Origin of the sequence: Brevundimonas fluminis (assembly GCF_003934285.1) — a bacterium.
GTDB classification, from domain to species: domain Bacteria; phylum Pseudomonadota; class Alphaproteobacteria; order Caulobacterales; family Caulobacteraceae; genus Brevundimonas; species Brevundimonas fluminis.
Genome location: NZ_RQWJ01000006.1, coordinates 57,493 through 112,476, shown reverse-complemented (window position 1 = coordinate 112,476; position 54,984 = coordinate 57,493). Strand labels below are relative to the sequence as shown.

54 protein-coding genes and 1 tRNA gene (1 of these 55 only partly in view) are annotated in these 54,984 nt (G+C 70.6%); 29 read left to right on the top strand and 26 right to left on the bottom strand.

Going from position 1 to position 54,984, the window contains the following annotated elements:
- Positions 1-116, bottom strand: the start of a protein-coding gene (locus EFJ44_RS13380) for a murein L,D-transpeptidase catalytic domain family protein (RefSeq protein ID WP_125257729.1). It extends 586 nt beyond the left edge of the window; the window shows 116 of its 702 coding nt (coding positions 1-116); its start codon is at positions 114-116; its stop codon lies beyond the left edge, outside the window.
- 127 nt (positions 117-243) lie between these two features.
- Between EFJ44_RS13380 and EFJ44_RS13375 the strand changes: the two genes are divergently transcribed.
- Both EFJ44_RS13375 and EFJ44_RS13370 read left to right on the top strand, forming a co-directional pair.
- Positions 244-1,563, top strand: a complete 1,320-nt coding sequence (locus EFJ44_RS13375) for a metal-dependent hydrolase family protein (protein ID WP_125257728.1) — start codon at positions 244-246, stop codon at positions 1,561-1,563.
- A 63-nt stretch (positions 1,564-1,626) separates the two neighbouring features.
- Positions 1,627-2,670: a LacI family DNA-binding transcriptional regulator gene (locus EFJ44_RS13370; protein WP_277596102.1), complete on the top strand. Its 1,044-nt coding sequence runs from the start codon at positions 1,627-1,629 to the stop codon at positions 2,668-2,670.
- Positions 2,671-2,681: 11 nt separating this feature from the next.
- Here the strand turns inward: EFJ44_RS13370 and EFJ44_RS13365 are convergent, their stop codons facing one another.
- Positions 2,682-3,326, bottom strand: a complete 645-nt coding sequence (locus EFJ44_RS13365) for an RpiB/LacA/LacB family sugar-phosphate isomerase (protein WP_125257727.1) — start codon at positions 3,324-3,326, stop codon at positions 2,682-2,684.
- Positions 3,327-3,459: 133 nt separating this feature from the next.
- Between EFJ44_RS13365 and kduD the strand changes: the two genes are divergently transcribed.
- Complete coding sequence (kduD, locus tag EFJ44_RS13360) at positions 3,460-4,209, top strand: 2-dehydro-3-deoxy-D-gluconate 5-dehydrogenase KduD (RefSeq protein WP_420897399.1); 750 nt, start codon at positions 3,460-3,462, stop codon at positions 4,207-4,209.
- Between the two features lie 3 nt (positions 4,210-4,212).
- Here the strand turns inward: kduD and EFJ44_RS13355 are convergent, their stop codons facing one another.
- Positions 4,213-5,397: a pectate lyase gene (locus EFJ44_RS13355; RefSeq protein WP_125257725.1), complete on the bottom strand. Its 1,185-nt coding sequence runs from the start codon at positions 5,395-5,397 to the stop codon at positions 4,213-4,215.
- Between the two features lie 325 nt (positions 5,398-5,722).
- Between EFJ44_RS13355 and EFJ44_RS13350 the strand changes: the two genes are divergently transcribed.
- From EFJ44_RS13350 to EFJ44_RS13340, 3 genes are all read left to right on the top strand, one after another.
- On the top strand, positions 5,723-8,689 hold the full coding sequence (locus EFJ44_RS13350) for a TonB-dependent receptor (protein WP_206426923.1): 2,967 nt from the start codon (positions 5,723-5,725) through the stop codon (positions 8,687-8,689).
- Between the two features lie 107 nt (positions 8,690-8,796).
- Positions 8,797-9,876, top strand: a complete 1,080-nt coding sequence (locus tag EFJ44_RS13345; RefSeq protein WP_125257723.1) for a sugar kinase — start codon at positions 8,797-8,799, stop codon at positions 9,874-9,876.
- A 38-nt stretch (positions 9,877-9,914) separates the two neighbouring features.
- A complete protein-coding gene (locus EFJ44_RS13340; RefSeq protein ID WP_125257722.1) occupies positions 9,915-10,334 on the top strand; it encodes a protein tyrosine phosphatase family protein in 420 nt (139 codons plus the stop codon).
- A gap of 239 nt (positions 10,335-10,573) precedes the next feature.
- Here EFJ44_RS13340 and EFJ44_RS13335 read toward each other — a convergent pair whose 3' ends face one another.
- The 3 genes from EFJ44_RS13335 to EFJ44_RS13325 form a co-directional block, all read right to left on the bottom strand.
- Positions 10,574-11,755 carry a thiolase family protein gene (locus EFJ44_RS13335; RefSeq protein WP_125257721.1) on the bottom strand — a complete coding sequence of 394 codons (1,182 nt, stop codon included), beginning with the start codon at positions 11,753-11,755 and terminating at the stop codon, positions 10,574-10,576.
- A gap of 61 nt (positions 11,756-11,816) precedes the next feature.
- Complete coding sequence (locus EFJ44_RS13330) at positions 11,817-13,229, bottom strand: tetratricopeptide repeat protein (RefSeq protein ID WP_125257720.1); 1,413 nt, start codon at positions 13,227-13,229, stop codon at positions 11,817-11,819.
- Between the two features lie 64 nt (positions 13,230-13,293).
- Complete coding sequence (locus tag EFJ44_RS13325; RefSeq protein ID WP_125257719.1) at positions 13,294-13,785, bottom strand: winged helix-turn-helix transcriptional regulator; 492 nt, start codon at positions 13,783-13,785, stop codon at positions 13,294-13,296.
- 171 nt (positions 13,786-13,956) lie between these two features.
- Here EFJ44_RS13325 and EFJ44_RS13320 point away from each other — a divergent pair, with 171 nt between their 5' ends.
- On the top strand, positions 13,957-14,793 hold the full coding sequence (locus tag EFJ44_RS13320) for an acyl-CoA thioesterase (protein WP_125257718.1): 837 nt from the start codon (positions 13,957-13,959) through the stop codon (positions 14,791-14,793).
- Here the strand turns inward: EFJ44_RS13320 and EFJ44_RS13315 are convergent.
- The 7 genes from EFJ44_RS13315 to EFJ44_RS13900 all read right to left on the bottom strand — a co-directional run bounded on the left by EFJ44_RS13315 (position 14,790) and on the right by EFJ44_RS13900 (position 20,853).
- A complete protein-coding gene (locus EFJ44_RS13315) occupies positions 14,790-15,362 on the bottom strand; it encodes a hemerythrin domain-containing protein (protein ID WP_125257717.1) in 573 nt (190 codons plus the stop codon). The two genes, EFJ44_RS13320 and EFJ44_RS13315, sit on opposite strands and share 4 nt — an antisense overlap.
- The gene (gene mnmA, locus EFJ44_RS13310; RefSeq protein ID WP_125257716.1) at positions 15,355-16,569 is read right to left on the bottom strand and encodes a tRNA 2-thiouridine(34) synthase MnmA; all 1,215 of its coding nucleotides are present in this window, start codon (positions 16,567-16,569) and stop codon (positions 15,355-15,357) included. Before mnmA ends, EFJ44_RS13315 begins: the two co-directional genes overlap by 8 nt.
- Before the next feature lie 109 nt (positions 16,570-16,678).
- Positions 16,679-16,963 (bottom strand): CtrA inhibitor SciP, encoded by a 285-nt coding sequence (sciP, locus tag EFJ44_RS13305; protein ID WP_125257761.1) that lies wholly within the window; start codon positions 16,961-16,963, stop codon positions 16,679-16,681.
- 162 nt (positions 16,964-17,125) lie between these two features.
- Entirely contained in the window at positions 17,126-18,580 is a 1,455-nt protein-coding gene (gene flgE, locus EFJ44_RS13300; protein ID WP_125257715.1) for a flagellar hook protein FlgE, read from the bottom strand.
- A gap of 12 nt (positions 18,581-18,592) precedes the next feature.
- Positions 18,593-19,306 carry a flagellar hook assembly protein FlgD gene (locus tag EFJ44_RS13295; protein ID WP_125257714.1) on the bottom strand — a complete coding sequence of 238 codons (714 nt, stop codon included), beginning with the start codon at positions 19,304-19,306 and terminating at the stop codon, positions 18,593-18,595.
- Between the two features lie 4 nt (positions 19,307-19,310).
- Positions 19,311-20,606, bottom strand: coding sequence for a flagellar hook-length control protein FliK (locus EFJ44_RS13290; protein ID WP_241209812.1), 1,296 nt, complete (start codon positions 20,604-20,606; stop codon positions 19,311-19,313).
- Between the two features lie 100 nt (positions 20,607-20,706).
- The gene (locus EFJ44_RS13900) at positions 20,707-20,853 is read right to left on the bottom strand and encodes a hypothetical protein (RefSeq protein WP_164511926.1); all 147 of its coding nucleotides are present in this window, start codon (positions 20,851-20,853) and stop codon (positions 20,707-20,709) included.
- Between the two features lie 111 nt (positions 20,854-20,964).
- On the opposite strand from EFJ44_RS13900, the gene flgK reads away from it, so the two are divergent.
- From flgK to EFJ44_RS13260, 6 genes are read left to right on the top strand one after another with little or no spacing between them, the layout of a single operon-like run.
- A complete protein-coding gene (gene flgK, locus EFJ44_RS13285; protein ID WP_125257713.1) occupies positions 20,965-23,079 on the top strand; it encodes a flagellar hook-associated protein FlgK in 2,115 nt (704 codons plus the stop codon).
- Entirely contained in the window at positions 23,079-23,996 is a 918-nt protein-coding gene (locus tag EFJ44_RS13280) for a flagellin (protein WP_241209811.1), read from the top strand. Before flgK ends, EFJ44_RS13280 begins: the two co-directional genes overlap by 1 nt.
- A 51-nt stretch (positions 23,997-24,047) precedes the next feature.
- The gene (locus EFJ44_RS13275) at positions 24,048-25,163 is read left to right on the top strand and encodes an ABC transporter permease (RefSeq protein WP_125257711.1); all 1,116 of its coding nucleotides are present in this window, start codon (positions 24,048-24,050) and stop codon (positions 25,161-25,163) included.
- The gene (locus EFJ44_RS13270; protein ID WP_125257710.1) at positions 25,160-25,930 is read left to right on the top strand and encodes an ABC transporter ATP-binding protein; all 771 of its coding nucleotides are present in this window, start codon (positions 25,160-25,162) and stop codon (positions 25,928-25,930) included. The genes EFJ44_RS13275 and EFJ44_RS13270 overlap by 4 nt, the downstream gene beginning before the upstream one ends.
- 8 nt (positions 25,931-25,938) lie before the next feature.
- Entirely contained in the window at positions 25,939-26,877 is a 939-nt protein-coding gene (locus EFJ44_RS13265) for an MlaD family protein (RefSeq protein WP_125257709.1), read from the top strand.
- Positions 26,874-27,476: an ABC-type transport auxiliary lipoprotein family protein gene (locus EFJ44_RS13260; protein WP_241209810.1), complete on the top strand. Its 603-nt coding sequence runs from the start codon at positions 26,874-26,876 to the stop codon at positions 27,474-27,476. Before EFJ44_RS13265 ends, EFJ44_RS13260 begins: the two co-directional genes overlap by 4 nt.
- Here EFJ44_RS13260 and EFJ44_RS13255 read toward each other — a convergent pair.
- The 6 genes from EFJ44_RS13255 to EFJ44_RS13230 form a co-directional block, all read right to left on the bottom strand.
- On the bottom strand, positions 27,473-28,321 hold the full coding sequence (locus EFJ44_RS13255; RefSeq protein ID WP_125257708.1) for a toxic anion resistance protein: 849 nt from the start codon (positions 28,319-28,321) through the stop codon (positions 27,473-27,475). The genes EFJ44_RS13260 and EFJ44_RS13255 overlap by 4 nt on opposite strands.
- A gap of 45 nt (positions 28,322-28,366) precedes the next feature.
- Complete coding sequence (locus tag EFJ44_RS13250) at positions 28,367-29,026, bottom strand: 3-oxoacid CoA-transferase subunit B (RefSeq protein ID WP_125257707.1); 660 nt, start codon at positions 29,024-29,026, stop codon at positions 28,367-28,369.
- Positions 29,026-29,226, bottom strand: a complete 201-nt coding sequence (locus tag EFJ44_RS13245) for a hypothetical protein (protein WP_125257706.1) — start codon at positions 29,224-29,226, stop codon at positions 29,026-29,028. The genes EFJ44_RS13250 and EFJ44_RS13245 overlap by 1 nt, the downstream gene beginning before the upstream one ends.
- Entirely contained in the window at positions 29,226-29,930 is a 705-nt protein-coding gene (locus EFJ44_RS13240; protein WP_125257705.1) for a CoA transferase subunit A, read from the bottom strand. The genes EFJ44_RS13245 and EFJ44_RS13240 overlap by 1 nt, the downstream gene beginning before the upstream one ends.
- A gap of 87 nt (positions 29,931-30,017) precedes the next feature.
- Positions 30,018-30,785, bottom strand: coding sequence for a DUF1365 domain-containing protein (locus tag EFJ44_RS13235; RefSeq protein WP_241209809.1), 768 nt, complete (start codon positions 30,783-30,785; stop codon positions 30,018-30,020).
- Positions 30,782-32,143, bottom strand: coding sequence for an NAD(P)/FAD-dependent oxidoreductase (locus tag EFJ44_RS13230; RefSeq protein ID WP_125257703.1), 1,362 nt, complete (start codon positions 32,141-32,143; stop codon positions 30,782-30,784). Before EFJ44_RS13230 ends, EFJ44_RS13235 begins: the two co-directional genes overlap by 4 nt.
- A gap of 166 nt (positions 32,144-32,309) precedes the next feature.
- Between EFJ44_RS13230 and EFJ44_RS13225 the strand changes: the two genes are divergently transcribed.
- From EFJ44_RS13225 to EFJ44_RS13195, 7 genes are all read left to right on the top strand, one after another.
- Positions 32,310-33,362 carry an SAM-dependent methyltransferase gene (locus EFJ44_RS13225; protein ID WP_125257702.1) on the top strand — a complete coding sequence of 351 codons (1,053 nt, stop codon included), beginning with the start codon at positions 32,310-32,312 and terminating at the stop codon, positions 33,360-33,362.
- Positions 33,359-33,772 (top strand): DUF2177 family protein, encoded by a 414-nt coding sequence (locus EFJ44_RS13220; RefSeq protein ID WP_125257701.1) that lies wholly within the window; start codon positions 33,359-33,361, stop codon positions 33,770-33,772. The genes EFJ44_RS13225 and EFJ44_RS13220 overlap by 4 nt, the downstream gene beginning before the upstream one ends.
- A gap of 93 nt (positions 33,773-33,865) precedes the next feature.
- Entirely contained in the window at positions 33,866-34,717 is an 852-nt protein-coding gene (locus EFJ44_RS13215; RefSeq protein ID WP_125257700.1) for an SGNH/GDSL hydrolase family protein, read from the top strand.
- A complete protein-coding gene (locus EFJ44_RS13210; RefSeq protein WP_125257699.1) occupies positions 34,714-35,913 on the top strand; it encodes a GDSL-type esterase/lipase family protein in 1,200 nt (399 codons plus the stop codon). Before EFJ44_RS13215 ends, EFJ44_RS13210 begins: the two co-directional genes overlap by 4 nt.
- 1 nt (position 35,914) lies before the next feature.
- Complete coding sequence (locus tag EFJ44_RS13205; protein ID WP_125257698.1) at positions 35,915-37,318, top strand: MBOAT family O-acyltransferase; 1,404 nt, start codon at positions 35,915-35,917, stop codon at positions 37,316-37,318.
- 13 nt (positions 37,319-37,331) lie between these two features.
- Entirely contained in the window at positions 37,332-37,946 is a 615-nt protein-coding gene (locus EFJ44_RS13200; RefSeq protein ID WP_206426922.1) for a hypothetical protein, read from the top strand.
- Between the two features lie 39 nt (positions 37,947-37,985).
- On the top strand, positions 37,986-40,460 hold the full coding sequence (locus EFJ44_RS13195; protein ID WP_125257697.1) for a S9 family peptidase: 2,475 nt from the start codon (positions 37,986-37,988) through the stop codon (positions 40,458-40,460).
- A 52-nt stretch (positions 40,461-40,512) separates the two neighbouring features.
- On the opposite strand, the gene EFJ44_RS13190 is transcribed toward EFJ44_RS13195, so the two are convergent.
- The gene (locus EFJ44_RS13190; RefSeq protein WP_125257696.1) at positions 40,513-41,289 is read right to left on the bottom strand and encodes a hypothetical protein; all 777 of its coding nucleotides are present in this window, start codon (positions 41,287-41,289) and stop codon (positions 40,513-40,515) included.
- 169 nt (positions 41,290-41,458) lie between these two features.
- On the opposite strand from EFJ44_RS13190, the gene EFJ44_RS13185 reads away from it, so the two are divergent.
- Complete coding sequence (locus EFJ44_RS13185; protein WP_125257695.1) at positions 41,459-41,818, top strand: hypothetical protein; 360 nt, start codon at positions 41,459-41,461, stop codon at positions 41,816-41,818.
- Between the two features lie 23 nt (positions 41,819-41,841).
- On the opposite strand, the gene EFJ44_RS13180 is transcribed toward EFJ44_RS13185, so the two are convergent.
- Positions 41,842-41,917 (bottom strand) — tRNA-Lys (locus tag EFJ44_RS13180).
- 154 nt (positions 41,918-42,071) lie between these two features.
- Between EFJ44_RS13180 and EFJ44_RS13175 the strand changes: the two genes are divergently transcribed.
- From EFJ44_RS13175 to EFJ44_RS13165, 3 genes are read left to right on the top strand one after another with little or no spacing between them, the layout of a single operon-like run.
- The gene (locus tag EFJ44_RS13175) at positions 42,072-43,568 is read left to right on the top strand and encodes an amino acid permease (protein ID WP_125257694.1); all 1,497 of its coding nucleotides are present in this window, start codon (positions 42,072-42,074) and stop codon (positions 43,566-43,568) included.
- Entirely contained in the window at positions 43,568-43,921 is a 354-nt protein-coding gene (locus EFJ44_RS13170) for an Hpt domain-containing protein (protein WP_125257693.1), read from the top strand. Before EFJ44_RS13175 ends, EFJ44_RS13170 begins: the two co-directional genes overlap by 1 nt.
- Position 43,922: 1 nt before the next feature.
- The gene (locus EFJ44_RS13165; RefSeq protein WP_125257692.1) at positions 43,923-44,141 is read left to right on the top strand and encodes a hypothetical protein; all 219 of its coding nucleotides are present in this window, start codon (positions 43,923-43,925) and stop codon (positions 44,139-44,141) included.
- Here the strand turns inward: EFJ44_RS13165 and EFJ44_RS13160 are convergent, their stop codons facing one another.
- Genes EFJ44_RS13160 through EFJ44_RS13150 form a run of 3 tightly spaced genes read right to left on the bottom strand, consistent with a single transcriptional unit; the run spans position 44,142 to position 45,979 of the window.
- The gene (locus tag EFJ44_RS13160; protein ID WP_241209815.1) at positions 44,142-44,414 is read right to left on the bottom strand and encodes a chorismate mutase; all 273 of its coding nucleotides are present in this window, start codon (positions 44,412-44,414) and stop codon (positions 44,142-44,144) included.
- Between the two features lie 43 nt (positions 44,415-44,457).
- Positions 44,458-45,261 (bottom strand): ferredoxin--NADP reductase, encoded by an 804-nt coding sequence (locus EFJ44_RS13155; protein ID WP_125257690.1) that lies wholly within the window; start codon positions 45,259-45,261, stop codon positions 44,458-44,460.
- A 58-nt stretch (positions 45,262-45,319) separates the two neighbouring features.
- On the bottom strand, positions 45,320-45,979 hold the full coding sequence (locus EFJ44_RS13150) for a TorF family putative porin (protein ID WP_125257689.1): 660 nt from the start codon (positions 45,977-45,979) through the stop codon (positions 45,320-45,322).
- A 138-nt stretch (positions 45,980-46,117) separates the two neighbouring features.
- Between EFJ44_RS13150 and EFJ44_RS13145 the strand changes: the two genes are divergently transcribed.
- From EFJ44_RS13145 to EFJ44_RS13135, 3 genes are all read left to right on the top strand, one after another.
- Positions 46,118-47,710, top strand: coding sequence for a sensor histidine kinase (locus EFJ44_RS13145; protein WP_164511925.1), 1,593 nt, complete (start codon positions 46,118-46,120; stop codon positions 47,708-47,710).
- A 51-nt stretch (positions 47,711-47,761) separates the two neighbouring features.
- Positions 47,762-50,014, top strand: a complete 2,253-nt coding sequence (locus EFJ44_RS13140; RefSeq protein ID WP_125257687.1) for a S9 family peptidase — start codon at positions 47,762-47,764, stop codon at positions 50,012-50,014.
- A gap of 107 nt (positions 50,015-50,121) precedes the next feature.
- Positions 50,122-51,636, top strand: coding sequence for an amidase (locus EFJ44_RS13135; protein ID WP_241209808.1), 1,515 nt, complete (start codon positions 50,122-50,124; stop codon positions 51,634-51,636).
- On the opposite strand, the gene EFJ44_RS13130 is transcribed toward EFJ44_RS13135, so the two are convergent.
- On the bottom strand, positions 51,603-52,298 hold the full coding sequence (locus EFJ44_RS13130; protein ID WP_125257686.1) for a response regulator: 696 nt from the start codon (positions 52,296-52,298) through the stop codon (positions 51,603-51,605). The two genes, EFJ44_RS13135 and EFJ44_RS13130, sit on opposite strands and share 34 nt — an antisense overlap.
- A complete protein-coding gene (locus tag EFJ44_RS13125) occupies positions 52,295-53,764 on the bottom strand; it encodes a DUF4118 domain-containing protein (RefSeq protein WP_164511924.1) in 1,470 nt (489 codons plus the stop codon). Before EFJ44_RS13125 ends, EFJ44_RS13130 begins: the two co-directional genes overlap by 4 nt.
- A 108-nt stretch (positions 53,765-53,872) precedes the next feature.
- Here EFJ44_RS13125 and pal point away from each other — a divergent pair, with 108 nt between their 5' ends.
- Positions 53,873-54,427 (top strand): peptidoglycan-associated lipoprotein Pal, encoded by a 555-nt coding sequence (gene pal / locus EFJ44_RS13120; RefSeq protein ID WP_125257684.1) that lies wholly within the window; start codon positions 53,873-53,875, stop codon positions 54,425-54,427.
- A 187-nt stretch (positions 54,428-54,614) separates the two neighbouring features.
- Complete coding sequence (locus EFJ44_RS13115) at positions 54,615-54,926, top strand: EF-hand domain-containing protein (RefSeq protein ID WP_164511923.1); 312 nt, start codon at positions 54,615-54,617, stop codon at positions 54,924-54,926.
- Positions 54,927-54,984: the final 58 nt, after the last annotated feature.

The following is a 54,984-nucleotide window of genomic DNA, read 5'->3' as shown; positions in this document are numbered from 1 at the left end:
GCCTCCACGACGGCCGCCAGCGGCATCGCCGCCGGACGCACGGTCTGCGCCGCCGACGAGCACCCGGCCAGCAGCGCGGACCCGCCCAGAATCATCCCCCGTCTCGAAACCCGCATGCGACGCCCTCGTAGCGGTTACACCGACTGTTTCCGAACATTTCAAACCCGGGCGTTCGTTTCAACCTGAGCCTTGGCGAACGCCCGCGACGGAGTAGGGTGCAAGCCTCGTACCGGGAGGGGCTCCATGAGATCGATCGTCGCCGCCGCGATGGCCTGGCTTGTGCTGGCCGGCGCCGCCTTCGCCCAGCAAACGCCCGCCGTCGCGACCGCTTCGCCCGCCGGGCGAACCCTGTTCGTCCACGTCGGCCGCCTGCTTGCGGACCCGTCGAACGGCGTTGTGCAGCGCGATAAAACTTTGGTGATCGCCGGGAACCGGGTCGTCGAGATCCGTGACGGCTTCGTCGGGGAGGGGGAGATCATCGACCTGCGGGACGCCTTCGTGCTGCCCGGCCTGATCGATTCCCACGTCCACCTGACCAGCGAACAGAACCCGGACGCCCGGCTCCAGGCCGTGACCTGGGACGCCTCGGACCGGGCCATGGTCGGCGCCGGCAACGCCCGCAGGACGCTGCTCGCGGGCTTCACCACCGTGGCCGATCTTGGCGCGCCGAACGACGCCATCTTCGCCCTGCGCGACGGCGTGGCCCGCGGCGACGTGATCGGGCCGCGCATCCTGGCCTCGGGCAGTTCGGTCTCGGTCCACGGCGGCCACGGCGACGCCAACGGCTACCGCGAGGACGTCCTGCACGTGCTGTCGTCGGAATCCGTCTGCTCGGGTCCCGACGACTGCATGCGCGCCGTCCGCACCCAGGTCCGCGCCGGCGCCGACGTCATCAAGATCACCTCGACGGGCGGCGTCCTGTCCAACACCGCGGCGGGCCTTGGCCAGCAGTTCACCGACGCCGAGCTGGCCGCCATCGTCGAGGTCGCCCACCGCATGGGCCGAAAGGTCACCGCGCACGCTCACGGCGCCGACGGCGTCAACGCCTTCCTTCGCGCCGGCGGCGACTCGATCGAACACGGCACCTACCTGGACGACGAGTCGATCCGCCTGTTCCGCCAGAACGGGGCCTGGCTGGTGCCGACGCTGATGGCCGGAGACTACGTCGCCCGCGTCGCCTCGGGGCCGGACAACTTCTTCACGCCGGCCCAGACGGCCAAGGCGCTGGAGGCCGGCCCCCGGATGCTGGACATGGCCGCGCGCGCCCATCGCGGTGGCGTCAGGATCGCGTTCGGCACCGACAGCGGCGTCTCGCGTCACGGCGACAACGCCCGGGAGTTCGCCCTGCTGGTCCGCGCCGGCCTGACGCCGCTGGAAGCGATCCAGACCGCCACGGTCAACGCCGCCGAGCATCTCGGCATTTCCGACCAGGCCGGCCGCCTGTTGCCCGGCATGCCCGCCGACCTGATCGCCGTCTCCGGCGATCCGCTGCAGGACGTGACCGAGCTGGAGCGGGTGCGCTTCGTCATGAAGGGCGGAGTCGTCCATCGCGACGACCGCTGACCGACGGGTCGCCATCCGCCGGCTTCTGCTCTAAGCACGGCGTTCGGCCAGAGAGACGGACGTGTGAGCGAGACTTCCCGCACCGGTGGCAAGCCCGCCACGATCAACGACATCGCCCGTATGGCGCGCGTGTCCAAGAAGACCGTCTCGCGCGTCATCAACAATTCCCCCTCGGTGAAGGAGGAGACGCGGCGGCGCGTCGAGGCGGTCATCGCCGAGCACGGCTACACCCCTGATCCGCAGGCCCGCGGCCTCGCCTTCCGGCGCTCCTTCCTCGTCGGGATGATCTACGACAACCCGAGCCCCAACTACGTCGTCAACATGCAGCAGGGCGTGCTGGACGGGGTGCGCGGGTCGGGGCTGGAACTGGTCGTCCACCCCTGCGACCGCGCCTCATCGCGCTTCCTCGACGACGTCCGCAACTTCGTCGTGCGCCAGAAGCTGTTCGGCGTGGTGATGCCTCCGTCGGTGTCCGAGGACGAGCGCGTCGTGGAGATCCTGAAGGCGGCCGACTGTCCCTACGTCCGGATCGCTTCGGTGGCGCTGGACGAGGCCGGGTCGATGGTGGTCACCCACGACAGCCGCGGAGCGGCGCGGGCGGCGCGCCATCTGGCGGGATTGGGCCACAGGCGCATCGCCTTCATCTCAGGTCCCGACAGCTTCCGCTCCTCGCACGAGCGGGGCAGAGGCTTCCGCGAGGGGCTGGCCGAGCACGGGCTGGAGCTCGCCCCGGATCTGGTGCGTCAGGGCGCCTACACCTTCGAGTCGGGGGTGCAGGCGGCGCGCGACCTGCTGGCTTCGACGCGCCGGCCCACCGCCATCTTCGCCGGCAACGACGAGATGGCGATCGGCGTGATGAAGGCCGCCCGAGACCTCGGTCTCGACGTGCCCGGCGACCTGTCCATCGTCGGCTTCGACGACCTGCCCATGGCGTCGCGCGTCTGGCCCAACCTGACCACGGTGCGCCTGCCGATCCGCGACATGGGCCGCATGGCGGCGGAGAAGCTGACCGCCCGGCTGCGCGGCCTCGATCCCGCCGATCTGGACCAGCCGACCGTCGATCCGCAGCTGGTCGAGCGGGAATCGACGGCCGCCCCTCTCCGCTGACGCTCAGCCGGTCAGGCGACCTGGAGAACCGTCCTGAGGTGATCGCGGATCGCCGCGTCGGTGGCGTTGGCGAAGAACAGCTCCTCGAACCGCTCGCCGGCGATCGCAGCCTTCAGCAGGTCCGGATCGACGGTCTTCAGCACCGTCAGCATGTCGTGGCAGGTGACCGCCTTCAGGTCCTTCAGGATGCCGCGGTTCCGGCGCATGATCTCGGCGCGCTCCTTCGGATAGCCCAGTCCGCGATCGCCCTCGAACAGCTTGCGATAGCAGTCCTGCAGGTTCAGTTCGGCCGCCCAGCCGAAGCCCTTGGCGTAGGGCATGGCGATGGCGTTGCCGTCGTTGATCTGGCCGAACAGGAAGGCGTCCGTCGGGTCGACGATCAGCCCGCAGAAGACGCCCGGCATGGCGTTGGCCGCCAGCATCGAGCCCGTGCCCGTGCCGCAGCCGGTGACCACGAAGTCGGCGGCGCCCGAATTCAGAAGGATGCCCGCCAGCAGGCCGTTCATGACGTAGGTCAGCGAGGCGCCGTCCTCGGCGGAATACATGCCGTAGTGGTGAACCTGATGCCCCAGCGGTTCGGCCACGGCCTTCAGCGCCGCGTGGACGGTCCCGCTCTTGGCGGCCTGGCTGTTCTCGATGATCAGGGCGATCTTCATGGACGGTCCTTTCGGCGCCGCGCGGAGAAGCGGGCGCGTTTGCGTCTAGATATGACACCGGTTACCTATGCACAATCCGCGGCGGCCGGCACCATCGCCGCGTCAGCCTTCCCGATCCAACGAAGTGAGCGCCATGTTCGATCTCACCGGCCGAACGGCCCTCGTCACCGGCGCCAACACCGGGCTCGGCCAGGCCATCGCCGTGGGTCTGGCCCAGGCCGGCGCCGACATCGTGGCCGTGGGCCGCTCGGCGCCGACGGAGACCGCCGCACTGGTAGCGGCTGCCGGGCGCGCGCTGCACGCCATTCCCGCCGATCTGGGCTCGACGGCGCCGATCGCCGATGTGCTGACCGAGGCGACCTCCGCCGTCGGGGCGATCGACGTCCTCGTCAACAACGCCGGCATCATCCGCCGCGCCGACAGCCTGGAGTTCACCGAGCAAGACTGGGACGCGGTGATGGACACGAACCTGAAGTCCGCCTTCTTCCTCTCCCAGGCGGTGGCGCGGACCTGGGTCCAAGCCGGGCGCGGCGGCAAGATCATCAACATCTGTTCGATGCTGAGCTTCCAGGGCGGCATAAGGGTGCCCAGCTACACGGCGTCCAAAAGCGGACTGGCCGGGCTTACCCGCCTGCTGGCGTGCGAATGGGCGTCGAAGGGCATCAACGTGAACGGCATCGCCCCCGGCTATTTCGCCACCAGCAACACCGAGGCCCTGCGCGCGGACCAAGGCCGCAATCGCGACATCCTGGCCCGCATCCCGGCGGGTCGCTGGGGCTCGCCCGACGACCTGAAGGGCGCGGCCGTCTTTCTGGCGTCGGACGCCTCGGCCTATGTCCACGGCACGATCCTGACCGTCGACGGGGGCTGGATGGCGCGCTGAGGTTCAGGCGAGGCTGTTCAGCCAGTCCTCCAGATTGGTGTGGCCGTCGCCGTCGGGATCGGCGCCGCCGTCTGCGGCGTTCGCCGGATCCAGCCCAAGCGCGCGCTCCCAGTCGTCCGGCATGCCGTCGCCGTCGCCGTCGACCCAGGGCACGCCGGGCGCAAGCTCGGGCCATCCCCCCACGTCCGCCTGGCTGTCGATGATGCGGCCGGCGCCTATGCGCACTCCGACCGTCACCCGCGCATCGACCTGATCGCGCGGCCATGCCCCGGCCCTTGAAAGCACGCGCTCGCCGGCGGCCCACGGGTCGGCGTCAGGAACGCCTACCCATGCGGGCCGCACGGCAAGCCGCTCGCCCGGGCCGCCATCGAACCGGACGAGGCTCCACGGATCGTCCGGCACGACGCCGGCCATGGAGTTCCCCTCGAACCACGCCCGGGCCAGCGGATTGGAGTCCTCGAAAGCCCACCGACCCTCACTGTCCGGGCCCGGCAGATAGGCATTGCCGACGAAGGCGTAGGTCGAGATCGAGTCCGTGTCGGCGTCGTAGCCTGCGTGGTCGCCGCCCCAGTTGAAGAAGACGTTCTGGCGGAACTCGAACGACGCGCCGACCGGGTCGACCGTCGGGGGATTGTAGTTCCCGGGTCGGGGCATGCGCGCCCGGTGGCTGGCCCACAGGTTGCCGATGAAGCTGATCCGCGCGCCGTGCCCGCCGCGGGCCAGGGTCCCGTAGCCGTGTTCGCCCTTGCCGTGGATCGAGGCGTTCAGGGACTCGGCGATGATCGAGTTCTGCACGGTCACGTCGTAGATGCCGCGCTCGGGCGGGTCGTAGCGGCTGCCGACCGACAGGGTCTCGTCCACCGACCAGCTGGCAGAGACGTGGTCAAGGATGATGCGGCTTCCGCGCTCGATGGAGACCGCGTCGGCCTCGACGCCGCCCTCGTCGCCGAGGCGCGAGCGCAGGTGCCGGATGATCACGTCGTCGGCTCTTACGATCAGGGGCTGGTCGCGAAGGGTGATCCCGCCGCCCGGCGCCGTCTGACCCGCGACGGTGACCCGGCCGTGCCGGATCACCAGGGGGGAGGTGAGACGGACGGTGCCGCCGACGTCGAAGACGATGGTGCGGGGGCCTGCCGTCTCCAGCGCGGCGCGCAGGGTTCCCGGCCCGGAATCTTCAAGCGACGTCACTCTCAGGACGGGCCCGCCCCGGCCGCCGACGGCGTGACGGCCGGCGCCCTCCGCTCCCGGGAAGGCGAGCTGTTGGGCCTCGGCCGGAGAGTGTGCGGAAACGGCAACGGTGACCACGCCCATGACGACGAACAGGCGGCGCGCTTGAGAGAACGGGGTTGCCGAAACGCAAGGCATGGGTTTAGGCTCACATTGATACCGGTGTCAGAACGCATTTCATTCGGATTTGACACCGGTGTCAAACGGCAGTGCCCGAGGGCAGGGCCGCAAAAACAGATAGACCGGAGTCACTCCGGCGCCCTGTATGCCCATTGGGAGGAGGCATATGTCGCAGTTCATCCAGGCCGGGGATTCCCGCGCCTTCCGTCGCACCCTGATCGCCGGTGGGTCCGGTATCGCCATGGCCATGACGCTGGGCGTCATCGGGGCCGTGGCCCAGGTCCAGGACCCCGACGCCGAGGTCGATGAGATCGTGGTCACCGGCTACCGCGCCAGTCTGACGGCAGGTCTGGCCGCCAAGCGCCGGGAGGCGACGGTCGTCGACGTCATCGTAGCGGAAGACATCGCCGATTTTCCCGACCTGAACCTGGCCGAAGCGATCCAGCGGGTCCCGGGCGTCGCCATCGACCGTGACGCCGGCGAGGGGCGCTCGATCACCGTGCGCGGACTGGGCTCCGACTTCACGCGCACCCGCATCAATGGCATGGAGGCCCAGGCCACCACCGGCGGCACCGACTCGTCCGGCGGCGCCAACCGGGGCCGCGGCTTCGACTTCAACGTCTTCGCGTCGGAGCTCTTCAACTCCATCACCGTGCGCAAGACCGCGGCGGCGGAAACCGAGGAGGGCTCGCTGGGCGCCACGGTGGATCTGCAGGCGTCGCGCCCGTTCGACTACCCGGGATCGGCCTTCGCCTTCTCGGCCCAAGGCGGCTACAACGACCTGTCGGAACAGTGGAATCCGCGCATGGCGGTGCTGGCCAGCACTACCTTCGGCGACCAGGATCAATTCGGCGCCCTCATCTCCGTCGCCTACAGCGAGCGCAGCCTGCTGGAAGAAGGCTTCAGCACCGTGCGCTGGGCGCCCGCCGTCGGCGCCGGGAGCTCGGGGGGCTTCTGCAGCCCGGTGGGCGTGGCGCCCCAGAATCCGGGCAACAGCGGCGCCAACGGCTCCAACGCCGCCAACTGCGCCACGGGCGTGCCGCGACCGGCGAACACGCCCGACAACGTCGCGGCCTACCAGACCGCCAACCAGGCCAACGTCTTCATCCCGCGTCTGCCGCGATATGGCCGGCTGACGCACGAGCAGGAGCGTCTGGGCGTAACCGGATCGTTCCAGTGGCGTCCGGCCGACACGACGCAGTTCTCGGTCGACGTGCTGTATTCGAAGCTGGACGCGACCCGTCAGGAGGACTTCCTGCAAGCCCTGTCGTTCAGCCGCAACGCGGCCGCCGGCGGCCAGACGCAGGTGATCGTGCGGGACGCCGCGGTCGAGAACGGCATGCTGGTCTACGGCCTGTTCGACAACGTCGACCTGCGCTCCGAGAGCCGCTTCGACGTGCTGTCTACCGAGTTCACCCAGATCAGCTTCACCGCCGAGCACGAGTTCACCGACCGCCTGCGCGGCCGCTACTACATCGGCCGGGCGGAATCGACGTTCGAGAACCCGATCCAGACCACCGTCACCCTCGATGCCAACAACGTCGACGGCTACGGCTGGGACTTCCGCGGAAACATGAACTCGCCGGTCATCACCTACGGCATGGACGTGTCCGACCCGGCCGCATGGGCCTGGCGGCCGTCCACGGCCTCGACGCCGCGCTCGGAGATCCGGATGCGCCCGAACGGCGCGGACAACCTGTTCATGTCGTGGCAGGGCGATCTGGAGTTCGACGCATCGGACTGGCTGACGCTGAAGACCGGAGTCAACTTCAAGAGCTACGAATCCACGACCTACGAGTTTCGTCGTACTGACGAGACGGTCGTTCCGGTGCTTCCGGGCGGGACGACGGTGGCCGACATCTCCAACCAGCTGACCGGCTTCGGGCGCGACCTCATCCCCGGTGGGGCGATCAACTGGCTGCGGCCGGACCTCAACGCGATCGCGAGCCTGTTCGACATCTACTGCAACTGCGACACCGGCGTGCCGGGCGGCGACTTCCGCCTGACCAGCGTCACCAACGGCAACGCCCGTGGCGGCAACCGGTCGATCGAGGAGGAGGACCTGGCCTTCTACGTCCAGGCCGACTGGAACGCCGAGCTGTTCGGCATGCCCTTCCGCGGCAACGTGGGCGTGCGCCAGGCCAACACCCGCATCTACGCCGAGGGCTACAGCTCGACCGGCGGCGGCACCAAGGTGAGCGGAGAGCACGAGTACACCGACACCCTGCCGTCGCTGAACCTCGTGTTCGAGCCCATGGACGATCTGCTGGTCCGCTTCGGCGCGGCCAAGGTCATGGCCCGTCCGCAGATCGGCAACACCCTGGCGGGCACCAACTACCTGGTGCCCACCACGTCGCTGAACGCCTCGGGTCCCAACTTCACCGCCTCGATCGGCAACGTGAAGCTGGAGCCGTTCCGGGCCGACACCTACGACTTCTCGATCGAGTGGTACTTCGCGCCCGAAAGCCTGCTGTCGTTCGCGTACTTCCACAAGGAGATCGACACCTACATCCAGATCCTGCGGCAGGACCTGCCGTACACGGACCTGACGGCGCTGAACCCGTCGGCCTTCGCGCCGGCGTTCTGCACCGGCGTGTGCAGCCCCACGACCATCTTTCAGCTGACCAGCGCGGTGAACACCGAGGGCGGCCCGCTGAGCGGGTTCGAGGTCAGCTACCAGCAGCCCTTCACCTTCCTGCCCGGTCCACTGGGCGCCACGGGGGTCCAGCTGAACTACACCCGGGTCGAGAGCGAGATCGACTACTGCAACGACGCCCTGTGCTCGACCTTCGTCACGGCGGACCTGATCAACCTGTCGCCGGAGTCGTGGAACGCCACGCTCTACTACGAGGACGACCGGTTCTCGGCGCGGGTCTCGGGCTCGGCGCGGGACGCCTACATCCAGAACGTGCCGGGCCGGAACGGCAATGCGCTGGAAGGCAAGATGGAGACGTTCAACCTGGACGCCTCGGCCTCGTTCGCGCTGACCGACAACATCGACCTGACGTTCGAGGCGATCAACCTGACGGACGAGTTCAACCACCAGTGGGTGGGCGACGAGACGCGCCAGAGCACGTCGGTCTATCACCACACCGGACGCCAGTATTACATCGGCGCGCGCGCGCGGTTCTGATCCTCTTCCTCTCCTGAGGAGCCACTTCGGCCGGTCCGGACCCCAACCGGACCGGCCGTCTCTTTGTCCGCCGCGCGCCCTGGTGCAGGGTGCGCCGAGGAGATGCGATGACCGCGGCGCCCCTGACCATCCGACCTGCAGACGCGTGCCGCTGGGACCTGGCGGCGCTGGGGGAGGTCATGCTGCGGCTGGACCCGGGCGAGGGCCGCGTCCGCACCGCACGACGGTTCGACGTCTGGGAGGGCGGCGGCGAATACAACGTGGCGCGCGCACTGGCGAAGGGCTTCGCCCGGCGGACGACGGCGGTGACGGCCCTGCCGCGCAACGACCTGGGCCTGCTGGTCGACGACCTTATGGCGCAGGGCGGGGTGGACCGGAGCCACGTCGTCTGGCGGGACTTCGACGGCATAGGGCGGAACACCCGGGTGGGGCTGAACTTCACCGAGCGGGGCTTCGGCGTGCGGCCGGCGAAGGGGGTGTCGGACCGGGCCGGGTCGGCGGCGTCGCAGTTGAGGCCGGGCGAGGTCGACTGGACCCGGTTGTTCCAGACGGAGGGCGTCCGCTGGTTTCATACGGGCGGCATCTTCGCGGCCCTGTCCGAAGCGTCGGCGCGGACCGCGCTGGCGGCGGTGGAGGCGGCGAAGGCGTCGGGGGCGGTCGTCTCCTACGACCTGAACTACCGGGCCAGTCTGTGGGCCGCGCATGCCGATGCGGAGGCGGCGCGGCGCATCAGCCGGGATATCGCGCGACACGTGGACGTGATGGTGGGAGACGCCTGGGGCTTCCGCGAGTGTCTGGGCCTGGACGTGGACGGGTCGGCCGATCTGGAGACGGCGGCCCGCGCGTATGCGGACCGGTTCCCGGAGGTGCGGATCGTGGCCGCCACGGTGCGCAAGGCGGGCACGGCGGGGCGCAACGACTGGTCGGCGCAGGCCTGGTCCGACGGGCGCCCGGTTCGTTCCGTCGAGCGGCCGGGGCTGGACGTGCTGGACCGCGTCGGCGGGGGCGACGGCTTCGTGGCGGGGCTGGCCCATGCCCTGCTGGAGGGACGGGACCTGCAGACGGCGGTGGAGTGGGGCGCGGCGCACGGGGCGCTGGCCATGACGACGCCGGGCGACACCTCGATGGTCGACGCGTCGGAGGTGGCGGCCCTGGTCGCCGGCGCGGACGCCCGGTCGGTGCGCTGAGGCTTGGCGGACGAGCCTGTCCGTCGCAGGATGGCGGCATGCAAGTCCGCCCCCTGACCGACGGCCTGTCCGTCTCCCCCCAGATCGCGCTCGAGGACGTGGCCGCCGCCTCGTCGCAGGGCTTCCGCAGCCTGATGTCCAATCGCCCCGACGGGGAGGAGTCCGGCCAGCCGACGGCGGCGGAGGTCGAGGCGGCCGCGCGCGCCGCAGGTCTGGAGTTCCGCTGGCTGCCCGTGACCATGCCGACGCTGTCGCAGAAGGACGCGCATTCCTTCGCCGCCGCGCTGGACGAGCTGCCGGGGCCGACGCTGGCCTTCTGCCGCACGGGCACACGCTCGACGGTGCTGTGGGCCCTTTCGCAGGCGGGGCGGCGGCCGACCGACGAGATCGTGTCGACGGCGGCCGCGGCCGGCTATGACCTCGAAGGGCTCAGGCCGAGGCTTGATCTCGCCGGCTGAGGCCGGCTCGCCCGGACTGGAAAAATGAGTCCGGACAGTCCGGACAGTCCGGCCGGCCCGGGCGTCGCCTGAAGAGGCGTCGCCCGGACACAGTCTGCGACGCGTCGCGGGCCGCGTCGGCAAGATCGCTCAAGATCGATCATCCGGGTTGATCCAGCGACCGTTTCCCGGAGCGATCGACGCAATCCGCAGGCCCGGGCCGGCGCTTCGACTGCAGATCGCGACGCCGGGGCCCTCGGTCAGGCCAGCTCGACCGCCATCGCCACGGCCTCGCCGCCGCCGATGCACAGCGACGCCATGCCCTTCTTCCCGCCGCGCGCCTGAAGCGCCGCCAGCAAGGTGGACAGGATGCGCGCGCCCGAGGCGCCGATGGGGTGGCCGAGCGCGGTCGCGCCGCCGTTGACGTTCAGCCTGGCCCGGTCGATGCCAAGTTCCTTCTGGGCGATCATGGCGACGACGGCGAAGGCCTCGTTGACCTCCCACAGATCGACGTCGGCGGCGGTCCAGCCGGCCTTCTCCAGCGCCTTCTTCATGGCGGGCACCGGGGCGGTGGTGAACAGGCCGGGCTCGTGCGCATGTGAGGCATGGCTGACGACGCGGGCGACGATCGGCATGCCCAGGGCCTTGGCCACGCTCTCGCGCGTCATGACCAGGGCGGCGGCGCCGTCGGAGATCGAGGAAGCGTTGGCCGCGGTGATGGTGCCGTCTTTGGCGAAGGCGGGCTTCAGGGTCGGGATCTTGTCCGGCCGGGCCTTGCCGGGCTGTTCGTCCACTTCGATCGTCTCGACGCCGGCGCGGGTCTTCACCTCGACCGGCGTGATCTCGGCCTTGAAGGCGCCCTCGGCGATGGCGGCGGTGGCGCGACGCAGGCTTTCCAGCGCGTACTCGTCCTGCTGTTCGCGGGTGAACTGATACATCCCCGCGGCGTCCTCGGCGAAGGCGCCCATCAGCTTGCCGGGGGTGTAGGCGTCCTCCAGCCCGTCCATGTACATCGTGTCGACGATCACGTCGTGACCGATGCGCGCGCCGCCGCGGTGTTTGTTCATGACGTAGGGGGCGCCGGTCATCGACTCCATGCCGCCCGCCACGATCACGTCGGCGGTGCCCGCCTTCAGCGCGTCGTGAGCCATCATGGCCGCCTGCAGGCCCGAGCCGCACATCTTGTTCACGGTGGTCGCTTCCACGTGCTGGCCGAGGCCGGCGCCGATGGCGGCCTGACGCGCCGGGGCCTGGCCCAGACCGGCGGGCAGGACGCAGCCCATGAAGATCTGGTCGACCTTCCCGGCCGGGACGCCCGCGCGTTCGACCGCGGCCTTGACCGCCGTCGCGCCCAGCTCGGTGGCCTTCACGCCGCTGAGGGCGCCCTGGAAGCCGCCCATGGGCGTGCGGGCGAAGGAGCAGATGACGACGGGATCGGACATGACGTGGCCTTTCGAAACTCAGGCCGTGTAGATCGCGGCTCCCGCGTCATGTTGCAAGTGCTCAGTCGGCATGGGCGGCGTCCCAGGCGGCCGTGACGGTCAGGCGCCAGAGGTGCCGCAGGGCACGGCGCTCCCGATCCGCAGCGCCCGCGCGCGCCGTGCCGCCCCGCCGCAGGATCAGGTCGGCGCCCGCGTCGCGCAGGAAGGGCAGACCCTCTTCCGGCCTTCGTGCGGCGGCGAGCGCCGCACCGAGATCGGCGGTGGTCGCCAGCCGCCCGAGGTGATGTGGGGGCAGGGCGGCGGCGGCGAGTGCGGCGGCCTCCCCAAGGCGGGCGAGAGCGCGATCGGCGTGGCCCAGTTCGCCCTCCACCAGCCCCAGCAGGCTGAGAATGCGCAGGGCGTCGACGTGGTCCGGGCCCAGCGAGGCCCGGGTCAGGGCCAGCGCCTCTTCCAGCAGCGGGAGGGCCAGATCGGGTCGTCCGCGGCTGAGATGGACGTCGGCAAGTACCGTCAGGGCGCCGGCGACGTCGGGATGGGCGGCCGGCAGGTGTCCGCGGCGCAGCGACAGGGCGCGCTCCGCCGCCGCGAGCGCTTCATCGCGCCGGCCGAGCACGAGAGCGAGGTCGGCGTGGGCCGACAGGGCGGCGGCCAGATCGATCGGGGCGTCGGCGCGTTCCAGCGCCTCCACAGCGCGGACCTGCATCGTCCAGGCGGCATCGAGACGACCGTCGAGGGCGAGGGCTTCGGCCAGAAGCGTGAGGGTCTGGGCCGTCAGCGGCGCGTCGTCGCCCAGCGCGTGGGAGCGGATTTCCGCCGCGCGGCGGAGCACGGTCTCGGCCTCGGCCGGGCGGTCGAGGTCCAGGAGGACGGCGCCCAGATTGTTCAGCGTCAGGGCGAGGTCGGCGTCGTCGGGCGACAGGGTCGCCTCGCGCACGAACAGGATGCGGCGCTGGATGTCGGCGGACTCCTGGAACCGGCCAAGCGCGCGGAGGATGGAGGCGAGATTGTTCAGGGACGTCAGCGTCGGCGGCGAGTCGGGACCTTCGGAGGCGGCGCGCAGGTCGACGGCGCGGACCAAGAGCTGGCGCGCCTCTTCATGACGGCCCTGCCTGTGCAGGTTCAGGCCGAGATCGTTCAGCGCCCAGCCGCGCCTTGGGTGACCCGTGTCCGTGGCGCGCTCCAGGGCGGCCAGGGCCTCGCGATAGAGGCCCTCCGCCTCGGTCAGCCGGCCCAGTTCCTCGACGGCATTGGCGCGGAGCAGAAGCAGACTGCCGGCGTCGGGAGACGAGTCTCCCCAAAGGGTGCGGGCGTCGGCGGCGGCGCGGGCGAACAGGGGTTCGGCCTCTGCAGGACGACCTTCGGCCATGAGGCGCTGACCCTCGCGCACGTCGGACTGGATGCGCGCGGGATCCTGGGCCGCGGCAGGTACGGCCCACAGCGTCAGGAAAAGCGCGAGGATCAGGCCGGGGCGCATGGACCCACCGCTACGCCGGAGGCCGTCGGCGCGCCAGCCCTCCGGACCTGACGGCCCTGCGGACCTAGGCGGCCTTGTCGTCGGGCATGACGTCGCCGACCGTCGGGCGGTCGGCGGTCAGGGTCAGCTGGATGTCGCGCGGCTTGACGATCTCGCCGCAACAGCCGCAGGCGATGCGCGGCTTCAGGTCCTCACCGCAGGTCTTGTGGCGCATGGACACCCCGGCATCCGCCTCTCCGTACACGTGCTTGGCGCCCCAGCCGTGGAGGGTGACCAGCACGCCGTAGAGGTCCTTGCCCTTGGCGGTCAGGACGTACTCGTTGCGCGGCGGCCGCTCGGAATACAGGCGCGGCGCCAGCACGCCGTGCTGGACGAGGCTCTTGAGGCGGGCGGCAAGCACGTTGCGGGCCACGCCCAGCCGCTCCTGCCATTGCTCGAAGCGGGTCACGCCGTTGAAGGCGTCGCGCACGACCAGAAGCGTCCACGGGTCGCCGATCACCTCCAGCGTGGCGGCGATCGAGCAGCTCTGGCGCGAATAGTCGGCGGTGCGTCCCATCGCGTGAAAGTGACCCTGCGTCAGCGGTTTGACAAGAGGGTTGCCATTCGGAACGGACCTAGTAAGTTTCCTTTCGAGACGGACTGGCCGGCGACGGCGCGTCCCGATCCCCAAACTCGGGCGGAGGCGGCGACGCTTCCGCCCGCTCCTTGATTGCGGCACGACGGGCGGATGAACACCACGACTCTGGCCGAGGCCCTGACCCTGACGCCGCGCGACGGCGTGCTGACGGCGACGCTGCATCCGGAGTTCTCCAACGCCCCGCAGGCGGTGGATCCGCTGAAGGGGGCGCCGTTCGGCGGGCTGATGGCGGCGCTGGCCGGCGAGGCGGCGCGAGAGGGGCTGGGCGTCGTCGCGCCGATCCGAAGCCTGACGATCCAGTATCTGGCGGCGGCGCGGTTCGAAGAGGTGGGCTTCACGCCAGCGCTGCTGCGGGGCGGGCGCAACCTGACCTATGCGACGGCGTCGGGCGGGCAGGACGGCCGGGCGGCGGTGCAGGCCCTGATCACTTTCGGTCGCGACGTGGCCGGGCCGGAGCTGCGGCCCATGGGGCCCGTGCCGGCGTCTCCGGACGACTTCGACACCCAGCCGATGGACGCCGCCTTCGGGCCCTGGTTCACGCGTCACATCGAGCATCGCTTCCCGAACGGCCATGGTCTGTTCGGCCAGAATGCGGGCAAGGCGGTGGAACTGGGTTGCTGGATGCGCTGCATCGACGGCCGGCCGCTGGACGAGGCCCGGCTGCTGTTCCTGCTCGACGGCCTTTATCCCACCTATTTCACGGCCTTCGAGGGCCCGCCGGCGATCTCGGCCAGCGTCGACCTGAGGGCCGATTTGCTGGCGCCGTTGACGCCGGCGACGTCGCCACAGGGGTGGGCCTATTTCCACTTCGTCAGCCGCGACGTCGGCGGCGGCTGGGCGGTCGAGGACGGCACGGCCCAGGCTCCGGACGGAGCCGCGTTGGCGCTGGTCCGGCAGCGGCGGCGGATCATGCCGACGCGGGGTTAGGTCAGCCCGGCGCCGCGCAACTGGATCAGGGGAATGACGATCTCCTCCTCGTCGTCGAGGTGCCGCAGGACCAGCGGGCCCATGGCGTCGACGACGTCGGACAGGCGGGCTGCGGCGTCGGCGGCGTCCGGCGCATTGGTCTGGACCGCGCCGTGGAAGGCCGAGGCCGCGGCGAAGAGGGCCTCGAGCCGCTCGTGGACGACGTCGTGGTCGCGGTCCAGCAGGTCGATGCCGTGGGCGATGCGCGGATCCAGATCGCGGAAGGCGGGGAAATACTGACTGCTCTCGATGCGGTGGTGCATGTCGAGGTGCTGGAGAAACTGCTGCACGGCCGGGATCAGGCGGCCGTGAAGGGTCCGCAGGTCGGACCGGCCCTCGCGCCAGGGGGCGACCAGGGCGCCGAGGTGGGCGTGATGGCGGCGGAAATTCTCGTGCACGCCCAGCCAGAAGCGCGCCATCTCCGCGACGGTCGGCTCGGCCCAGCGGTCGCGGGGGAAGTCGCTCAGGCCGACGCGAAGGTCCTCGGGCAGCCCCGCGCGCGTCGACAGGTGCAGGGCGTCGTCAGACAACCGCCGTCGTCTCGCGGATGAAGCCGCCGCCGATCAGGCGGTCGGGATCGGCGGGGTCGTAGAGGGCGCAGGCCTGGCCCGGGGCGACGCCTTCCTCGCCGGTCTCGAAGGCCACGCCGATCACGTCGCCGGTGAGCGTCAGACGGGCCGAAGAGGGCGGCCGGGTGGAGCGGACCCGCGCGAGCACGGGCGCGCCCTCTCGGGCGGCGTCGGACATGGTCGGGGCGTCGCCCAGCCAGTTGGTCTCCTCCAGGGTCAGGGCCGCCGTCAGAAGGGCCTCGCGCGGGCCGACGATGACGTGGCGCCTCGCCGGATCCAGCCTCGTGACGAACAGGGGCTCGCCCACGGCCACGTTCAGGCCCCGGCGCTGGCCGATGGTGTAGTCGGTGATGCCCGCGTGGGCGCCCAGCACGCGGCCGTCCATGTGCACGATCTCGCCGGCCTGACGGCCTTCGGGACGCAGCTTGTCGATCAGCGAGCGATAGTCGCCCGACGGGACGAAGCAGATGTCCTGGCTGTCCGGCTTGGCGGCGATGCGCAGGCCCAGCTCGGCGGCGACGCCGCGCACCTGGGGCTTTTCCAGATCGGCGAGGGGGAAGCGGAGGTAATCCAGTTGCTCCGGCGTGGTGGCGAACAGGAAGTAGGACTGGTCGCGAGAGTGGTCGACCGCCTTGCGCATCTGCGGGCGGCCGTCGGCGCCGACCGCGCGGCGGACGTAGTGGCCGGTGGCCATGGCCTCGGCGCCCAGGTCGCGGGCGACGTCCAGCAGGTCGCGGAACTTCACGGTTTGATTGCAGCGGATGCAGGGCACCGGCGTCTGGCCGCGCAGGTAGCTGTCGGCGAACTGGTCGATCACCGCGTCGCGGAACTTCGACTCATAGTCGAGGACGTAGTGCGGGATGCCCAGCGTCTCCGCCGCCAAGCGGGCGTCGTGGATGTCCTGACCGGCGCAGCAGGCGCCCTTCTTCTTCAGCGCCGCCCCGTGGTCGTAGAGCTGAAGCGTCACGCCGACGACGTCATAGCCCGCCTTATGCAGCAGGGCGGCGACGACGGTGGAGTCCACGCCGCCGGACATCGCCGCCACCACGCGAGTCCCGACCGGCAGGCCGACCGCCGCGCGCGCGGACGCGATCGCCGCGTCCATGTCGCCGTCGGCGCTCATGGGGGCGATGCTCGGGATCGGGCAGACGTCCTCGGACAGGCTCATGGCGCGCCATTTAGTGCGTAATGCGCGTCTTTTCGAGGCCGGACGCGCCGAGGGCCGCCGACGTCGACGTCGGCGGCCCTCGGTTCGGCTCGTAGGGAGGGGGGAGGGTTTACGAGCGGTAGTGCTGAATACGGGTCGTGCGCAGACCCTGCATGCCCCACTTGTCGATGGACTGCTGCCAGGCGGAAAACTCTTCGGCGGTGAGGCCGTAGCGGTTCAGGGCGTCGTCGATGGACAGAAGTCCGCCGCGAACGGCCGCCACCACCTCCGCCTTGCGACGGATGACCCAGCGGTCCGTGTTCGCCGGGGGCAGGTCGCGCAGCGTCAGCGGCGTGCCCGTCGGGCCGACCACGTACTGCTCGCCTTTGCTGTTGACTCTACGCTCTTGCAGCATGGGCTTTTGCCTCATTCACCAACCATCACGGGCGGACCATGACACCGGCGCCGCTAAGGGCCGTTTAAGCGGCGTGGTGAAGGAGCCCTTACCGACCGACGGTCGGCGGGAGCCTTCGTTCATGATCTCCGGACGGCTCATCCTCCCCCCTCAGACCGCCGATCAGCGCTTGATGCTGATCAGCTCGGCCAGCATTTCGTCGGCCGTGGTGATGATCTTGGACGAGGCGGAATAGGCCCGCTGGGTCGTGATCAGGCCCGTGAACTCGGCCGAGAGGTCGACGGTCGAGGCCTCCAGCTGGGAGGAGCCGATGGTCCCGGCGCCGCCAGACCCGGCGGTCTTCAGATTGTAGGTGCCGGACCCCTGGCTGACCCGGTAGGCGTTGCCGCTGGACTGCAGCAGGGCGTCGGGGCTGGGGAAGGTGGCGATCGCGATCTGGGCGATGCGGCGGGTCACGCCGTTGTCGAAGATGGCCGTGACGAAGCCGGTCTCGTCGATCTTGACCTCGGAGAGGTTGCCGAAGGCGGTGCCGTTGGTCAGCACGGCCTGCACCACCGAGGCGCTGTCGTACTGGGTCAGGCCGCCGGTGGCCGCGGTCAGGTCGAAGCTGAGGGTCTGGTCGTCGATGCCGAGCCCCGCGGCCCAGTTCACCTGACCGGCTCCGGGCGCGGCCGAGTCGGACGAGCCGAAGGTCAGGGAGGCGACCGAAGGATCGGCGAACAGGGCCTGGGCGCCGAGTGCGGCCATGGCGTCGACGTCGAGACGGCCGTCCTGGGTGAAGGCGACCAGACCGGTCTTGATCTGGCCGTTGGCCAGACCGGCGCCGGAGACGACGTCCCCCGCCGGCACGGCACGGATCTCCGAGTACCACTGGTTGGGCGTGGTGCTCTTCAGGAAGGAGATGGCGATGGTGCGCTGGCCGCCCTTGGAGTCGGAGACCGGGATGGTCAGCTCGAAGTCCGGCTTCACGCCGGCGCCGGTTTCCGGGTCCCACATGGCCATGGAGTTCGTCAGGGGATCATAGGCGTCCGCGCCCGGAGGCGTCGCGGCGGCGGCGGTCGCCTCGGCCGAGACGGTCTGGCTGGAACGGATGTTCGCGTTCAGCTGGATGCGGGTGGTCGCTTCCGCCGTGCCGCCGACCGAGCCGACGTTGATGGTGCGCAGACGGTTCAGGTCCGACGGGTCGGTGGTGATGTTGCCCTCGGCGTCGACCGGCCAGCCCTGCAGGTAAAGGCCCGCCGTGTTCTTGAGGTAGCCGAGGTTGTCGACGCGGAAGGCGCCCGCGCGGGTGAACAGGCGGCTGTCGGTGACTTCGAGGTTCTCCGCCTTCTCCGTGACGACGAAGAAGCCCTGACCGGCGATGCCGAGGTCGGTGGAGGAGGTGGTGCGCTGCAGCTGGCCGTTCTGGCTGGTGTAGTGGCGCGCGGTCGACAGGACGCCGCCGGCGGAATAGCCCGCGCCCTGCGACTGGCTGTTGATCACGGTCTGGAACTCGCCGGCCGTGCGCTTGTAGCCGACCGTGTTCACGTTCGCGATGTTCTGGGAGATGGCCGCGAGGGCGGCCGAGTTGGCGGTCAGACCGGACACGCCGGCGAGAAGGGCGCTGTTGATGGACATGGCGCGGCTCCGTTACGAGAACAATTTCATGGGATTGAGAGCGGAGAGGATCGAAGCCTGGGCTTCGGGTTCCTCGACCGCGGCGCGGGCTTCCTCGACCGCGATCACGGCCGACAGGGGCAGGATCGACGCGCCGATCGTCAGGTAGGGCTGGCCGTCGTACATCTCGACGCCGGTGACGCGGCCCCGGACCAGAACCTGGGACTGCACGGCCTCGCCGGCGGTGTTCGTGGCGGCGACCTTCAGGGTGTAGACCTGACCGTCCTGACCGCCGGTCCAGGTGAAGTCGTGGACGCCGACGCCCCTCCCGAGGGCATCGACCTCGTGGACCACGCGGCCCGAGGAATCCAGCACCTGCAGCTTGGCCGAGGCGGCGTCGGACGCCAGTTCATAGCTCCAGGTCGCCTTGCCGTCCGTCGCCTTGACGGCCGACCAGACCGCGGTGGCGTCGCGGCCGATGTAGCTGGTGGCGCCCGTCAGCCCGGCGCCGCCCTGGCCTTCCAGGATGGCCGTCAGGAGGTCGTTGGTCAGCAGCTGCTGCTCGACGCCCGCCATCTGCGTCAGCTGACCGGTGAACTCGTTGGAATCCACCGGGGACAGGGGGTCCTGGTTCTTCAGCTGGGCGGTGAGAAGGGCGAGGAAGGTTTCGAAATTCTGCGTGAGCAGGGCCGAGGAGGCGCCGATGCGCCCCCCGGCCTGGTTCGCTGTGGTGACGGCGTCGACCATGGATTCAGACCTTCACGTCGACGCGGTCACGCGCCGATCCGAGAGAGAGGGACAGGTTGATCAGCGGCGCGGCCTCGGTCCGGTCGGCCAGGTCGCGTGCGGCGGCGAAGGCGCGGTTCTGACGGCGCTCGAAGTGGTCCTGCCGCTGCTGGGCCGAGCCGTCGCGGTGGGAGAACTCCAGCGCGTCGCGGGCCAGCTGGAAGCCGGCCTGTTCGAGCTGACGGCGCAGCTGGTCGACCTGGGCGCGCATCTCGGCGGCGGCGGCCGGAGTGTCGAAGGCCAGACGCGCGGTCAGGCTGCCGTCCTCGCCCATCTCGAGACTGACGTCGACCCGGCCCAGGTCCTCGGGCGTGAGGGCCATTTCGAAGCGGGTGTACTTGCCCTCCAGCCGCTTCACGATCTGGGCGCTCAGATCGGCGAGAGTCTCGTGGGCGACGCGGGAGAGGGAGAAGGCGGGCGCCTCTGCAGAAGGGGCGGCGGCGTCCGGGGCCGAAGCGGGGGCCGATTCGGCGCCCGGGCCGGGCGCCGGGGCGTCGAAGCGCGCAGCCTCGGCCGCGGCGGCCCCTGGAGAGGCCTGCGTGCCGGCGGGGCGAGCGGGCTGGGGCGTGGACGTGGCGGCGTCCGCCGCCGACGGCGGGGGCGGAACCGGAGCCTCGGCCGCCGGGCCGCCCGGGTCGGAGAGAGGCTCTCCGCCTCCGGCGGGCGTGGCGTCGGCGTCCGCCGGGCGGACCGCCGTCTGCAGTGCGCCGGCGGCGACGGCGGCCGCGGGCGCGGGGGCAGTCGGCAGCGGCTCGGGAGCGACGCTCCTCGCGCTGCCCTGCGGAACGGGCCCGACGTCGAGGGGCAGGATCTCGGGACGAGGTGGCGAGTCCGGACCGACGTCCCGGGGCAGGACCTCCGGGCGGGCCCCGCCGTCCTTCCCGGCGGCCTTCGGATCAAAGGCGGGCCCCTGACCGCCCCCCTGATCGGATTCGGCGGGCAGGATCTCGGGCCCGGGCGTCGCGTCGTCGGTCGGGCCGACGTCGACCGGGAGGACCTCCGGGCGCGGCGGGCCGGCGTGTTTCGGCGTCGCGGACGGATGGTCGACGCCCGGCAGGATCTGGGGTCCGGTTCCGTCGGTCGGAGCCTTGGTGGAGGCGGGCGCGGCCGGCCCCCCGGTCGGCGCGGGCCCGCCGGCCTCCACCGCCCGCGTGGCCATGTCGACCAGACGGCCGAACGCGCCGTCCGCCGGGGCGGCGGGCGCGTCGCCGGCCTGGGGCGCGGCGGGAACGGCGAGGGCGAACAGGCTCTGGGCGAGCATCGGGCACCGGGAAAGGGTGGGGAACGGCGGCGCCTGCTGCGCCCAAAGGTCGGGAGCCGCCGGCGCAAGCTCCGGGCCAGTCCGCACTTTGGCGATCAAGTCACTGTTTTATGTAAGAAACATGCCCCTCTGCGGCCGTCATGCCGGCCTCGACTTGCGGCCAAATCTGCCGCGCCCGGACCGGTTTTTGCCCGGCGCCGGCCGCCGGGTCCGGATTGGTCCGGTCCTTGCGCGTCTCGTTCGCCATGACCGTGCGCCTCGACCGACACTCCAGACTTATCAGTGACTTGGCCTTCGAGGCCGGGCGGCAAATTCCGCGCGTCCGGATGCAGGCTTTGCCCACCGGGGAGGCGCGCCCGTGTCGCTGAACTTGATCATGAACGCCGGCCAGTCGGGCCTGACCGCGGCGCAGATGCAGTTGCGCGTCGTTTCGGACAACGTCGCCAACGTCAATACGCCCGGCTACGTCCGCAAGGTCGCCGAGCAAAGTTCGCTGATCAGCCAGGGCATCGGCGTCGGCGTCGAGGTGACGCGGGTCCGGCTGGCGACCGACCGCTTCCTTCAGGCGGCGACCATGTCGGCGTCGGCCGAAGCCCAGCGCCAGGGCGTCAGGCACGAGCTGTTCGACCGCATCCAGGGCCTGTTCGGCGATCCGGGCGGGACCTCGGGGTTCTTCGCCCAGGTCGACGAGATGTTCTCGGCCTTCGCCGCCACGGCGGAGGATCCGGCGTCGTCGCCCGCTCGACAGGCCGCGATCTTCGGCATCCAGAGCCTCTTCGACGAGGGCGCGCGCATCTCGCGCCAGATCCAGTCGGTTCGCGAGGATGCGGACGGCCGCATCAAGAGCGCGGTGGACCGGGCCAACGGCCTGCTGCAGCAGATCGAGGCGCTGAACGTCCAGATCGCCAAGGCCACGGTCGTGAACGAGGACGCATCGGGCGCCGAGGCGGCGCAGGCCAGGCTGATCGACGAACTGTCCGGCATCCTCGACGTCCGGGTATCGCAGCGGAACGTCGGCGGGGTGTCGATCCGCACCAACGGCGGCGCCCTGCTCGCCGGGGACGGGTTCGCGACGCTGGACTACGCGCGCGCGGGGGTGGTCAACGCCGAGTCCAGCTTCAACGAGATCTGGGTCACCGAACCGCGCGGCCAGAAGCGGCCGCTGCTGGACGGGATCACGTCGGGCGAGATCAAGGGACTGGTGGAGCTGCGCGACGAGGATGCGCCGCAGGCGGCGGAGCGGCTGGCCGAGCTGCTGACGCGCGCCGCCGACGAACTGAACCGCGCGCACAACGCCAACACCTCCGTGCCGGCGCCGCAGACCCTGAGCGGGCGCAACGTGGGGCAGGCGCTGGACACGGCCCTGACCGGGTTCAGCGGGAACACGGCCGTCCTGATCACCGACGCGAGCGGGGTGGTGCAGACGCGCGTGGCGCTGGCGTTCGACGGGGCGGGAAACGTCTCGGTGAACGGCGACACGGTCCCGCTGTCCGGCTTTCTGGTGGAACTGAACGCCAAGCTGGGCGCGAGCGGCGCGGCCAGCTTCGTGGACGGCCGGCTGAGCATCACGGCGGCGGCCGGGCGGGGCGCGGCGGTGGTCGACGATCCAGCGTCGCCCGCCCGCAAGCAGGGCATGGGGCTGTCGCACTTCTTCGGCCTGAACGACCTGATCACGACGGACCGGCCGGCCCTGTACGCGACGGGGCTGGGCGCGACGTCGCCACACGGCTTTCCCGCCGGGCAGACGCTGAAGCTCCGGCTGACGGGCGAGACCGGCGCCCGCCTGCGGGACGTGGAGGTCACCGTGCCGGGCGGCACGATGACGGACCTGCTGAACGCCCTGAACGACCCGGTCACGGGAGTCGGCGGGCACGGCGCCTTCCGTCTGAACGGCGACGGCTCGCTCACCTTCGTGGGCTCGACCACGCCGCCCGCGAAGCTCTCGGTGCTGGAGGACCGGACCAGCCAGTCGGCCTCGGGCACGTCGATGACCGAGATGTTCGGCATCGGCGGCGGCGTGAGGGCTTCGCGCGCCGACGGCTTCGCCCTGAGGACCGACATCGCGCGCAATCCGGCTTTGCTGGGACTGGCGCGGGCGGATTACGCAACGATCGTCGGGGGTCGCGCCTTCGTGTCGGGGGACGGGCGCGGCGGGCTGGCGCTGGCCGACGCCGGGCAGGGCTCGACGGTGTTCGACCCGGCGGGCGAATCCGTGGGCGGCGCCTCGTCGGTGTCGCGGTACGCGTCGGAACTGGCCGGCGACGTCGGCGGCCGCGCGGCGGTGGCGAAATCGCGCGCCGAGAGTTCGGCGGCCCTGCATTCCGAGGCCTTCTCGCGCCAGCGCGCCCATGAGGGCGTCAACCTGGACGAGGAACTGGTGCTGATGACCACCTATCAGCAGGCCTTCAACGCCTCGGCGCGCCTGATCCAGGCGGCCAAGGACCTTTACGACGTGCTCCTGGGGATCGTGTGATGCGGGTCTCGACGTTCGGAAACTACCAGTCGGCGCTGCTGGATCTGATGGGCGCGCAGGTGCGCTCGCAGGAGGCGCAGCAGCGGGTGTCGACGCAGAAGAACGCCACCGATCTGGTCGGCTTCGGGCGCGGCTCGGAATCGCTGACGGCGCTGAAGTCCGCGCAGAGCCGCATCGCCGGATTCATCGAAGCGGGCAAGGCGGCGGCCGGGCGGTTGGCCAGCCAGAACCTGGCCCTGAACCGGGTGGCGGACGGGGCGGGCGGCGCGCGCGAGGCGATCGCCGGAGCGCTGGCGGCCGGACGCGTCGACGGTCTGATGCTGGAGCTGCAGGGCCAGTTCCAGATCGCGCTGGACGGGCTGAACACGCGGCACCAGGGGCGTTATCTCTTCTCCGGCGGAGCGTCTTCCGAGGCTCCGGTGACGCCACGGACCCTGGCGGAGCTGTCAGCCCTGGCCGATCCGGACACGGGCTTCGTCAACGACGGCCTGGTCCAGGTGTCGCGGCTGGACGAAGGGACGGCGCTGGAGACGGGCTTCCTCGCCGACGACGTGGGCAGCGAGCTGTTCCGCATCTTTCACGAGATCCAGCGGCGGCACGAGACGACGCCGATCGCCGGCGACATGGACGACGCCACGCGCGACTTCCTGACCGGCATGCTGTCGCGGCTGGATTCCGCGCGCGAGGGGGTGACCAATCTGGCGGCCCGGAACGGCGCGGTGCAGAACCGCGTCGACAACGTGCTGAAAGCCCAGCAGGACCAGCGCGACGCGCTGGAGGCGCTGGTGTCCGAGCGCACCGACGCCGATCTGGCCCAGGCGTTGACGGACCTGGAGCTGTCGCAGGTCGCGATGCAGGCCTCGGCCCAGGTGATCAACCAGCTGCGTCAGGTCTCCCTGCTGAACTTCCTGTCCTGACGGGAGTTTACGGCGGTGGTCAGCCGCCACGGCTCCGTTTAAGCAGGGGACATGGCGAGAGCGGACTTCCAGGTAGAGGAGAAGGGCGACGGCGCCGTGCTCAGCCTGTCCGGCGACTGGACCACCACCTCGCTGGGCCGCACAGGCCGTCGGCTGCAGGACGCCGTCGCGGGCCGCAAGGTGGCGCGCATCGACCTGACCGATCTGCAGAAGTTCGACACGGCGGGGGCGCTGGCGCTGGTGCAGGGCGGCGTCGGGGGTCTGGGCAAGGCCGCATGGAAGGCGCGTCCGGAAGCCGGGCGCATCTATGCGCTTGTCGAGAAGCTGGAGCGGCAGAGCGTCCCGCCGCCGCGCAGGGCGGACCCGGTCACGCGGACCTTCGCCAAGATCGGCCACGGGGTATACGACTTCGCAGCCGAGGCGACGCTGTCGCTGGCCTTTCTCGGACGATTGATCGCGGCGACCGGCTCGGCGCTGAAGCATCCGGGGCGCATCCGCTGGGCCGCCTGGGTCAGCCAGGCGGAGCGCTCCGGGCTGGACGCCCTGCCGATCATCATGGTCACGAACTTCTTCATCGGTGCGGTCGTGGCCTTCCTGGGCGTCGACCTGCTGACCCAGTTCGGGGCCGGCGTGTTCGCCGTGCAGCTGATCGGGGTGTCGGTGCTGCGCGAGTTCGCGGTGGTGATCACCGCCGTGCTGCTGGCCGGCCGCAGCGCGTCGGCCTTCGCCGCCGAGGTCGGCGCGATGCGCATGAACCAGGAGATCGACGCCATGCAGGTCATGGGGGTCAACGCCTTCCAGGCCTTGGTCATCCCGAGGCTGGCCGCGCTGCTGGTGATGCTTCCGCTGCTGACCTTCGCGGCCATGCTGGCGGGGCTCTTCGGGGGGCTGCTGGTGACCTGGAGTTCGTTGAACCTGGGACCGGCCTTCTTCATGCAGCGGCTGCAGGACGACCCGAACATGTTCCAGCACGCGATGGTGGGGCTGTCGAAGGCGCCCGTCTTCGCCCTCGTCGTGGCCGCCATCGGCTGCCGGCAGGGCATGGCCGTCGCCGGCGACGTCGAGAGCCTGGGCAGGCGCGTGACGGCGGCGGTGGTGCAGGCGATCTTCGCGATCATCTTCCTGGATGCGGTGTTCGCCCTGATCTACCTGGAGCTCAACCTGTGACCGCCCCGAAGGAACACCTGATCGAGGTGCGCGGCCTGAGGAGTCAGTTCGGAGACAACGTCATCCACGACGACCTCGACCTGACCGTCGAGCGCGGAGAAGTGATCGGCGTGGTCGGGGGATCGGGCACGGGCAAGACGGTGCTGCTGAACACGATCATCGGCCTGAAGGAGCCGGAAGGCGGCTCCGTCTCGATCTTCGGGCGCGACATGGCGACCTTGTCGAAGGAGGAGGCCGCCGACGTGGAACGCCGGACCGGCGTGCTCTTCCAGTCGGGGGCGTTGTTCTCATCCCTGACGGTGTTGCAGAACGTGGCCGCTCCGCTGGTCGAGCACACGCGTCTTCCGATCGACACGATCAACGAGATCGCCGAGATGAAGATCGCCATGGTCGGCCTGAAGCCCGGGGCGCATCACCTGAAGCCGGCGGAATTGTCGGGCGGCATGAAGAAGCGGGTCGGCCTGGCCCGGGCGCTGGCGCTGGATCCGGAACTGCTGTTCCTCGACGAGCCCACGGCGGGGCTGGATCCGATCGGCGCCGCGGCGTTCGACGAGCTGATCCGCCAGCTGTCCGACGACCTGGGCCTGACGGTCTTCATGATCACCCATGATCTCGACAGCCTGTACGCCATCACCGACAAGGTCGCGGTGCTGGCCGACAAACGCGTGGTCGCCAAGGCGACCGTTTCGGAGCTTGAGCGTTCCGACCATCCGTGGATCAGGGAATACTTCCTGGGTCCGCGCGGTCGGGCCGCGAGGGCCGCCTGAGGTAGACGATGGAACGAGACGCCCACTACGCCGCCGTCGGCATCGCCACCGTCGCCCTTGTGGCGGCGCTGGTGGTGTTCTCGATCTGGCTGGCCCGCCTGTCGTTCAACAACGAGTTCGACCAGTACGACATCGTCTTCTATGGGCCCGTTCGCGGCTTGTCGGAGGGCGGCGAGGTGCACTTCAACGGCATCCGCGTCGGGGAGGTGACGGACCTCCGACTGGATCCGCGGAAGGGCAACCAGGTCGTGGCGCGCATTCGCGTGGACGCCACCACGCCGATCCGCGTCGACAGCCGCGCCCAGCTGGAGCCGCAGGGCATCACAGGCCTGAACTACATCCAGATCACCGCCGGGACCGACGGGCGTCCGCTCCTGAAGAGCCAGTACCCCGACAACGTCGTTCCCGTGATCCAGAGCCAGCCCAGCCCCATCTCGGAGCTGCTGAGCGGTTCCGGCACCGTGCTGGCGCAGACCGTGGACGCGCTGAACCGGATCAACCGGGTGCTGAGCGACGACAACATCCGCAGCTTCTCGACCTCGCTGCGCAACATCGAGTCGCTGACGGCGGAACTTGAGGCCCGCAAGGGCATGCTGGAGGACCTTGAGCGCGCCCTGGAGCAGGCGAACCGCGCCCTGGAGGAGTACACGGCGCTGGGCGCGGACGCGCGGCGGCTGGTCAACACCGAGGGTCGCGAGGCGATCGCCAACATGAACGCGGCCACGGCCGAGGCGAAGGCGGCGGCGGAGTCGGTGAACCGGACGGTGTCGAACCTGGAGCAGCCGCTGGGCGACTTCGCGGACAACGGCCTGCCGCAGCTGGAGCGGGCGATCGCTGGCCTCGAGGCGGCGACCGCGTCGCTGGAAGACCTGATCGACGAGGTGCGCTCCAGCCCGCGCGACTTCATCGGGCGACCGCCCACCAAGGAGCTGGAGGTGCAGCCGTGATCCGTAAGCTTTCGATCGCGGCCGTCGCCGCCAGCCTGTCCGCCTGCGCGCTGCTGTCCACGCCGGATCCGGTGCAGATGTACCGCTTCGGCCAGGCGATGGAGGCCCCACGAAGCGGCGAGGCGGCCGGGGCGGTGGACGTGGCCGTGCGGCGCGTCACCTTCCCGGAGTCGGCTGAAGGCGAGCGCATCCTGACGATCACGGGCACCGAGGCGGCGTATCTGAAGGGCGCCCGCTGGGTGGAGCCGGCGGACCGCCTGTTCGCAGCGGCGCTTGAGGGGGCGGTGGCGAACCGCGGCGGCCGCATCCGGTTGATCGGGGCGCGGGATCTGGCGCAGGGCGACGTGGCGCTGGACGTCGACGCCACGACGTTCGAGACCCGCTATGCGGCGCCGGGCGCGACCCCGGTCGTGGTGATGACCGTGCGGGCGCGGCTGGTCGGCCTGCCGGACCGGGAGATCGAGGCGGAGCGGACCTTCACCGTCCAGACGCCGGCGACGGAGAACCGGGTCGGCCCCATCGTGGCGGCCTATGACGCGGGCTCGCGGGATCTGGCCGAGCAGATCGCGGGCTGGATCGAAAGCACGGCGCGCCCCTAGAGCGGCCGGCGCAGCTCCTGAAGCTCTCCCGTCACCGTCGTGCGGCGGGCCAGTGCGGCGTCGAGCCGGGCGGAGGCCTGCGCCGCGGCGTCGGTCAGCGTCTTGCGGGCCGTCTCCAGACGCACGGGATCGGGGCGGACCTTCTTCGGGCGGCGGCCGGCGAGGCCGAGGGCGTCGGCCCATTCCCTCTTCCACGCCTCCACGGCGGCGCCGCAACGCTCCAACGCGGCGACGGCGGGGGCGTCGGCATTCTGGGCCGCGCGGAGCCGGGGCAGGGCGGCGACCGCCGCATCCCGGCAGGCGACCAGGTCGCGGGTGCGGGCGCGCAGGGCGGCGTGAGGATCGGGCTCGTCGCCGGTCGGAGGGGGCGTGAGGGCGGCCGCAGCGGCGGCGACGTGGGCGTTCAGGGTCTCCAGCGCCTCGCGCAGCCGTGACCACAGAACCTCCAGACCGGCGTCGCGGCGCGTGACGGCGCCGGCCCGTTCGGTCAGTTCACCGGCGGTCTCGGCCAGGGTGCGCGCGCCGTCAGCGAAGGCCTCGCGGAAGGCGCGCAGCCGCTTGCCGCGCGAGTCGAACAGGCCGGCCAGCCCCCGACGCGGTTGCAGCGAACCCACGTCGAAACGGCCCAGCGTGGCGTCAAGGTGGGTCAGGCGGGCGCGCGCCTCGGTGAGGTCGCCCGTGCGGACGTCGGAGAGGACGCGGTCGAGAAGGTCTAGGATCGCCCTGCGCTCGGCTTCGCCGAAGGCCTCGGGCGCCGCCGGGTCGAGCGCGGCACGCAGGGCCTCGACGCGCGCCGCGTCCGGCGCCGGAAGCCCGCCCGCCCGCAGGTAAGCGCCGTCCGCCATGCCCCGTCCTCCCCGTTCCCGCCGACGATGGGCGGGCTGGACGGACTATGCGACGGTTTTCAACCCAGGGGCAATTTCGTAGGCCGCCTCGGTCTTGGCGGCGACCTCCTCCAGCGTCACGCCGTCGGCCAGTTCGATCAGGACCAGGCCCGAGCCGTCCGGCTTGACGTCGAAGGTGGCCAGGTCGGTGATGACGCGGCTGACCACGCCCGTCCCGGTCAGGGGCAGGGTGCAGGACCTCAGCACCTTGGACTGGCCGTGCTTGTTGGCGTGCTCCATGACCACGACCACGCGCTTGACGCCGGCGACCAGGTCCATGGCCCCGCCCATGCCCTTCACCAGCTTGCCCGGGATCATCCAGTTGGCGATGTCGCCGTTCTGGGCGACTTCCATGGCGCCGAGGATGGACAGGTTGATGTGGCCGCCGCGGATCATGGCGAAGCTGTCGGCCGAGCTGAAGTAGGCGCTCTCCGGGATCTCGGTGATCGTCTGCTTGCCGGCGTTGATCAGGTCGGGATCGACCTCGTCGTCATAGGGAAAGGGTCCCATGCCGAGCATGCCGTTTTCCGACTGCAGCGTCACCTCCATCCCCGCCGGGATGTGGTTCGCCACCAGCGTCGGAATGCCGATTCCGAGGTTCACGTAGAAGCCGTCCCGCAGTTCCTGGGCGGCGCGGGCGGCGAGCTGGTCGCGGGTGCGGGGCATCAGGCGGCTTCCTTCGAGACGGGCGCGGGGGCGGGCGTGACGGCTTCGGTGTCGGCGCGGTCGCGGCGCGAGTCGCGGATGGCGTCTTCCACGTCGTCGCTGACCGCACAGGTGTTCAGCATGATGATGAAGAGGAAGATCAGGGCCCAGGTCAGCTTGTCGCTGATGCTTTTCAGCAGGGCGAAGTGGCGCTCTTCCATCACGCCGTCTCGCGCTGACGGATGGTGCGCTGCTCGATGCGCTTCTCGAACGTGCCCTGGATCAGGCGGTCGACGTAGATGCCGGGGGTGTGGATCTGGTCGGGGTCGAGCGAGCCGGTCGGGACGATCTCCTCGACCTCGACCACGGTCACCTTGCCGGCGGTGGCCATCATGGGATTGAAGTTCCGGGCCGTCTTGCGGAAGACCAGGTTGCCGCGCTCGTCGGCCTTCCAGGCCTTCACGATCGACAGGTCGGCGACCAGGCCGGTCTCCATGACGTAATCGCGGCCGTCGAAGTTGCGGAGCTCCTTGCCCTCCGCGACCAGGGTGCCGACGCCGGTGGCGGTGAAGAAGGCGGGGATGCCCGCGCCGCCCGCGCGGATGCGCTCGGCCAGGGTGCCCTGGGGGTTGAACTCCAGCTGCAGCTCACCGGCCAGATACTGGCGCTCGAACTCCTTGTTCTCGCCGACGTAGGACGAGATCATTTTGGCGATCTGCTTCGTCTCGAGCAGCTGGCCCAGGCCGAAGCCGTCGACGCCCGCGTTGTTGGAGATGACGGTGATCCCCTTCACGCCCGTGTCGCGCAGGGCCGCGATCAGGTTTTCCGGGATGCCGCACAGGCCGAAGCCGCCGGACATGACGGTCATGCCGTCGAAGGTCAGCCCCTCCAACGCGGACTTCGCGTCCGGATAGATCTTCCGCATCGCTTCCTCGTGCTTTTCATCGCCTGATGAATATCGGCGCGCTTGCTTCGTCTCTAGGGCGAGGGCGCGTCTCGGGCAAGCGTCGGGTCAGGTGCGGCCGACGGTGACCGGCTCTTTCGGCGGCGCCGACCGGTGGCGGTAGCGGGCGCCCTTGAGCATCATCTTCAGCGCCTCCCAGTGGATGGCGGCGGTGACCTTGAAGGTGAGCAGGGCGTGGGTGACGAACAGGCGGGCCAGCGCCGCGTCGGTCAGCGGGCGGCGCTCGCCCGCGAAGGACGCGGTCAGCAGGGGGCGGCCGTCGCGCTTCGCCAGGATGGCGACGGAGACGCGGTCGTCGGGGGCGTGAACCTCGAACTCATAGGTCAGGGCCTGATCCATGAAGGGCGAGACGAAGTGGGTCTTGTCGGTCGCGTGGCGGGCGCGGCCGTCGGCGCCGAGGCCGGCGGGCACGGCGTAGCTGTGCCGTTCGCCGAAGGTGTTGGTGACCTCGTGCACCAGACCGCGCAGGACGCCGTCGGCGCCGTAGGCGAACCACACGCTGATCGGATTGAAGCCGTAGCCGAGCACGCGTGGCATCGTCAGCAGGCGGAGGGGACCGCCGTCCAGGCGGACGCCGGCCCCGGCGAGGACGGCTTCGATCTGGGCGCGCAGCGGCGTGCCGGAGCCGTCGCCGTGGTCGGTCGGGCGCCAGGACAGCAGGGAGAACCGGCGGCGGGACAGCAGGCGCGGGCGCTCCGCCTCGATGGCGTCGAGGTCGATCAGCAGCATCCAGGTGCGGTAGCGCAGGCGGTGGTCGAAGTCGGCCAGCCGACGGTGGACGACGTGGCCGACGTAGAGGGCGGACGCCGCCGTCACGCGGCCTCGGCCCACCGCACGGCGGTCGGCAGATGGATGCGGCCGCTCTCGTTTTCGACCTGCCAGGGACGGCGGACGCCGCCGATGGCCTCGGCGACGGCCAGACCGGCCTGAAGGCCGTCCTCATGGAAGCCCGCGCCGAACCAGGCGCCGGCGAACCAGACGCCGCCCTGACCCTGCAGGCTCCACAGCTCCTTCTGCGCCGCCACGCCGGCGACGTCGAAGACGGGATGCTCATAGTCCCATTCGCCGATGACCAGTTCGGGGTCGGGCTCGCGGGCGGGGTTCAGGCTGACGAACAGGGGCGGGCCGGGCAGCGACTGGAGTTCGTTCATCCAGTAGGTGACCCCGCCTTCGCCCGCGCGGTCGGAGCGGCCCATGTGGGTCCAGGCGGCCCAGGCCTTGCGCCGCCGCGGCATCAACGAAACGTCGCGGTGCAGGACGGCGCGGTTGGCGCGGTAGGGAATGGCGCCCAGCAGGCGGCGCTCGGGCGCGGTCGGCGCCTCCAGCAGCCGCAGGGCCTGATCCGAATGCGTGGCCAGCACGACCTCGTCGAAGCGGAGAAGCGCGCCGTCTTCCATCCGCAGGGCCGCGCCGTCCTGATCCCGGACGACGGCGGCGATGCGGGCGCCGGTGACGACGCGACCCGCGAGGGCGGCGTGAAGTCGGCCGACGTACTCGCGGCTGCCGCCGTCGACGGTGCGCCAGGTGGGGCGCAGGTCGTAGGTCAGCAGGTTGTGGTTCATGTAGAACCGGACGAAGGCGGCGGCGGGATAGTCGGTCATCTGCTCCAGGGTGCAGGACCAGATGGCCGCGGCCTGGGGCAGGAGGTAGGCGTTGCGGAACATCGGCCCGTAGCCGTTGCGGCCCAGCCAGGCGTCGAGGCTCTCGCCCGTCTCTTCCAGTTCCGTCAGCTGTTCAGGCGCCTCCTTCTGGAAGCGCAGGATGTCGCCGATCATCCGCCAGAAGCGGGGGCTGGCCCAGTTGCGCTTCTGGGCGAACAGGGCGCGCAGGCCCTGGGTGCAGTACTCCAGCGCGCCCTCGTCGATGGAGACGGCGAAGGACATCATGGCCGGCTTGGTCGCCACGCCGAGGTGGGCCAGCATCGCGGTCAGGTTCGGATAGTTGGCCTCGTTGAAGACGATGAAGCCGGTGTCCACGGCGATCGGTCCGGCCGGCGAGGGGGCGTCCACGGTGTTGGAGTGGCCGCCGAGGCGGTCGTCGGCCTCGAACAGGGTGACGTCGTGCGTCTGCGAGAGCAGCCAGGCGGCCGAAAGGCCGGAGATGCCGGAGCCGACCACGGCGACGCGCTTGCCGCCGGAGTTCGCGGGAAGGGGGGCTGCCGGCGAGAAGGACATGAAGGCTCCTGATCTGCGTCCGACAAATACGGACCGCGTCGTCGGACGGATGTCAGGCATCCAACTCGCCGTACGGTGCGTATCAATGACGCAGAAGCGGAGCCGTTCCGCGCGTGGACGCGTCGTCGCAGCGGCCGTCCTCAAGCCCAAGGGAAGAAATCAACCGATGAATCCGGCCACAGCCGCCATCCGCAGCCTGCAGGACGCGCCGTTCCCCGATTTCGTGACCCGCCCGGCGATCGCGGCGCTGGTCACCGAGGCGCGCAAGCGGCTGGATCGGGAAGGCCCGCACGACGAGGCGGCCTTCGCGGCCGACATGGCGAAGCGCGCGGTGGCGGAGCATGCGGACGCCGCCAATGATCAACACTATGAGCTGCCGCCGGAATTCTTCCGCATCTGTCTGGGGCCGCGGCTGAAGTACTCGTGCTGCCTCTACCCCACCGGCGACGAGACGCTGGCGGAGGCCGAGGCGCTGGCGGTGGCGGAGACCTGCGACCGCGCGGGACTGGCGAACGGGCAGCGGATCCTCGAACTGGGCTGCGGCTGGGGCTCGCTCAGCCTCTGGATGGCCGAGCGGTATCCGAGCTCCGAGATCACCGCGGTGTCGAACAGCCATGGTCAGCGCGGACACATCGAGGCGCAGGCCGCGGCGCGAGGGCTGACCAACCTGACGGTCATCACGCAGGACATGAACGACTTCCGGCCCGAGGTCGGCGAGGCGGAGCGGTTCGACCGCGTCGTGTCGGTCGAGATGTTCGAGCACATGGCCAACTGGCGCGCCCTGCTGACGCGGGCGAAGGGCTGGCTGAAGCCGGACGGGCGGATGTTCATCCACATCTTCACCCACAGGGACGCCCCCTACCGCTTCGACCACACGGACGGGGGCGACTTCATCGCCCAGCACTTCTTCACCGGCGGGGTGATGCCGTCCAAGGGGCTGATGCGGCAGTTTCCGGACCTGTTCGAGGTGGAGCGGGAGTGGACCTGGAACGGCGTCCACTATCAGCGGACCGCCGAGCACTGGCTGAAGAACATGGATCTGAACGTCGACCGCGTGTCGGAGTTGATGCGCGAGACGTACGGCGACGACTGGAAGTTGTGGCGGCGGCGCTGGCGGCGGTTCTATCTCGCCACGGCCGGTCTGTTCGGCAACGACGGCGGAAACACCTGGGCCGTCAGCCATTACCTGCTCAAGCCGACGGAGGAGACGACGACATGATCAAATGGGTCGCGGGATATCTGGGCGCGGCGATCACGATGGCGGCGATCGACGCGGTCTGGCTGACCACCATGGCCGATCGCCTGTACCGGCCGATCATCGGCCCGATCATGGCCGACAAGCCGGACATGAAGGCGGCGGTGGTCTTCTATCTGCTGTACATCTTCGGCGTCTGCTTCTTCGCCGTCGCGCCGGCGCTGAAGGACGGGCAATGGACGCGGGCCCTGATCCACGGCGCGGTGCTGGGGCTGATCGCCTACGGCACCTATGACCTGACCAACCAGGCGACGCTGTCGGTATGGTCGACGAAGCTGACGATCATCGACCTGGTGTGGGGCACGGCGCTGACGGCGCTGACGGCTACGGGGGGATACTTCGCCGCACGTTGGGCCGAGGGACGTTTCGGTTAACCTTGCTCCTCGCGTCACAGGCGCGTGAGGTGGTTTCCCTCGTGATTTCAGGTAAGGGTGCGCCTCCGAAGGGTTAACCGCGTGGGGGCGGGCGTGAAGTTCGGCGTCAATTCACTGACCGCGATGTTCGTGGCGGGCGTGGTGGGGGGGCTGGCCCTGACGCCGGACGGGCGCGCGTGGTTGAGGTCGCCCACTCTGATGTTGGGCGGACAGGCTAACGCTTCGGCCAGCCCCGAGCCTGAGCCACGGCCGGTCGTGGCGCCGCCGACGGCGCCCGTCGTGCAGGCGCAGGACGCCTCGGTTCTGAAGACGAAGGCCGGAAACCTGCGGATAGGGGTGTTCGGCGACAGCATGGGCGACGGCGTCTGGGCGGCGCTGTACCGCGAGTTCAGCGACGATCCGGGCGTCGAGGTGACCAAGTTCAGCGAGGTCTCCACGGGCCTGTCGCGCTACGACTACGTCAACATTCACGCCAAGACCACGCGCCAGCTGGACGACGGCCCGGTGGACGTCGCGGTGGTCGTGTTCGGCACCAACGACGCCCAGGGCATCGACGACGGCGGGACGGTGCACGCCTTCGGCACGGACGGATGGAAGGCCGCCTACGGCAGGCGGATCGACGATCTGGTGGGCCTGTTCCGATCGCGCGGCGTCGTCGTCTACTGGGTCGGGATGCCGCGCATGAAGCGCGAGGGCTTCGACGGGCGGATGGCGCTGATCAACGAGGTGGTCGAGGCGCGGATGAAGGCGCTGGGGGTCCCCTATCTGGAGACGGTCAGCCTGACCTCGGACGCGAGCGGCAAGTACATGCCCTATGCCGAGGACGGCGGGCGTCGCCGGTTGATGCGCGCCAACGACGGCATCCACATGAGCATGGACGGCTATCTGCGGCTGGCCGGTCCGGTGGAGGCCGCGATCCGGCGCGACGCGGGCCTGGCTGAGTGAGGGCGCTTCTGGCGGCCGCGCTGCTGGCGCTGGCCGCGCCGGCGGCCGGGCAGGAGGCCACGTGTCCCGGCGGCCTGTGCGGGGCGGAGGCCCTGAACCCCTGGTTCGAGGATCTGGCGCGGCTGGAAGCCGGGGCGCCGATCAAGGTCCACGTCGTGCAGATCGGCGACAGCCACACGGCCGGCGAGGTCATCCCGGGCACGGTGCGCAGCCGGCTTCAGGGCCGGTTCGGGCGCGGCGGACGCGGCTATCTGGCGCCGGGCATTCCCTACGACGGCTACGCCCCGCGGCAGGCGGTCGCGACGGTGAGCGGCTGGAGCTGGACGCCGAAGCCGGCGCGGGTCGGCGGCTATCTGAGCGCGGAGACGACCGGCCTTTTCGGTGGCCCGGCGCGCGTGTTCGAGGGCGGGGCGTTGACGCTGGCGCTGGATCCGGAAGCGGCGACGGCGCGCGTCGGTCTTTGCGGCCGGGACGGGCGTTGGCTCGTGGAGGCGGACGGAGTCGAGGCGGCGGAGCTGGAGCTGTTCGGCCCGCAGTGCCGCACGGCCTCGGTCGACCCGTCGGCGCGCAGCCTGACGGTGCGACCGACGGGCCCCGGCGGCGCGCTGGACGGGGTCTGGCTGGAGGGGGCCGAGCCGGGCGTGATCCTGAGCAACGTCGGCCAGGTCGGGGCGACCCTGGCGGACCTTCAGGCCCGCGACGAGGCGACGGTGCGGGCCGAGCTGGCGCCGTTCCGGCCTGACCTGATCATCCTCGCCTTCGGCACCAACGAGGGCTTCGACGGCGGGCTGGACTTCTACGTCTACGAGGCGACGCTGAGGGACCAGATCCGGCGCATGCGCGTGTTCGCGCCGGACGCCGCCATTCTGCTGCTGGGGGCGCCGGACGCCTTGAGGCGGGGCGAATCCCCGGCGTGCCGGGGCGTTCCGGAACGGGGACCGCCGGCGAACCTCGCGCGGGTCCGGCATTTGCAACGGCTGGTCGCGGCCGAGACGGGCGTCGCGTTCTGGGACTGGCAGGGGCGGATGGGCGGAGAGTGTTCGGCGGAGCGGCTGGCGACGTCGCCCGAGCCCCTGATGCGCGGGGACCGCGTGCATTTCACCTCGGCGGGCGGCGAGTGGATCGGCGGTCTGCTGGCCGACGACCTGATCGGCGCCTACGAGGCCTGGAAGGTCGGTCGGGCGGGGACGCCCTAGGATGCTGTTCCCGACGCTCGCCTTCGGCGTCTTCTTCCTGTTCGTCTATTTCACCTCGTGGTCGCTGGATCGCGAGAACGGACGGCGCAAGCTGTTCCTGCTGCTGGCCAGCTGGTTCTTCTACGCCCAGTGGGACTGGCGCTTCGTCGGCCTGTTGATCCTGTCGGCGGTGCTGAACTGGGGCGTGGCGGCGCTCATCGCGCGCAAGGAAAAGCCGTCGACGCGGAAGTGGCTGGTGGCGCTGGGCGTGGCGATCAACCTGCTGATCCTTGGCTTCTTCAAATACTACGGCTTCTTCGTCGAGGAGATGGGGCAGCTGCTGGCGCGGGTGGGCTGGGAGCGGGACCTGCCGCTGCTGCAGGTGATCCTGCCGGTCGGGATTTCCTTCTTCACCTTCCAGGGCATCAGCTACGTCGTGGACGTGCATCGCCGCACGACCGAGCCGGCGAAGAGCCTGCTGGACGTCATGCTGCTGATGAGCTTCTTCCCGCATCTGGTCGCCGGGCCGATCGTGCGCGCGTCCGACCTGCTGCCGCAGTTCGACCGAACGCCGCGCCTGACGCGGGAAATGGCGACGCATGGCCTGCTGCTGATCGTGTGGGGCCTGTTCAAGAAGACGGTGATCGCGTCGGAGCTGGCCGTGCGGCTGGTCGATCCGGTGTTCTTCGATCCCTCCGCCTATTCGGCGCTGGACGTCGCCGCCGCCGTCTATGGCTATGCGGTGCAGATCTACTGCGACTTCTCGGCCTATTCGGACATGGCGATCGGGATCGCGGCGCTGCTGGGCTATTCCTTCCCGCGGAACTTCGACCAGCCCTACCGCGCGCATTCGATGCAGCAGTTCTGGCGGCGGTGGCACATCAGTCTGTCCAGCTGGCTGCGCGACTATCTGTATGTGCCGCTGGGCGGCGGTCGGAAGGGGACGTTCAGCTCCAGCCTCAACGTGATGATCACCATGTTGCTGGGCGGCCTGTGGCATGGGGCGGCGTGGACCTTCGTGCTGTGGGGCGCCCTGCACGGCGGGGCGCAGGTCGTGGAGCGGGTCGGCAAGCGCGCCTTCGGAGAGCGGAAGGTCATTCCGATGTGGCTGGGCGTGCTGATCACCTTCCACGTGGTCTGTCTGGGGTGGATTCTGTTCCGGGCCGAGACCTTCGACCTGGCCGTGGCCATGCTGGAGGGCCTGAGCCGGTGGGGACCCGCGGTCGTGACGACTCCGTTCCTGCTGGGTCTCATAGTGGTGGGCCTCGGCATGCACTGGCTGCCGTCGCGGGCGGCGGAAGGGCTGACGGCCCGGCTGAAGGACGCGCCGTCGATCACGATGGGCCTTCTGATCGGCGCGGCGTTCCTGTTGGTCGAGGCCGTTCGGCCCGAGGGCGTGGCGCCCTTCATCTACTTCCAGTTCTGACGGAAGGCGCGCGATGACCGGACCGACCGACCCGAACGACCCCCGCCCGCCCGAAGAGACCGGACCTCCCGATCCGTTTCCCGCCTTCGGAGGACGGCCGACGTTCTCGCCGTTCCCGCCGCTGGAGCCCGAGCCGGCGCCCCTCGCGGCCGACCCTCAGCCCGAGCCTGAGCCAGAGCCCGAGGCGGAGCCGGCCGTGGTCGTTCCCCTGGCCGTCGCTCCGGAGCCCGACCCGCCCAGCGACTGGAACGAAAAGGCCGACGCCCACGATCTGATCGAGCGGGAGAGCCGGCTGAAGGCCATGGCCCGGTTCGCCTTCCCGCCCGGCCCGCCGCCGGACGACGAGGGTCTGGCCGCGCGCGACCGGCGCTGGGCCACGCGGGTGATTCTTGTGGTGACGGTCTTCATGGCGATCTTCAACGCCGGCTCCGTGCCCAACTGGTCGCGGCAGCAGGCGCCGGGCTGGGTGACCGACACGGTGCGCGGCGTGTCGGAGGTCTGGGCCGCGCAGGTCGCCCTGCTGGGCGCCGACCTGCCCCGTCAGGGCGTGCGTGAGGCCTATGAGGCCGCGCGTGACGCGGAGTGGGCCGGCCCGGAAGCGGCCGTCGAGGTTGCGCCCGCCGCATGAGCCGTTAGCGTGCCCCCACTTTTTCAGGGGAGCGTTCGCATGCGGGTTTCGGCATTCGGTCTGGTTTCGGTTCTGGCGCTGCTGGCGGCGGCGGGACCGGTGGCGGCGCAGCAGGCGGGAGAGCCCGTCGTCTATCAGCAGCCGCCGGCGCCGATCGCCGCGATTCTGGATTCCCAGCCCAGCCCGACGCCGAGCCTGAGCCCGGACCGGGAGACGCTGGCGCTTTACGACCGGTCGAACCTGCCGCCGATCGATGAACTGGCCGAGCCGATGCTCAAGCTGGCCGGATATCGGATCAATCCGCGGAACAACGGGCCGGCCAACAGCCGCGTGTCGTGGCTGACCGGGCTGAGCTTCCAGGACGTGTCGGGCGGGGCGGTGCGCCGGGTTCAGCTGCCGGACGGGGTGCGGTTCACCAGCCCCAGCTGGTCGCCGAACGGCAAGTCGCTGGCGTTTCTGGTCGACGAGCAGGAGGGCATGTCCCTCTACGTCGCCTCGACCGAGGGCGGGCCGGCGCGGCGGCTGACCACGGCGCGGGTCAACGCCGCGACCGGAAACGGCTTCGACTGGCTGCCGGACGGATCGGGTCTGCTGGTGCGGATGACGCCGGCCAACCGCGGCGCGGCGCCGGACGTGACGCGCGCGCCGACCGGGCCGATCGTGGAGGAGACCGCCGGTCGGGCGGCGCCGGTCCGGACCTACCAGGACCTGCTGGGATCGCCGGGGGACGAGGCCCTGTTCGACCATTACTTCACCAGCCAGCTGACGATCGTCGGGCTGGACGGGACGATGCGGAACATCGGCGGGCCGGGCGTGATCCTGGGCTCGTCGGCGTCGCCCGATGGACGCTACGTGCTGCAGACCCGGGCCAAGCGGCCCTATTCCTACGTCGTGCCGGCCGGCCTGTTCCCGGCCGAGGTGTTCGTGACCGACATGCAGGGTCGGGTCGTGCACGCGGTCGCCGACCTCCCGCTGAGGGACGACGTGCCGACGCCGTTCGACGCCGTGGCGCCGGGCCCGCGTTCGGTGCAGTGGCGGGCGGACGCAGACGCGACCCTGACCTGGGTGGAGGCCCAGGACGGCGGCGATCCGCGCAATCAGGCGACGGTGCGCGACAGCGTCTTCATGCTGGCGGCGCCGTTCGACGGGCGGCCGACGAAGCTGATCGACCTCGCCGAGCGCTACTCCGGCATCGTCTGGGGCGACGCGGACACGGCGATCGTCAACAGTCGCTGGTTCAACACGCGGCACGAGACGCGCTGGATCGTCGATCCTTCGAATCCGGGGCAGGGACGTCAGCTGCTCGAGCGGAACTATCAGGACCGGTACAACGACCCGGGCTTCCCGGTGACCGAGCCGGACGAGCGCGGTCGGGCGCGCATCCGCTTCGCCGCGGACGGCCGGATCGTCATGGCGGGGGCCGGTGCGACGCGCGAGGGGGAGTATCCCTTCGTTTCGCTGATGGATCCGGCGACCGGCCAGTCGGAGATCGTCTGGCGCTCGGCCCCCGGCGAATATGAGAGCGTGATCGGCTTCCTGGACGACACGGGGCGCCGGGTGGTCACGCGGCGCGAGACCCCGACCTTGCCGGCCAACGTCTTCGTCCGCGATCTGGACGCGTCGTCGATGACCGCGCTGACGGAGTTCCCCGACCCGGCGCCGCAGCTGGCGGGAGTGACGCGCGAGCTGATCACCTATGAGCGCGCCGACGGGGTGATGCTGTCGGGCACGCTGTATCTGCCCGCCGGCTACGACAAGGATCGCGACGGGCCGCTGCCGCTGGTGATGTGGGCCTATCCGGCGGAGTTCACCGACGCGGCCGTGGCGGGGCAGGTGGTCGACACGGCCAACCGCTTCGTGCGCCCCGGCGGCTCCAGCCACCTGTTCCTGCTGACCCAGGGCTATGCCGTGCTGGACGACCCGTCGATGCCGATCGTCGGCCGCGACGGCGCGGAGCCCAACGACACCTACGTCGAACAGCTGCGCGCGAGCGCCGAGGCGGCGGTGAAGGCGGTGGTCGATCGGGGCGTGGCCGATCCGGACCGCATCGCCGTCGGCGGGCACAGCTACGGGGCCTTCATGACGGCCAACCTGCTGGCGCACACGGACCTGTTCCGGACGGGCATCGCGCGCTCGGGCGCCTACAACCGGACGCTGACGCCCTTCGGCTTCCAGTCGGAGCAGCGGACCTACTGGGAGGCGACCGACGTCTACACCGAGATGTCGCCCTTCACCTACGCCGACAAGGTCAACGAGCCGATCCTGCTGATCCACGGCCAGGACGACGACAACTCGGGCACCTTCCCGGTGCAGTCCGAGCGGTTCTACGCGGCCCTGAAGGGTCACGGGGCGACGGTGCGCTACGTCGTGCTGCCGCTGGAGGCCCACGGTTATCGCGCACGGGAATCGGTGGGGCACACCCTCTGGGAGATGGTCCGCTGGCTGGACCGGCACGTGAAGAACGCCCCGCCGCGCACCCCGGCCGCCGCGCCGGCGGAAGTCGGGGCGCAGTAAGCGAAAGGGGCCCGGCGCAAACCGGGCCCCTCGTCACGTCGACGGGTCGGCGTCAGTGCTTGGCGGGCTTGTCCTCGTGCAGCGCCTTGGCGTGGGTCTGGCTGCCGCCGCCGCCGTCGGTCACGTCGCCGACGACCGAGTTCTCGGCCTGGACGGCGGGGCCGCGCGACGTTCGCCAGCCCTCGAAGTCGGACGAGAACTTCTGGCGCTTCTCGTTGCGCCATTCGTGGTAATCGCGGTCGTAGTTGGCCATCTGCTGTTCGCGCCAGTGCAGATAGTCGGGCTCGAAGTCGTGATGCGAGCCGGATTGCTGGCGGCCGGGCGAGGTCTGGCCGTACGACGAGGGGGAGCCCTGACCGTAGGACGACTGCCCCCAGGACTGGTTCGAGGGCGACTGGCCGTATGACGGCTGGCCATGGCCGCCCCCCTGGCTCCAGCCGCCCGAGTCCATGCCCTGCGAGCGACCCTGGTCGTAGCCGGAGGGGCCCATGTTCATCTGGCCGTGCCACGAGCTCTGCGAGCCCGGCCCGGAGCGCGTGTTCCACTGATCGCCCGCCGACTGGCCGTAGTTTCCGCCCCAGTTCGCCTGACCCGCAGAGGCCCCCTGCGACGGGGCACCGTACTGGCCATGGCCCTGGTCGTGGTCGCGAGCGTATCCTCCCTGACCCTGGGCATAGGGACTGTTGCGCTCATACGAGCGGTCACGCCCCCAATCCTGACCCTGACTGCGGGCGCCGTCGCCGTAGTAACCGCCGTCCTGGCCCTGCTCGGTCCAGCGCCCGCGATCCTGCTGTCGATCCCGGTCCTGATTGCGGAAGGGATTGTTCATGGCACGTCTCCTTGAGCTTTGATGATGTGGGAGAAATCCATGCGGGCGCGGCCGCGTTCCGTCGCTCGCGCGCCTGTGACAGGCGTGGCCGTTCGTCAGATTCAGTGGGATTGCGCCGCTGCCCGTCGAGCGCTGTTCTTCCAGCGTCGCGAGGGACAGGAGGGGTGCGATGAAGAAGATGCTGCTGATCATGGCCGGGGCCGCGGCCCTGGGGGGCTGCGAATCCCTGATCACCGGGGGCGATCTGATCCGTGAAGGGCTCCCCACGGCGACGCTGGTGTTCCAGAACAGCTCGACGCAGCCGATCGACACGGTGTTGATCTCGACCTGCGAGGCGTCGTCGTATGGCCTCGACCGGCTGCCCGAAGGCGTGACGGTCTACCCGGGACAGCGGCACCGATGGACGGTGTCGGCCGGCTGTTATGACGTGATGGCCGGAGCGGTCGGCGTCGGATCGACGCCCGGCGGCCGGATCAACGTGCGGCCGGGGGAGACGTTCACCGTCCTCTTCGACGGCAAGGACGACTGAGGGCCGGAGGCCGCCTGCGCCGATGGTGGGTGATCACAGGTTCGAACTGTGGACCCGCTGATTAAGAGTCAGCTGCTCTACCAACTGAGCTAATCACCCGAGCCATCGGTGCGGCTTGCCGACGGGCACGCCGTCGAAGGGGGCGGGACATAGCCTCTGCCCCCTCCCGGCGCAAGCGGGCATTTCAACGCAGCGGGTCCTCAGGTTAAGGTCGTCCGCGAATCCGCCGGGAGGGCGGACGGGGGAGATGACCATGGCGTTCTGGAACCGGCGACGCTCGATCGACGTGCTGACGGCCCCGCGCGAGGGGCCGGCGCTGAAGAAGACGCTGGGGTGGCCGCACCTCATCGCCCTGGGCGTCGGCGCCATCGTCGGGACCGGCATCCTGACGCTGATCGGCGAAGGCGCCGGTCTGGCGGGGCCGGGCGTGATGGTCAGCTTCGCGCTGGCCGGGCTGGTGTGCGCCTGCGCGGCGCTGGCCTATGCCGAACTGTCGACGATGATGCCGGCGGCGGGCAGCGCCTACACCTATTCCTATGCCGTGCTGGGCGAGGCGCTGGCCTGGATCGTGGGCTGGAGCCTGATCCTTGAATATTCGCTGGTCGTGTCGGCCGTGGCCGTCGGCTGGTCGGGATACGCCGTCGGCTTCCTGGAAGGGCTGGGGTTGCAGTTGCCGGCGGCGCTGGCGGCAGGGCCGCAGCTGGACTTCTCGCAAGGGTTCGTCGCGGCCTTGCAGGGATGGAACCCGGCGGCCGGGCTGGTCAACCTGGCGGCGGTGTTCATCATCGTGGTGGTGACGGGCCTGCTTCTGCTGGGCACGCGCGAGAGCGCGACGCTGAACGCCGTGCTGGTGGTGGTGAAGATCCTGGCGCTGGTGCTGTTCGTGGTGCTGGCCCTGCCGGCGTTCAACCTGCAGAACTTCGTCCCCTTCCTGCCCGAAGGCTTCGGCGCGCCGACCTTTCCCTTCCAGGAGCAGCTGACCGGTAGGCCGCCGATGGAGACGGGCGTCATGGCGGCCGCGGCCATCATCTTCTTCGCCTTCTACGGTTTCGACGCCATTTCGACGGCGGCTGAGGAAACCAAGAACCCCAGCCGCGACCTGGCCATCGGCATCGTCGGCTCGATGGTGGCATGCACCGCGCTGTATCTGATCGTCGCGGCCGCCGCGATCGGGGCCAGTCCGCCGGCGACGTTCGCGGAGAGCGGCGAGCCGCTGGCCTTCATCCTGCGCCAGCTGAACCAGCCCGTGGCGGCCCAGATCCTGGGCGCGGCGGCCGTGATCGCCCTGCCGACGGTGATCCTGGCCTTTCTGTTCGGCCAGACCCGCATCTTCCTGAGCATGGGGCGCGACGGCCTGTTGCCGCGTGGCCTGGCCAAGGTGTCGGAGCGGGGCGTGCCGGTGGCGGTGACCATCTTCACGGCCATCGTGGTCTCCATCCTGGCCGGAGTGATGACGCTGGGCGATCTGGCGTCCCTGGCCAACGCCGGGACGCTGGCGGCCTTCTTCGCCGTGGGTCTGAGCCTGATCGTGCTGCGGCTGCGCGATCCGAACCGGCCGCGCGTGTTCCGCGCGCCGCTGTTCTGGCTGGTCGGGATCATCACGATGGTCGGCTGCGTGATCTTCTTCTTCAGCCTGCGCACCTCGACCCAGGTCGCGTTCGTGATCTGGAACGTCATCGGACTGGCGATCTATCTGGCCTGGTCGGCGCGGAACTCCCGGCTGGCCAAGGGTGAAGAGACCGCCGCCTGATGGCCGCCCGCGACCTGTCGGGCGCGGTCGACTTTTCGGTGCTGGAGCGCATGACCGGCGGCGACGCCGGCGTGTCCGAAGAGGTGCTGGGCCTGTTCGTGCAGCAGGCCTCGATGTGGGCGCCGTTGCTGGACGTGCGGGAGGAGGGCTGGCGCGACGCGGCGCACACGGTGCGCGGCGCGGCGGCGGGGATCGGGGCGGGCGCCCTGGCCGAGGCCTGCGCCGCCGCCGAAGCCGCGCAGAAGGCCGACGCGCCGCCCTTGCTGGACCGGGTGCGTGACGCGCTGGATGCGGCGCTGGCCGACGTGGCGGCTTACCGGCACGAGCTGATGCTGCGCGGGTTGAGAGGCTGACATGAGCGTCGACGACTGGGCCGTGCTGCTCGGGTTTCTCGTCGCGATGGTCGGCATCGGGTTGGGGCTGCGAAAGTCGCTGAGCAGGGGCGCTGTACCGCTCCGCAGGTCACCAACTGATGAGGAAGTTCACGCCGCTCGTGGCTATGCCTGGGTGCTGTTTGCCGTGACGGGACTCATCTGCGGCGGGCTCTGCGTCTGGATCATCGCCGCCAACTGATCAGCCCCGCGTCCGGTCCCACTGCGCGAACTCGTGCGCGATGCAGCGGTCGATCAGGGTGCGCCAGACCGGCTCGGCGATGTCTGGCGAGAGGCCTGCGGGGCCGGCGGCGGCCAGGACCTTCCGCACCACGTCCTCGATGCGGGCGTCGTCGTGGACGACGTCGCGGCTGGGTTTGATGCGGGCGGCGGCGTCCATGTAGCGCTGACGCTCGGCCAGCAGGACGACGAGCGCGCGGTCCAGGGCGTCGACGCCCTGCCGGACCTCGGCCATGGTCTCGCAGGCCTCCGGCGGGGTGCGCGCATCCGCTTTCACGTCATCCGACAAAGGCGCGCTCCAGGACGTAGTCGCCGGGCTCGGCGTTCGAGCCTTCCCTGAGGCCATAGGACTCCAGCAGTTCGCCGGTCTCCTTGATCATGGCCATGGAGCCGCACAGCATGACGCGGTCGCTGTTGGGCGAGAAGCCGATCGGCAGCTGCAGGTCGGCGAAGAGGTCACCCGAGCGGATGCGGTCGGTGATCCGGCCCGGCGTCTCGAAGCGTTCGCGCGTGACGGTGGGATAGTAGGTCAGCTGGGCCTTCGCCTCGTCACCGACCAGCGGGTCGTCGTGGATGCCCGAGGTGAAGAAGTCGCGATAGGCCAAGTCGGCGACGTTGCGCACCGTGTGACAGACGATCACCTGGCCGAAGCGGCTGTAGGTGTCCGGGTCGCGGGCCACGGACAGCCAGGGCGCCAGACCGGTGCCCGTGCCGATCAGCCACAGACGCTCGCCGCCGGTCAGGGCGTCCAGCACAAGGGTGCCTGTCGGCTTCTTGCCCATCAGCACGCGATCGCCGGCCTCGATCTTGACCAGACGCGAGGTCAGGGGCCCGTCGGGCACGGCGATGGACAGGAACTCCAGCTCCTCGGCCCACTGCGGACTGGCGATCGAATAGGCGCGCAGGATCGGCTTGGCGCCGTCCTCGCCCGGCAGGCCGATCATGACGAACTCGCCGGAGCGGAAACGGAAATCCTCGGGCCGCTCGCAGGCGAAGCTGAACAGCTGGTCGGTCCAGTGCTTCACCCACAAGACCTTCAGCGAATGGAAGGGGCTGGGCTTTCCGGGCGCGGCGTCGGTCATCGCGGGGGTGAATAGGGGATGCGGCGCCGAAGCGGAAGGGTCGGGGGTGACGCGGGCGTCAGCGTCGCCATTCCAGCTTCGCCACCACGGCGCCGTCCTCCAGGTCGGACTCTACCCACTCAACGGCGATGCTGAAGCCGTGGGCCACCGGCGCCTCGGCCCCGACCAGCCAGTCGGTCTTGCCGTCGGGCGCAAACCCGCCGTCCTCGTGGCCCACGCGGGCATGAAAGGACAGGGGCCACGCCTCGGGCGCCCAGTCGAAACGCGTCCAGACCCACAGGTTCTCGTCGTCGCCGGTGCCCGACTGCGCCGGCGCCCAGACCGCGCCGGCGGACACGGCCGCGGCTCCAAAGGTCCGGCCGACCTGCACCGGGAACTCGACGTAGTCGACGTCGACGCCGTCCGGATAGACGTTCTGCCAGACCGCCACGTCGACGTCCCAGCCGCCGACGGCGCCCGCCCAGCCGACGTAGCCGGTCAGCTCGACCTCGGCGCCCTCGTAGTCGGCGATGTCCGCGGCCCACACGCCGCCGTAGGCGCCGGAGGAGTGGTACGCCGTGAACTCTCCGTAGGCGGAGGGCCGGCCCGCAGAGAGGTCCCAGCCGCGGTCCCTGTACTCCGAAGCCACGCCGGCCATGGTTTCCCACGACCACGATTGTGCGCCGGCGGGATGTGCCGAGGCCAGTGCGACAGGGACCAGAAGCAGACTGCGGCGCATGCGAAAACTCCAGCGAATGCTGGAGCTTGCAACTCCGAGGTTAAGCCAAGATTTCGTTCACCTTACCGAATAACCCCACCTTAGCGCCGGGTGGCGTACGCCGGTCGCATGGGGGCCGTTTCGCAACATCGCCGGGACATGTGGCGCATCCTCGCCGCCGCCTCGATCTGTGCGACGCTGCTGCTGGCCGGGGCCGGCGGTCTGGTGCTCTGGGCGGCGGCGGCCGTCGATCGCATCCAGGTCTCGAAGGAGACCGCTCTGGTCGAGCGCCGGCTCGAGCGGCTGAGTTCCGCCCTCGTCGACGACCTTCATTCGGCGACGATCTGGAACGACGCCGTCGTCGCCGTCGAAGCGCGGGACCTGGAGTGGCTGCAGGTCAATTTCGGCGACTACTACGCCGACTACATGAACCATGAGGTGACGCTGGTTCACGACGGCGACGGGGCCCTGCTGCTGGCGTCGCGGGAGAGCGAGCCGGTCGACGCGTCGCAGGTGGCCGGGCTCCGGGCCGCGACCGCGGGGATGCTGGACGCCGTCATGACCGAGAGCCGTACGGCGGCGCGGCGCGGCGCGGTCGCCTTCGACGCCGCGGCCAGCCGATCCGGCGCGGTGAGCGCCGACGGCAAGGCCTGGCTGGTCGCGATCTCGACCGTGGTCCCGGAGGACGACGGCACGGCACGCCCGGAGGGGGATGGCGTGGTCGTCTCGCTCAAGCCGATTTCGACGGTGGTCGAGAGCCTGGGCGCCGATCTCAAGCTGCAGGGCGCGGCGTTCGCGACCTCCGATCCGGGCGCCGCCGCCGTGGCCGTGGCGGGGCCCGACGGCCGGCCCCTGGGCTGGCTGACGTGGAGTCCCGACCGTCCCGGCACGGCGGTGGTCCGCGAGGCGGCGCCGTATCTGATCGCCCTGTTGCTGGTGCTGGCCGCGGCGGCCGCCGGCCTGGTGATCTGGCTGCGCCGCACCGGAGCCCGGTTGGCCCTGTCGGAGGCCGCGCTGATCGAGGCGCGGGATCGGGCCGAAGCGGCCAGCGAGGCCAAGTCCCGCTTCCTCGCCAACATGAGCCACGAGCTGCGCACGCCCTTGAACGGCGTGGTCGCGATGAGCGAGATTCTGGCGCTCGGGGAGCTGAGCCCGTTGCAGCGGGAGCGTCTGGACGTCCTGAGGGCCTCGGGACAGGACCTGCTGGGGATGATCGAGCGTCTGCTGCAGGTGACCCGGCTCGAGAAAGGGCAGGTGCTGGTCGAACGGGCGGTTTATGAGCCGGAGGAGGTCGCCCGGGCCGCGGTCGAGCGACATGGCGCCGCCGCGCGCGCGAAGGGTCTGACGCTGGAACCGGATCTGGCCGCCGCGGGCGCGCGGCTGGGCGACGGCCGGCACGTGGCGCAGGTGCTGGACTACCTGCTCGACAACGCCGTCACCTACACGAAGACCGGGACGGTCGGACTCTCGCTGCACGCCGACGACGAACGACTGCGGTTCGAGGTGCGGGACACCGGGCCGGGCATTCCGACGGAGTTGCTGCCGAGCGTCTTCGACGTGTTCATGCGCGGCGACGACAGCCTGACCAGCGCCACCGGCGGCGCGGGTCTGGGGCTGTCCATCTGTCGCAGTCTGGTCGAGGCCATGGGCGGACGAATAGAGGTCCACAGCGTCCCGTCGGAAGGCACGCGGTTCGTCGTCGATCTGCCCGCACCGGTGGTCGAGCCGGTCCGTACGTCGCTCGCGGCATGAGGTGAACGCGGGGGGTGACGCGGGCGGAATCTGCCTCTAGCGTCCGGCCTCATGCGCAATCTGCTTCTGGCTTCGGCCCTTTCGCTCATCGTCGTCGTGCCGGCCGCGGCCCAGGACGCGACCGATCCTTCCATCCTCACGGTGGAGCGCGTCTTCGCCAATCCGTCGCTGGCCGGGCCGGTGGCGCGGGGCGTCAGCCTGTCGCCGGACGGCGAGCTGGTGGCCTTCCTGCGTTCGCGGGAAGACGACGTGAACGTGCAGGACCTGTGGGCCATGCCGACCGGCGGCGGCGCGCCGTTCAAGCTGATCGACGCGCGGGCGCTGGTTCCGGACGCCGGCGAGCTGTCGGAAGCGGAGATCGCGCGCCGCGAGCGCATGCGCATCTCGGCGCGCGGCGTCGTGGAGTATTCCTGGGACGAGCAGGGCCGCTACATCCTGGCCCCGCTGGAGGGCGACGTCTTTCTGGCGGAACGGGAAGGCGGAGCGGTGCGTCGGCTCACCGAGACCGAGGCTGACGAGATCGACGCCAAGGTCTCGCCGCGCGGCAACTACGTGTCGTGGGTGAGGGATCAGGATCTGGTCGTCTACGACCTGGCCGCCGGCGCGGAGCAGGCGGTCACCACCGACGGCGACGGCCTGATCACCTGGGCGACGGCGGAGTTCATCGCCCAGGAGGAGATGGACCGGGACACCGGCTACTGGTGGAGCCCGGACGAGCGCTTCATCGCCCTGCAGCGCACGGACGAGTCGACCGTGGACGTGATCCCGCGTCTGGACATCTCGGGCGGCGGGGCGACGGTGGTCGAGCAGCGCTATCCGCGCGCCGGCCGACCGAACGCCGTCGTCGACCTGTACGTGCACGACCGCACGACGGGGCAGCGGATCAAGGTCGATCTGGGCGCCAACGCGGACGTCTATCTGGCGCGGGTCAACTGGTCGGCCGACGGCAAGACCCTGTACGTCCAGCGCCAGTCGCGGGACCAGAAGACGCTGGACCTGATCGCCGTGGATCCGACCACCGGACAGGGGCGGGTCATCGCGACCCAGACGTCGGAGGCCTGGGTGCCGCTGACGCACGACTTCAAGGCGCTGGCCGATGGAACCTTCATCTGGTCCAGCGAGGAGAGCGGGTGGAAGCACCTGTATCTGCATCGCGCGGACGGGCGGCGCATCCGGGCGATCACCTCTGGCGACTATGCGGTGACCGGCCTGAACGCCGTGGACGAGCGGACCGGCACGGTCTTCTTCACGGCCTCGATGCGCGACGGGAAGGAATATCCGATCGAGCAGCAGCTGTTCAGCGTCAGCCTGCGGCGTCCGGGCCGCCCCGCCGAGATCACGCCGCGAGGCGGCTGGTGGAGCGCCTCGGTCAACCGCACGGGCACGGCCTACGTCGGCAACTATCAGGACGAAGACACCCCGCCGCAGTCGGCGCTGTATTCGATCGACGGCCAGCGTCTGGCCTGGATCGAGGAGAACCGGCTGGACGAGACCCACCCCTTCTGGCCGTACAACGCCCGCCAGCGCGATCCGGAATTCGGCACGCTGCAGAGCCATGGCGAGACCCTGCACTGGCAGATGTCGACGCCGCCGGGCTTCGATCCGTCGAAGCGGTATCCGGTGGTCATGCAGGTGTACGGCGGCCCGTCGGGCGGCGGGGTGAAGCGCGGCTGGCCGTCGGCGACGACCCAGCTGCTGACCGAGGCGGGCTACGTCGTCTTCCGGCTGGACAATCGGGGCGAAGGCTATCGCTCGGCGCGGTTCAAGCAGGCGCTGCACCTGAAGATGGGCCAGCCGGAGATCGAGGATCAGGTGCTGGCCGCCGACTATCTGCGCAGCCTGCCGTTCATCGACGACGACCGGATCGCGGCGATGGGCTGGAGCTACGGCGGGTTCATGACCCTGCACATGCTGACCGAGCCGAAGATGGGGCTGGCGGCCGCCATCTCGGGCGCGCCGGTGACGGACTGGAGCCTGTACGACACCCACTACACCGAGCGGTTCATGTCGACGCCGCAAGCCAATCCGGAGGGCTACGCCGCGTCCGACATCCTGGACCAGCTGCCGCTGATGACCGGCCGGCTGCTGCTGATGCACGGCATGGCCGACGACAACGTGATCTTCGAAAACACCACCCGCGTGCTGAACGCCCTGCAGGAAAAGAGCCTCCCGTTCGAGACCATGCTCTATCCCGGCCAGCGCCACGGCATCCGGGGCAATGAGCGGGGGCTGCACCAATGGCGGACGTATCTGGACTTCCTCGACCGCACGATCGGCTCAAGGTCGCCGGCCGCGCAGGACTGATCGCAGCGGGGCTGGTTGCCCTGACCCTGGGTGGGTGCATCAGCGTCGAAGTCACGCGGACGGAGAGCCCGCCGTCGCCTGCAGCGGCCCCGGCATGGGCGAACGACGTGTCGGCGCCGTCCGGCATGACGGTGGTTCAGGCGCGGTCGTTCGGAACCGACGCGGTGCGCCGCCGGGCCGTCACGTCCACGGCGCTGAGCGACGTTGCGCGCATCGATCGCGGCATGCCGGACGTCGCGCCGCAGAGCGTGATCCGGCTCAGCGAAACGGCGCTCGATGAGGCCGGCGCGGCGCACGAGGGAAGCGCGCTGGGCGGCGTGCCCATCCTCCTGAAAGACAACATCGAGGCCGCCGGGATGCCGACGACGGCGGGGTCGCTGGCGCTGGCCAACAACGCCCCCGGCAGGGACGCGCCGATCGTGACGCGGCTGCGGGACGCCGGCGCCGTCATCCTCGGCAAGACCAATCTGTCGGAGTGGGCCAACATCCGGTCGTCGCAGTCGATCAGCGGCTGGAGCGCGGTCGGGGGGCAGACGCGCAATCCGTATGATCCGGGGCGGACGCCCTGCGGCTCGTCGTCGGGCAGCGCGGTGGCGGTCGCGGCGGGGCTGGCGCCGGCGGCGATCGGCACGGAGACGGACGGGTCGATCACCTGCCCGGCCTCGGTGACGGGTATCGTCGGGTTCAAGCCGACGGTGGGTCTGGTGTCGCGCACCCACATCGTGCCGATCAGCCATTCGCAGGACACCGCCGGACCGATGACGCGGACGGTGGAGGACGCCGCCATCGTGCTGGGCGTCATCGCCGGGACCGACCCGCTGGACGCCGCGACGGCGGAGGCGGACGGGCGCAAGGTGGACTATCGCGCGGCGCTGGACGCGGGTTCGCTGAGGGGCGCGCGGATCGGGGTGATGCGGTTCCTGCTGCCGTCCTATTCGGAAGAGACGCGAGCCGAGTTCGAGCGGACGCTGGGGGTGCTGGAGGCCGCGGGCGCCGTGCTGGTCGACATCCCGGAAGGGCCGGACATGGCCACCATCGGGCGGTTGGAGTTCACCGTGCTGATGGTCGAGCTGAAGCACGACCTGAACCTGTATCTGGCCTCGACCGATCCGGCGCAGGTGAAGACCCGGACGCTGGCCGACGTGATCGCCTTCAACGCCGCAGAGCCACGCGAGACGGTGCTGTTCGGACAGGACCTGTTCGAGCGGGCCGAGGCGACGAAGGGGCTGGACGATCCGGAGTACGTGGCGGCCCGAGCTGACTCTTTGCGCATGGCGGGGCCGGAGGGGATCGACCGGATGATGGCCGAGCATCAGGTGATCGCCCTGATCGCGCCGACGACCTCGCGCGCCTGGACCAACGATCCGGAAGACGAGGACCGCATGCAGGGCTCGGCCAGCCGGCTGGCGGCGGTGGCGGGCTATCCGCACCTGACGGTGCCGATGGGTCTGGACCGGGGCATGCCCGTGGGCCTGAGCTTCATCGGCGGCAAGTGGGAGGATGCGCGCATCCTGTCGCTGGGCCACGCCTACGAGCGCGTTCGCGGACCGATGACGCGCCCCGCCGGGAACGACGGTGCACTGATCCTTCAGCCGCCGGGCGGCGGCTCGATCATGCGGTAGCCCAGTCCCTGTTCCGTCAGGATGATGCGGGGCCGTGCGGGATTGCGCTCGATCTTCTGGCGCAGCTGGCCGACGAGGACGCGGATCGACTGCGCGTCCACGGCCTCCTCGCCGCCCCAGACGGCGGCGGCGATCTGGCGGTGGGTGACGACCCGGCCGGCGTGGCGGGCGAGGGCCCGGGCGAGGTCGTACTCGCGCGGGGTCAGGTGGACCGGCTCGTCCTCGATCCAGACGCGGCGGGTCGAGAAGTCGATGGTCAGGCCGCCGGCGGAAAACCGGGACTGGGTGGCGAAGCGGCGGTCGCGGCCGCGCAGGGCGGCGCGCAGCCGGGCCAGCAGCTCGCCCGCCGCGAAGGGCTTGTTGACGTAGTCGTCGGCGCCGAGGTCCAGGGCGGCGATCTTCTCGTCCTCCAGATGGCGCGCGCTGAGGACGAGGATGGGGGCTTCCGACCATTCGCGGACGCGGCGGATGACGTCCTTGCCGTCCATGTCGGGCAGGCCGAGGTCCAGCAGGATGACGTCGAAGCCGTCGCCGGCCAGCGCCTCCAGCGCCCCCGCTCCGGTCGAAACGTCGGCGACGTGGTAGCCCTCGGCGTCGAGCGCCGGGCGCAGGGCGCGGACGATGTGGGCCTCGTCCTCGACCAGCAGGACGCGGGCGCTCATGCCGCCTCCGCCGCGCGCAGGGTGACGCCCGCGCGCAGGCCGCGTCGGCCGTCCTGGCCGCGGGCGAAGTCGAGGGCCCCGCCCATGGCCTCGACGAAGCCCTTGACCACCGCGAGGCCGATGCCGGCGCCGGTCGCGCCGGGCGGGCGCCGACGCCCCCGATGGAATTTGCGTCCGAGATCGGCCAGTTCGTCGTCTTCCACGCCGGGACCGTCGTCCTCGATCAAGAGGATGACGGCGTCGCCCTCGCGCCGGGTGCGGACCTCCACGCGGACGCCGTCGCCGCCATGGTTCAGGGCGTTGTCCAGCAGGTTGAACACCGCCTGCTCGAGCAGCTTGCCGTCGGCCAGCACCGGCGGCGCGGCGTCCAGGGCGTCGGCGTGGACGGCGGTCTCGGCCCGGGCGGGCAGGCGGCGGACGGCGGCGTCGACCACCTCGGAGAGGGACGTCGGCTCCAGACGCGGCGCCACCTGTCCGGCCTGGATGCGCGACAGGTCCAGCAGGCGCTCGACGTAGCGGTTCAGGCGGTCGGCCTCGTGCACGATCACGCCGGCGAGGTCGTCGCGCGTCTTCAGGTCGAAGCGGTCGCCGTACTCCTGAAGGCTGGACGCCGAGGCCAGGACTGTGGCCAGCGGCGTGCGCAGATCGTGGGAGATGGAGCTGAGGATGGCGTCACGCAGGCGCCCGGCGCGGGCCTCGGCCTCCAGTCCGGTCCGGACGTCCACCAGATGGATGCGGTTCACGGCGGCCGAGGCGAGATCGATCATGAGGGCGCAGAGCCGGTCCTGCCGGGCCGCGTCGGCCCCTGCCGCGGCGCCGGGCCGCCAGGCCGCGACGAGGGCCGATGGGTCCCGCGACAGGGCGCGGGAGCGCCAGCCGGCGGGCGGGGGCGCATCCGCGACCACGGCGTCCCCGCCGACGATCGCGCTCAGTCGGCTCTGCAGATCCAGCGCCACGGCGTCCACGTCCACCGCGTCGCCGAAGGCGCGACTGGCCTCCAGCAGGGCGTCCGTCTCGTCGGCGCGCATCCGGGCCTGACGTTCGCTGTCCCGAACCCGGCCGGCGAGGCCGCCGATGGACAGGGCCACGATCAGGAAGGCCGCGAGAGTCAGCAGATCCTCGGCGCCCACGAGACGGAAGGTGAAGCGCGGCTCCACCAGGCTGAAGTTGTAGGCGGCGAAGGCGAGGAAGGCGGCGAAGACGCCCGGTCGTCGGCCGAACAGCAGGGCGCAGACGATCACCGAGCCGAGGAAGAAGATGGCCAGCCGCGTCAGGTCGACCAGCTGATACAGCAGGACGGCGACGATCGTGCCGACCAGCACCACCCCGGTCGCGGCCGCGAACTGGGCCACCGGGCCCAGCCGGACGTCCGACCGTTCAAGCAGCCATGCGAACCCCCGGCCGACGCCTTTGGGCGTCGGGGTCGGGGAGGCGGCGGGGATCGGGTCGCGCGCTGGCCGGGACACCCGCAGAGACTTGCCCCGCCCCGACGCCGATGGCGAGAGGCATAAAAATCCCATCATTGAGCCGGGTCCCGTCCGCCGCCATCAAGGCGGGGAACCGAGAGGACTCTCATGATCCAGTTGCGCGCGTCGCGTCCGTCCCGCTCCCAGATCCTGGCCGCCGTGGCGATGCTGGCCATGGCCTCGACAGCCGCCTGCGCGCGCCGAGCCGAGCCGGCGGCGGGGCCGGGCGGACTGCCCACCCGGAGCTCCGACTCCGGCACGGTGACGGCGCCGACGGGGACGGTGTCCGGGGCCGTTCCGGGCAGCGCCGACGACTTCCGCGTCAATGTGGCGGACCGGATCTATTTCGACCTGGACAGCCACCAGATCCGCGCCGACGCCCTGCCGCGACTGGACGCCCAGGCGGCGTGGCTGCGCCGCTATCCCGACGTGCGGATCCGCATCGAGGGCAACGCCGACGAGCGCGGCACGCGCGAATACAACATCGCGCTGGGCTCGCGTCGGGCCGAAGCCGTCCGGAGTCATCTGATCGCCGCGGGGATCGCCGCTTCGCGCATCGAGGTCATCAGCTACGGGAAGGAGCGGCCGATCGCCCCGGGCTCGACCGAGGCCGCCCATGCCCAGAACCGCAACGCCCACACCGTCGTCACCGGCGGGCGCTGAGCGAGGAACCTCGCGGTCGGGGTTCGCCACATCCCCTGAGGAGGATCCCGGACGCGAAAACGAGGCCCGCCGTCGCCCAATCGACGGCGGGCCCTTTTTTGCCCGGCGGGCGAGAAGCTTGCCGCGATTTCACTGGCGTGGCGGGCGCTCGCGGGGTGAGATGCGGGCTCTGCGAGGAGATCCCGCCATGCGCGCGCCGAAGAAGTCAGAGACGCTTGAGGTTCGCCTGCCGTTCGAGACGAAGACGGCGTTCATGGCCCTGTGTCGGGCGCGTGGACGCTCGGCCAGCGACGCAGTGCGCGGTTTCATCGAGGCGGAGATCGGGGCGCGGGGCCGGCTGAAGGGCTGGCCCACGGCGGTCGCGGCGGCGGCGGGACTGGCGCTGGGGGCGATGGCGGCGCCGACGCTGGCGCAGGCGGACGCACGGTCGGACGCGGCGTTCGAACGGCTGGACGCGAACGGCGACGGCGTGGTCAGCAAGGCCGAGTTCGCGCGCTGATCCGCCTGGACACCCCTGGACGATCCGGCTGCACAATCCTGGAGACCGCATGGACCGT

Excerpts from the sequence above, each read along its gene's own strand:
- EFJ44_RS13375 (WP_125257728.1), top strand. The coding sequence starts at position 244 with ATGAGATCGATCGTCGCCGCCGCGATGGCCTGGCTTGTGCTGGCCGGC.
- EFJ44_RS13365 (WP_125257727.1), bottom strand. The coding sequence starts at position 3,326 with ATGAAGATCGCCCTGATCATCGAGAACAGCCAGGCCGCCAAGAGCGGG.
- kduD (WP_420897399.1), top strand. The coding sequence starts at position 3,460 with ATGTTCGATCTCACCGGCCGAACGGCCCTCGTCACCGGCGCCAACACC.
- EFJ44_RS13350 (WP_206426923.1), top strand. The coding sequence starts at position 5,723 with ATGTCGCAGTTCATCCAGGCCGGGGATTCCCGCGCCTTCCGTCGCACC.
- EFJ44_RS13345 (WP_125257723.1), top strand. The coding sequence starts at position 8,797 with ATGACCGCGGCGCCCCTGACCATCCGACCTGCAGACGCGTGCCGCTGG.
- EFJ44_RS13340 (WP_125257722.1), top strand. The coding sequence starts at position 9,915 with ATGCAAGTCCGCCCCCTGACCGACGGCCTGTCCGTCTCCCCCCAGATC.
- EFJ44_RS13335 (WP_125257721.1), bottom strand. The coding sequence starts at position 11,755 with ATGTCCGATCCCGTCGTCATCTGCTCCTTCGCCCGCACGCCCATGGGC.
- EFJ44_RS13330 (WP_125257720.1), bottom strand. The coding sequence starts at position 13,229 with ATGCGCCCCGGCCTGATCCTCGCGCTTTTCCTGACGCTGTGGGCCGTA.
- EFJ44_RS13325 (WP_125257719.1), bottom strand. The coding sequence starts at position 13,785 with ATGGGACGCACCGCCGACTATTCGCGCCAGAGCTGCTCGATCGCCGCC.
- EFJ44_RS13320 (WP_125257718.1), top strand. The coding sequence starts at position 13,957 with ATGAACACCACGACTCTGGCCGAGGCCCTGACCCTGACGCCGCGCGAC.
- mnmA (WP_125257716.1), bottom strand. The coding sequence starts at position 16,569 with ATGAGCCTGTCCGAGGACGTCTGCCCGATCCCGAGCATCGCCCCCATG.
- sciP (WP_125257761.1), bottom strand. The coding sequence starts at position 16,963 with ATGCTGCAAGAGCGTAGAGTCAACAGCAAAGGCGAGCAGTACGTGGTC.
- flgE (WP_125257715.1), bottom strand. The coding sequence starts at position 18,580 with ATGTCCATCAACAGCGCCCTTCTCGCCGGCGTGTCCGGTCTGACCGCC.
- EFJ44_RS13295 (WP_125257714.1), bottom strand. The coding sequence starts at position 19,306 with ATGGTCGACGCCGTCACCACAGCGAACCAGGCCGGGGGGCGCATCGGC.
- EFJ44_RS13290 (WP_241209812.1), bottom strand. The coding sequence starts at position 20,606 with ATGCTCGCCCAGAGCCTGTTCGCCCTCGCCGTTCCCGCCGCGCCCCAG.
- EFJ44_RS13900 (WP_164511926.1), bottom strand. The coding sequence starts at position 20,853 with ATGGCGAACGAGACGCGCAAGGACCGGACCAATCCGGACCCGGCGGCC.
- EFJ44_RS13280 (WP_241209811.1), top strand. The coding sequence starts at position 23,079 with ATGCGGGTCTCGACGTTCGGAAACTACCAGTCGGCGCTGCTGGATCTG.
- EFJ44_RS13275 (WP_125257711.1), top strand. The coding sequence starts at position 24,048 with ATGGCGAGAGCGGACTTCCAGGTAGAGGAGAAGGGCGACGGCGCCGTG.
- EFJ44_RS13265 (WP_125257709.1), top strand. The coding sequence starts at position 25,939 with ATGGAACGAGACGCCCACTACGCCGCCGTCGGCATCGCCACCGTCGCC.
- EFJ44_RS13255 (WP_125257708.1), bottom strand. The coding sequence starts at position 28,321 with ATGGCGGACGGCGCTTACCTGCGGGCGGGCGGGCTTCCGGCGCCGGAC.
- EFJ44_RS13250 (WP_125257707.1), bottom strand. The coding sequence starts at position 29,026 with ATGCCCCGCACCCGCGACCAGCTCGCCGCCCGCGCCGCCCAGGAACTG.
- EFJ44_RS13245 (WP_125257706.1), bottom strand. The coding sequence starts at position 29,226 with ATGGAAGAGCGCCACTTCGCCCTGCTGAAAAGCATCAGCGACAAGCTG.
- EFJ44_RS13240 (WP_125257705.1), bottom strand. The coding sequence starts at position 29,930 with ATGCGGAAGATCTATCCGGACGCGAAGTCCGCGTTGGAGGGGCTGACC.
- EFJ44_RS13230 (WP_125257703.1), bottom strand. The coding sequence starts at position 32,143 with ATGTCCTTCTCGCCGGCAGCCCCCCTTCCCGCGAACTCCGGCGGCAAG.
- EFJ44_RS13225 (WP_125257702.1), top strand. The coding sequence starts at position 32,310 with ATGAATCCGGCCACAGCCGCCATCCGCAGCCTGCAGGACGCGCCGTTC.
- EFJ44_RS13220 (WP_125257701.1), top strand. The coding sequence starts at position 33,359 with ATGATCAAATGGGTCGCGGGATATCTGGGCGCGGCGATCACGATGGCG.
- EFJ44_RS13205 (WP_125257698.1), top strand. The coding sequence starts at position 35,915 with ATGCTGTTCCCGACGCTCGCCTTCGGCGTCTTCTTCCTGTTCGTCTAT.
- EFJ44_RS13200 (WP_206426922.1), top strand. The coding sequence starts at position 37,332 with ATGACCGGACCGACCGACCCGAACGACCCCCGCCCGCCCGAAGAGACC.
- EFJ44_RS13195 (WP_125257697.1), top strand. The coding sequence starts at position 37,986 with ATGCGGGTTTCGGCATTCGGTCTGGTTTCGGTTCTGGCGCTGCTGGCG.
- EFJ44_RS13190 (WP_125257696.1), bottom strand. The coding sequence starts at position 41,289 with ATGAACAATCCCTTCCGCAATCAGGACCGGGATCGACAGCAGGATCGC.
- EFJ44_RS13185 (WP_125257695.1), top strand. The coding sequence starts at position 41,459 with ATGAAGAAGATGCTGCTGATCATGGCCGGGGCCGCGGCCCTGGGGGGC.
- EFJ44_RS13175 (WP_125257694.1), top strand. The coding sequence starts at position 42,072 with ATGGCGTTCTGGAACCGGCGACGCTCGATCGACGTGCTGACGGCCCCG.
- EFJ44_RS13170 (WP_125257693.1), top strand. The coding sequence starts at position 43,568 with ATGGCCGCCCGCGACCTGTCGGGCGCGGTCGACTTTTCGGTGCTGGAG.
- EFJ44_RS13165 (WP_125257692.1), top strand. The coding sequence starts at position 43,923 with ATGAGCGTCGACGACTGGGCCGTGCTGCTCGGGTTTCTCGTCGCGATG.
- EFJ44_RS13160 (WP_241209815.1), bottom strand. The coding sequence starts at position 44,414 with ATGGCCGAGGTCCGGCAGGGCGTCGACGCCCTGGACCGCGCGCTCGTC.
- EFJ44_RS13155 (WP_125257690.1), bottom strand. The coding sequence starts at position 45,261 with ATGACCGACGCCGCGCCCGGAAAGCCCAGCCCCTTCCATTCGCTGAAG.
- EFJ44_RS13150 (WP_125257689.1), bottom strand. The coding sequence starts at position 45,979 with ATGCGCCGCAGTCTGCTTCTGGTCCCTGTCGCACTGGCCTCGGCACAT.
- EFJ44_RS13145 (WP_164511925.1), top strand. The coding sequence starts at position 46,118 with ATGTGGCGCATCCTCGCCGCCGCCTCGATCTGTGCGACGCTGCTGCTG.
- EFJ44_RS13140 (WP_125257687.1), top strand. The coding sequence starts at position 47,762 with ATGCGCAATCTGCTTCTGGCTTCGGCCCTTTCGCTCATCGTCGTCGTG.
- EFJ44_RS13130 (WP_125257686.1), bottom strand. The coding sequence starts at position 52,298 with ATGAGCGCCCGCGTCCTGCTGGTCGAGGACGAGGCCCACATCGTCCGC.
- pal (WP_125257684.1), top strand. The coding sequence starts at position 53,873 with ATGATCCAGTTGCGCGCGTCGCGTCCGTCCCGCTCCCAGATCCTGGCC.
- EFJ44_RS13115 (WP_164511923.1), top strand. The coding sequence starts at position 54,615 with ATGCGCGCGCCGAAGAAGTCAGAGACGCTTGAGGTTCGCCTGCCGTTC.